General features: G+C 70.4%; 51 protein-coding genes and 1 pseudogene (2 of these 52 cut by a window edge). 19 read left to right on the top strand and 33 right to left on the bottom strand.

What is annotated here, in order from left to right:
* On the bottom strand, nt 1–46 hold the 5' portion of the coding sequence (locus ABOD76_RS16785) for a carbohydrate kinase family protein (protein ID WP_350243108.1). Its footprint begins 884 nt before the window's first position; the window shows 46 of its 930 coding nt (coding positions 1–46); its start codon is at nt 44–46; its stop codon lies beyond the left edge, outside the window.
* Between the two features lie 32 nt (nt 47–78).
* On the bottom strand, nt 79–726 hold the full coding sequence (locus tag ABOD76_RS16780; protein WP_350243107.1) for an HAD family hydrolase: 648 nt from the start codon (nt 724–726) through the stop codon (nt 79–81).
* A 115-nt stretch (nt 727–841) separates the two neighbouring features.
* Here ABOD76_RS16780 and ABOD76_RS16775 point away from each other — a divergent pair, with 115 nt between their 5' ends.
* Complete coding sequence (locus ABOD76_RS16775; protein WP_350243106.1) at nt 842–1,723, top strand: hypothetical protein; 882 nt, start codon at nt 842–844, stop codon at nt 1,721–1,723.
* Here ABOD76_RS16775 and ABOD76_RS16770 read toward each other — a convergent pair.
* Nucleotides 1,720–2,898 carry a phosphodiester glycosidase family protein gene (locus tag ABOD76_RS16770; RefSeq protein ID WP_350243105.1) on the bottom strand — a complete coding sequence of 393 codons (1,179 nt, stop codon included), beginning with the start codon at nt 2,896–2,898 and terminating at the stop codon, nt 1,720–1,722. The genes ABOD76_RS16775 and ABOD76_RS16770 overlap by 4 nt on opposite strands.
* A 218-nt stretch (nt 2,899–3,116) precedes the next feature.
* The gene (locus ABOD76_RS16765) at nt 3,117–3,989 is read right to left on the bottom strand and encodes an alpha/beta hydrolase (RefSeq protein WP_350243104.1); all 873 of its coding nucleotides are present in this window, start codon (nt 3,987–3,989) and stop codon (nt 3,117–3,119) included.
* Nucleotides 3,990–4,091: 102 nt separating this feature from the next.
* On the opposite strand from ABOD76_RS16765, the gene sdaAB reads away from it, so the two are divergent.
* Together sdaAB and sdaAA are read left to right on the top strand one after the other, a co-directional pair.
* Complete coding sequence (gene sdaAB, locus ABOD76_RS16760; protein ID WP_350243103.1) at nt 4,092–4,769, top strand: L-serine ammonia-lyase, iron-sulfur-dependent subunit beta; 678 nt, start codon at nt 4,092–4,094, stop codon at nt 4,767–4,769.
* A complete protein-coding gene (sdaAA, locus tag ABOD76_RS16755) occupies nt 4,766–5,620 on the top strand; it encodes an L-serine ammonia-lyase, iron-sulfur-dependent, subunit alpha (protein WP_350243102.1) in 855 nt (284 codons plus the stop codon). Before sdaAB ends, sdaAA begins: the two co-directional genes overlap by 4 nt.
* On the opposite strand, the gene ABOD76_RS16750 is transcribed toward sdaAA, so the two are convergent.
* The 3 genes from ABOD76_RS16750 to ABOD76_RS16740 form a co-directional block, all read right to left on the bottom strand.
* Complete coding sequence (locus tag ABOD76_RS16750; RefSeq protein ID WP_350243101.1) at nt 5,617–6,315, bottom strand: HAD family hydrolase; 699 nt, start codon at nt 6,313–6,315, stop codon at nt 5,617–5,619. The two genes, sdaAA and ABOD76_RS16750, sit on opposite strands and share 4 nt — an antisense overlap.
* A gap of 61 nt (nt 6,316–6,376) precedes the next feature.
* Nucleotides 6,377–7,021, bottom strand: coding sequence for a PAQR family membrane homeostasis protein TrhA (trhA, locus tag ABOD76_RS16745; protein WP_350243100.1), 645 nt, complete (start codon nt 7,019–7,021; stop codon nt 6,377–6,379).
* Nucleotides 7,022–7,057: 36 nt separating this feature from the next.
* Nucleotides 7,058–7,366 carry a hypothetical protein gene (locus ABOD76_RS16740; protein ID WP_350243099.1) on the bottom strand — a complete coding sequence of 103 codons (309 nt, stop codon included), beginning with the start codon at nt 7,364–7,366 and terminating at the stop codon, nt 7,058–7,060.
* A gap of 108 nt (nt 7,367–7,474) precedes the next feature.
* On the opposite strand from ABOD76_RS16740, the gene ABOD76_RS16735 reads away from it, so the two are divergent.
* From ABOD76_RS16735 to ABOD76_RS16720, 4 genes are all read left to right on the top strand, one after another.
* Nucleotides 7,475–8,236 (top strand): exodeoxyribonuclease III, encoded by a 762-nt coding sequence (locus tag ABOD76_RS16735; protein WP_350243098.1) that lies wholly within the window; start codon nt 7,475–7,477, stop codon nt 8,234–8,236.
* A 206-nt stretch (nt 8,237–8,442) separates the two neighbouring features.
* The gene (gene rnr, locus ABOD76_RS16730; protein WP_350243097.1) at nt 8,443–12,201 is read left to right on the top strand and encodes a ribonuclease R; all 3,759 of its coding nucleotides are present in this window, start codon (nt 8,443–8,445) and stop codon (nt 12,199–12,201) included.
* A gap of 334 nt (nt 12,202–12,535) precedes the next feature.
* Entirely contained in the window at nt 12,536–16,267 is a 3,732-nt protein-coding gene (metH, locus tag ABOD76_RS16725) for a methionine synthase (protein WP_350243096.1), read from the top strand.
* Complete coding sequence (locus ABOD76_RS16720; protein WP_350243095.1) at nt 16,260–17,057, top strand: methylenetetrahydrofolate reductase; 798 nt, start codon at nt 16,260–16,262, stop codon at nt 17,055–17,057. The genes metH and ABOD76_RS16720 overlap by 8 nt, the downstream gene beginning before the upstream one ends.
* A gap of 289 nt (nt 17,058–17,346) precedes the next feature.
* On the opposite strand, the gene ABOD76_RS16715 is transcribed toward ABOD76_RS16720, so the two are convergent.
* The 9 genes and pseudogenes from ABOD76_RS16715 to ABOD76_RS16675 form a co-directional block, all read right to left on the bottom strand.
* Complete coding sequence (locus ABOD76_RS16715) at nt 17,347–18,027, bottom strand: AIM24 family protein (RefSeq protein WP_350245294.1); 681 nt, start codon at nt 18,025–18,027, stop codon at nt 17,347–17,349.
* A 189-nt stretch (nt 18,028–18,216) separates the two neighbouring features.
* Nucleotides 18,217–18,657, bottom strand: a pseudogene (locus ABOD76_RS16710) (TerD family protein); the annotation flags it as partial.
* Between the two features lie 49 nt (nt 18,658–18,706).
* Nucleotides 18,707–19,351, bottom strand: a complete 645-nt coding sequence (gene pdxH, locus ABOD76_RS16705) for a pyridoxamine 5'-phosphate oxidase (RefSeq protein ID WP_350243094.1) — start codon at nt 19,349–19,351, stop codon at nt 18,707–18,709.
* A gap of 10 nt (nt 19,352–19,361) precedes the next feature.
* Nucleotides 19,362–20,168, bottom strand: coding sequence for a DNA-formamidopyrimidine glycosylase (locus tag ABOD76_RS16700; protein WP_350243093.1), 807 nt, complete (start codon nt 20,166–20,168; stop codon nt 19,362–19,364).
* Between the two features lie 54 nt (nt 20,169–20,222).
* Complete coding sequence (locus ABOD76_RS16695; RefSeq protein ID WP_350243092.1) at nt 20,223–20,891, bottom strand: glycosyltransferase family 2 protein; 669 nt, start codon at nt 20,889–20,891, stop codon at nt 20,223–20,225.
* 58 nt (nt 20,892–20,949) lie between these two features.
* Entirely contained in the window at nt 20,950–22,080 is a 1,131-nt protein-coding gene (locus tag ABOD76_RS16690) for a M50 family metallopeptidase (protein ID WP_350243091.1), read from the bottom strand.
* Entirely contained in the window at nt 22,077–23,243 is a 1,167-nt protein-coding gene (dxr, locus tag ABOD76_RS16685; protein ID WP_350243090.1) for a 1-deoxy-D-xylulose-5-phosphate reductoisomerase, read from the bottom strand. Before dxr ends, ABOD76_RS16690 begins: the two co-directional genes overlap by 4 nt.
* Before the next feature lie 119 nt (nt 23,244–23,362).
* Nucleotides 23,363–24,658, bottom strand: coding sequence for an isocitrate lyase (gene aceA, locus ABOD76_RS16680; RefSeq protein WP_350243089.1), 1,296 nt, complete (start codon nt 24,656–24,658; stop codon nt 23,363–23,365).
* A 119-nt stretch (nt 24,659–24,777) separates the two neighbouring features.
* Entirely contained in the window at nt 24,778–27,726 is a 2,949-nt protein-coding gene (locus ABOD76_RS16675) for a hypothetical protein (RefSeq protein ID WP_350243088.1), read from the bottom strand.
* A 109-nt stretch (nt 27,727–27,835) separates the two neighbouring features.
* Between ABOD76_RS16675 and ABOD76_RS16670 the strand changes: the two genes are divergently transcribed.
* A complete protein-coding gene (locus ABOD76_RS16670; RefSeq protein ID WP_350243087.1) occupies nt 27,836–28,540 on the top strand; it encodes a hypothetical protein in 705 nt (234 codons plus the stop codon).
* Between the two features lie 41 nt (nt 28,541–28,581).
* Here ABOD76_RS16670 and ABOD76_RS16665 read toward each other — a convergent pair whose 3' ends face one another.
* From ABOD76_RS16665 to ABOD76_RS16640, 6 genes are all read right to left on the bottom strand, one after another.
* Nucleotides 28,582–29,466 carry a diacylglycerol/lipid kinase family protein gene (locus tag ABOD76_RS16665; protein WP_350243086.1) on the bottom strand — a complete coding sequence of 295 codons (885 nt, stop codon included), beginning with the start codon at nt 29,464–29,466 and terminating at the stop codon, nt 28,582–28,584.
* Nucleotides 29,467–29,483: 17 nt separating this feature from the next.
* Nucleotides 29,484–30,590 (bottom strand): non-hydrolyzing UDP-N-acetylglucosamine 2-epimerase, encoded by a 1,107-nt coding sequence (gene wecB, locus ABOD76_RS16660; protein WP_350245293.1) that lies wholly within the window; start codon nt 30,588–30,590, stop codon nt 29,484–29,486.
* A gap of 85 nt (nt 30,591–30,675) precedes the next feature.
* Nucleotides 30,676–31,812 (bottom strand): MraY family glycosyltransferase, encoded by a 1,137-nt coding sequence (locus ABOD76_RS16655; RefSeq protein WP_350243085.1) that lies wholly within the window; start codon nt 31,810–31,812, stop codon nt 30,676–30,678.
* 65 nt (nt 31,813–31,877) lie between these two features.
* On the bottom strand, nt 31,878–32,516 hold the full coding sequence (upp, locus tag ABOD76_RS16650) for a uracil phosphoribosyltransferase (RefSeq protein ID WP_350243084.1): 639 nt from the start codon (nt 32,514–32,516) through the stop codon (nt 31,878–31,880).
* A gap of 57 nt (nt 32,517–32,573) precedes the next feature.
* Nucleotides 32,574–33,029 (bottom strand): GNAT family N-acetyltransferase, encoded by a 456-nt coding sequence (locus tag ABOD76_RS16645; protein WP_350243083.1) that lies wholly within the window; start codon nt 33,027–33,029, stop codon nt 32,574–32,576.
* 56 nt (nt 33,030–33,085) lie between these two features.
* Nucleotides 33,086–33,637, bottom strand: a complete 552-nt coding sequence (locus ABOD76_RS16640) for a DUF1684 domain-containing protein (protein ID WP_350243082.1) — start codon at nt 33,635–33,637, stop codon at nt 33,086–33,088.
* A 90-nt stretch (nt 33,638–33,727) separates the two neighbouring features.
* Between ABOD76_RS16640 and ABOD76_RS16635 the strand changes: the two genes are divergently transcribed.
* On the top strand, nt 33,728–34,879 hold the full coding sequence (locus tag ABOD76_RS16635; protein ID WP_350243081.1) for an aminotransferase class V-fold PLP-dependent enzyme: 1,152 nt from the start codon (nt 33,728–33,730) through the stop codon (nt 34,877–34,879).
* Between the two features lie 33 nt (nt 34,880–34,912).
* Nucleotides 34,913–35,746, top strand: coding sequence for a hypothetical protein (locus tag ABOD76_RS16630; RefSeq protein ID WP_350243080.1), 834 nt, complete (start codon nt 34,913–34,915; stop codon nt 35,744–35,746).
* On the opposite strand, the gene ABOD76_RS16625 is transcribed toward ABOD76_RS16630, so the two are convergent.
* From ABOD76_RS16625 to ABOD76_RS16615, 3 genes are all read right to left on the bottom strand, one after another.
* Nucleotides 35,747–37,090 (bottom strand): FAD-dependent oxidoreductase, encoded by a 1,344-nt coding sequence (locus ABOD76_RS16625; RefSeq protein ID WP_350243079.1) that lies wholly within the window; start codon nt 37,088–37,090, stop codon nt 35,747–35,749.
* Between the two features lie 67 nt (nt 37,091–37,157).
* Nucleotides 37,158–37,610, bottom strand: coding sequence for a DinB family protein (locus ABOD76_RS16620; protein WP_350243078.1), 453 nt, complete (start codon nt 37,608–37,610; stop codon nt 37,158–37,160).
* A 35-nt stretch (nt 37,611–37,645) separates the two neighbouring features.
* Complete coding sequence (locus ABOD76_RS16615) at nt 37,646–38,002, bottom strand: VOC family protein (protein WP_350243077.1); 357 nt, start codon at nt 38,000–38,002, stop codon at nt 37,646–37,648.
* Between the two features lie 90 nt (nt 38,003–38,092).
* Here ABOD76_RS16615 and glgP point away from each other — a divergent pair, with 90 nt between their 5' ends.
* The 3 genes from glgP (at nt 38,093) to ABOD76_RS16600 (ending at nt 42,578) form a co-directional block, all read left to right on the top strand.
* On the top strand, nt 38,093–40,621 hold the full coding sequence (glgP, locus tag ABOD76_RS16610) for an alpha-glucan family phosphorylase (protein WP_350243076.1): 2,529 nt from the start codon (nt 38,093–38,095) through the stop codon (nt 40,619–40,621).
* Nucleotides 40,622–40,704: 83 nt separating this feature from the next.
* Nucleotides 40,705–41,619 carry an EamA family transporter gene (locus tag ABOD76_RS16605; protein ID WP_350243075.1) on the top strand — a complete coding sequence of 305 codons (915 nt, stop codon included), beginning with the start codon at nt 40,705–40,707 and terminating at the stop codon, nt 41,617–41,619.
* A gap of 71 nt (nt 41,620–41,690) precedes the next feature.
* Nucleotides 41,691–42,578 (top strand): cation diffusion facilitator family transporter, encoded by an 888-nt coding sequence (locus ABOD76_RS16600; RefSeq protein WP_350243074.1) that lies wholly within the window; start codon nt 41,691–41,693, stop codon nt 42,576–42,578.
* 182 nt (nt 42,579–42,760) lie between these two features.
* On the opposite strand, the gene ABOD76_RS16595 is transcribed toward ABOD76_RS16600, so the two are convergent.
* Genes ABOD76_RS16595 through ABOD76_RS16585 form a run of 3 tightly spaced genes read right to left on the bottom strand, consistent with a single transcriptional unit; the run spans nt 42,761 to nt 45,370 of the window.
* Nucleotides 42,761–43,552: an ABC transporter permease gene (locus ABOD76_RS16595; protein WP_350243073.1), complete on the bottom strand. Its 792-nt coding sequence runs from the start codon at nt 43,550–43,552 to the stop codon at nt 42,761–42,763.
* Nucleotides 43,549–44,373 (bottom strand): ABC transporter permease, encoded by an 825-nt coding sequence (locus ABOD76_RS16590; RefSeq protein ID WP_350243072.1) that lies wholly within the window; start codon nt 44,371–44,373, stop codon nt 43,549–43,551. The genes ABOD76_RS16595 and ABOD76_RS16590 overlap by 4 nt, the downstream gene beginning before the upstream one ends.
* Nucleotides 44,363–45,370, bottom strand: a complete 1,008-nt coding sequence (locus ABOD76_RS16585) for an ABC transporter ATP-binding protein (protein WP_350243071.1) — start codon at nt 45,368–45,370, stop codon at nt 44,363–44,365. Before ABOD76_RS16585 ends, ABOD76_RS16590 begins: the two co-directional genes overlap by 11 nt.
* 529 nt (nt 45,371–45,899) lie before the next feature.
* Between ABOD76_RS16585 and ABOD76_RS16580 the strand changes: the two genes are divergently transcribed.
* From ABOD76_RS16580 to ABOD76_RS16565, 4 genes are all read left to right on the top strand, one after another.
* Nucleotides 45,900–47,054 carry an LLM class flavin-dependent oxidoreductase gene (locus ABOD76_RS16580; protein ID WP_350243070.1) on the top strand — a complete coding sequence of 385 codons (1,155 nt, stop codon included), beginning with the start codon at nt 45,900–45,902 and terminating at the stop codon, nt 47,052–47,054.
* A 102-nt stretch (nt 47,055–47,156) separates the two neighbouring features.
* Nucleotides 47,157–48,140, top strand: coding sequence for an aliphatic sulfonate ABC transporter substrate-binding protein (locus tag ABOD76_RS16575; protein ID WP_350243069.1), 984 nt, complete (start codon nt 47,157–47,159; stop codon nt 48,138–48,140).
* Nucleotides 48,137–48,961: an ABC transporter permease subunit gene (locus ABOD76_RS16570; protein WP_350243068.1), complete on the top strand. Its 825-nt coding sequence runs from the start codon at nt 48,137–48,139 to the stop codon at nt 48,959–48,961. The genes ABOD76_RS16575 and ABOD76_RS16570 overlap by 4 nt, the downstream gene beginning before the upstream one ends.
* Complete coding sequence (locus tag ABOD76_RS16565; RefSeq protein ID WP_350243067.1) at nt 48,958–49,722, top strand: ABC transporter ATP-binding protein; 765 nt, start codon at nt 48,958–48,960, stop codon at nt 49,720–49,722. The genes ABOD76_RS16570 and ABOD76_RS16565 overlap by 4 nt, the downstream gene beginning before the upstream one ends.
* Here ABOD76_RS16565 and ABOD76_RS16560 read toward each other — a convergent pair.
* From ABOD76_RS16560 to ABOD76_RS16545, 4 genes are all read right to left on the bottom strand, one after another.
* A complete protein-coding gene (locus ABOD76_RS16560) occupies nt 49,662–50,090 on the bottom strand; it encodes a GNAT family N-acetyltransferase (protein ID WP_350243066.1) in 429 nt (142 codons plus the stop codon). The genes ABOD76_RS16565 and ABOD76_RS16560 overlap by 61 nt on opposite strands.
* Entirely contained in the window at nt 50,087–50,827 is a 741-nt protein-coding gene (locus ABOD76_RS16555) for an alpha/beta hydrolase family protein (RefSeq protein ID WP_350243065.1), read from the bottom strand. Before ABOD76_RS16555 ends, ABOD76_RS16560 begins: the two co-directional genes overlap by 4 nt.
* 32 nt (nt 50,828–50,859) lie before the next feature.
* Nucleotides 50,860–51,372: a hypothetical protein gene (locus ABOD76_RS16550; protein ID WP_350243064.1), complete on the bottom strand. Its 513-nt coding sequence runs from the start codon at nt 51,370–51,372 to the stop codon at nt 50,860–50,862.
* 78 nt (nt 51,373–51,450) lie between these two features.
* Complete coding sequence (locus ABOD76_RS16545) at nt 51,451–52,653, bottom strand: citrate synthase family protein (RefSeq protein ID WP_350243063.1); 1,203 nt, start codon at nt 52,651–52,653, stop codon at nt 51,451–51,453.
* Nucleotides 52,654–52,720: 67 nt separating this feature from the next.
* Between ABOD76_RS16545 and ABOD76_RS16540 the strand changes: the two genes are divergently transcribed.
* The gene (locus ABOD76_RS16540) at nt 52,721–54,013 is read left to right on the top strand and encodes a pyruvate carboxyltransferase (protein ID WP_350243062.1); all 1,293 of its coding nucleotides are present in this window, start codon (nt 52,721–52,723) and stop codon (nt 54,011–54,013) included.
* Nucleotides 54,014–54,060: 47 nt separating this feature from the next.
* Here ABOD76_RS16540 and aspS read toward each other — a convergent pair whose 3' ends face one another.
* Entirely contained in the window at nt 54,061–55,377 is a 1,317-nt protein-coding gene (aspS, locus tag ABOD76_RS16535) for an aspartate--tRNA(Asn) ligase (protein ID WP_350243061.1), read from the bottom strand.
* Nucleotides 55,378–55,578: 201 nt separating this feature from the next.
* Between aspS and ABOD76_RS16530 the strand changes: the two genes are divergently transcribed.
* Nucleotides 55,579–55,626 carry the 5' portion of a 3'(2'),5'-bisphosphate nucleotidase CysQ family protein gene (locus ABOD76_RS16530; protein WP_350243060.1) on the top strand. 1,017 nt of this gene lie beyond the right edge of the window, so 48 of the gene's 1,065 nt are visible here — the first part of the coding sequence; the start codon lies at nt 55,579–55,581; its stop codon lies off the right edge, out of view.

Raw genomic sequence — 55,626 nt, 5'->3', positions numbered from 1 at the left:
CGCTCACGATGAGGGGCAGGGCGGGCGCTGGGGCAGCATCGGTCATGCCGCCCAGTGTAGCGGCTGCGTTCCGGCGGGTTACAGGCTGTCCAGGGCACCCGCCAGCCCGGCCGGGCCCGGATACACCATCACGCCGTCCGGGGCCTCGCCGTGCTCCAGGCTTCCGCCACAGCTCAGCAGCACGCACGGCACCCCGGCGCGCCTGGCCGCCTCCGCGTCATACTTCGTGTCGCCCACCATCAGGGCCCGGTCCGGGTTCAGGTTGAGCTTCTGCAGCGCCACCATCAGGATGTCCGGGTGCGGCTTGCTGCGCTCCACGTCGCTGGAGGTCACCATGCCGGTCATCAGGTCCTGCAGGCCCGCCTGCTTCAGCAGCGCCTCGGTGAGTTCCTGCTCACCGCTGCTGCCCAGGATGTAGGGCGTGCCGCGCTCCCGCAGCGCTTCCAGCAGGTCGCGTGCGCCGGGCATCGCCTGGAGCTGCGGCACCATCGGCAGGAAGTGGCGCTTCCAGGCCTCCTTCATCTGCTGGCCCTGTTCGCTGTCGTCCGAGACGCCGGCCAGCGTGTCGAGCAGGCCGTCGCCGCCCATGCCGATCAGCGGCCGAACCTCCTCGAAGGTGCGTTCAAATCCCCCGTCCTTCAGCGCCGCGACCCAGGCGCGGGCGTGGGCGTCGTTGCTGTCGATCAGGGTGCCGTCTAGGTCCAGAATCAGCGCGCTCGGAGTCATCTGCACAGGCTAGCCCGGCGCCCGACCGTGCATCTTGAGACAGCATAAAGCCCCGGACCGGGCCGACGTCTCACAATGGAAGGCAGAGGTGAGCCCGATTCAGGACGTTCAGAAAATGCAGGACCGACTGGTGGCCGACCGCAAGGTGCGGGCGCTGGCCGCCGCAGGCAGTTACGGCACCGAGCTGGCGTGGGCCGGCTCGGTCCCGACCTTTGTGACGTTTGAGCGCGGGCTGCTGTCGGCGCAGAGTGAGCTGCGCGCCGGGCTGCTGGCCCTGCGGTTTCCCTACGACCAGCTGGAACGCTGGCGCGACTGGGAGGTGGCCCAGACCGAGGCGCCGCTGGCCCTGATCGCCACCAGCCGGCTGATCTACGATCCGACCGGCCACTACGGGCGGCTGCAGAAGATGCTGTGGAACCTCTCCAGCGAGCGGCTGGCCGTGTACCGGGAGGACCTGCTGGGCCAGGCCGGGCAGCAGCTGGATGACGCGGCGCGCACGCTGGGCCGGGGCAGCGGGGTGCCAGAGCAGGTCAGTGCGCTGGTGCGCGCGCGTGAGGTGGCGCTGGGGCTGCTGTACCCGGCGCTGCTGACGCACCTCCCGGCCTGGCCGGAACTGGAGGTGCGTCTCCCCTACGCCTGGCGAGCCACCGCTGGCCTGCGCTTTCCGCGCAGCGTGTACGGGCTGGAGCGGCTGTATGCCTTCGGCGGTGAGGAGGAGGCCCGGCGGGTGCTGCTGGCCACCCGGGGGCTGGGCCTGGTGGACCAGGAGAAGCGGGCGCGCGCGGCGTTCCAGAGCGGTTACTACGACGGCGCGGTGCGGCTGCTGCGCGACGAGGCGGCCCGGGTGCATCCGGACGATCTGGCGCGCTGGACCTCGCTGTCTGGGGCCCGGCGCGAACGGCTCAGCACCCTGATCGGCCTGACCCGCAGCCCGCTGGGACCGACGGCCCTGGAGATCGCGCGCGAGATGCTGCTGGACGTGCGCGAGGGCCGCTAGCGGGCGTAACGCCGCCCGGTGTAGTTCACGAACACCCCGATGCCGTAGGCCACCTTGCGGTTCTGGCCCATCTGCGGCTGACCGTTCCAGGCCAGGGCGCTGCTGCTGCCCCCGTCCAGCAGCAGCGCGTCGCGGCTGCCCAGGCGCAGCATCAGCTTGCCCATCTCGCTGGCCGTCAGCTGCCGGGAGGTGGTCACGAAGATCAGGTCGCGTTCCCCGATCAGACCCACCGCGCTGCGCTCCGAGCGCCGGAAGATGCCGCCGGCCTCCTGAAACACGTCGGCGAAGCTGAGGTTCAGCCGGCCCGCCCGCACGATGCTCGGCCCGCTGGCCACCACCGTCTCCATGCCGGGCCACGCGGCATTCAGTCGGCGCAGCTGACCGGCGGCCAGCACCGCCGAGGCGGCCCGCACGCTGCGTCCGCTGACCAGGGTGGCGCCGCTGTGCTGGATACTGGCGCGGTTGTCCGGGGTGATGGCCAGCGCGGCGGGAATGCGGCCCCACGACACCATCCGCCCGCCCACCACCAGGTCGCCGGCCGGCGCGAAGGTCTGCGGATGAAAGTAGCTGCCGTTGATCAGGGCGCGGGCCCCGCTGCGGCGCGCCAGCTGCGCCACGGTGGCGCTGCGCCCGGCACCCGGCAGCACCACGCTCACCAGCACGTCGCGGTGGCGCAGGTCCACCCGCACCAGCTTCACCGGGATGCCCAACACTGTGGTCCGGACCAGCGTCGCAGCGGGCCGCCTCGCTGTAGGCGGAATCGGAACCGCGACGTGGCTGGGCACCAGCAGCCGCATGCCCGGCCACGCCACCGGCCGACGCTGCCCGTTCAGCCGGGCCAGCACCGCCGGAGTGGTGTGGTAGGTGCGGGCCAGGGTACCGATCGTCTGCCCGCTCAGGACCGTAACGTAGCGGTAGACCAGGCGGATCTCGCGGGTGCGGCGCGCGGGCGGGGTGGCCGCCGCCTTGTGCGCGGCCAGAGGGGCGGCCACCGTCAGGCGCTGACCGACCCGGATGGTGTCGCTGTGCAGATGATTGAGCGTCTTCAGCCGGGTCACGCTCAGGTGATGACGGGTGGCCAGACGGAACAGGGTGTCGCCCGGACGGACCGTGACGGTGGAGGCCGCCTGAACGGTGCTGAGCCCAGCGCACGCGATGACCGCAAGGAGGCGCACAGAGAAGGAGAAGGGCACCTGTTCATCGCAGCATAGTGCTGCAGGCAGCGGGTGAATGGCAGCTGACCACAGGTGAGAGTAAAAATGATAAAAATGTCACTCTTTGAGGTTAATTTATATTAGCCTCATCAGAAAGTGACGTGCCAAACAGGATCTATAATCCAGCCAGGATAAGGAAACGGTCAGGTTAGCCTCGTCATTTCATGAGGACACTGGCTTCATGAAGTCTTTACAGGCGTCTGATGTTGCTTCAGGAAGTTCAGCATCAGGCTGCGGGTTGGCCCTAGAAAAGTCAGCGGCCGGGCCAGCGCGCCGATGATGGTGTAATGGTTGAGCCTGGGAATCACGGTAAGCGTGACCGGAACGCCCGCCGCCTTCAGCGCCGCCTCCATCCGCGTGGCGTTGGCGGGCTCCACCGTCTGGTCGTTTCCGGCCACCAGCAGCAGGTGCGGGGGCGCGTCCGGCCGCACGTGGCCGCTGGGCATCGTGTTGGCCGGGTCGCTGCCGGCCGGGAAGGCATTGCGACTGGGCAGCGTGCGGTAGTCGTAGCTGTAGGGTCCGGCCACGCCCACCACGCCCCGGACCGCTGACACCGGCACCCCGGCCTCCGCCAGCCAGCGGGCGTTGTCCACCACCTCCACGGCATTGAAGGCCCCCGCCGAGTGGCCGCTGACGAACAGGTCATCCGGGTCGCCGCCGTAGTCGCGGGCATGGTCGCGCAGCCAGCGCAGCGCCTGGGCCGCGTCCTGGATGTAGTCCGGGTAGGGGTGCTCCGGGGCGAGCCGGTAGCTCATGACCGCCACCAGATACCCGCCCCTGGCCAGACTGTCGCCCACGAACTTGTATTCGTTCTTGTCGCCGCTGGTCCAGGAGCCGCCGTGGATGAACAGCACCACCGGCAGACCGCTGGCCTTTTGCGGCGCGTACAGGTCCAGCACGTTGCGCGCGTCCGGGCCGTAGTGCAGGTCGCGGGTGACGGTCAGGCCGCTGGTGGACACCACCGCGTTCAATGTGCCGACTGGCGAGCACGCCACCAGAGAGCCCAGGCCCACCAGGGCGAGCAGTGGAAGAAGCAGGGTCCGTTTCCTCATCCCGACAGGCTAGTGCGGCCAGCACGGAGGCTGTGTGCACGATCTTGCGGTACCGCGCACTGGCCCACCTCACCGTCACCGGAAGCTGTCTATACTTATGGCATGAGTCTGCTCGATATGATCGGCCCGGTGATGATCGGGCCGAGCAGCAGCCACACGGCCGGGGCCTGCCGCATCGGCCTGCTGGCACGCGCGCTGCTGGGCACCGCCCCCCTGAAGGCGGTCATCGGTCTGCACGCCAGCTTTGCCAAGACCGGACGCGGCCACGGCACCCAGCTGGCGCTGGTGGCCGGACTGCTGAACTTTCCGCCGGACGACCCCCGGCTGCCGGATGCCCTGACGCTGGCCCCCACGCTTGGGCTGGACGTGGAATTCAATGAAATCGATCTGGGCGACGTGCACCCCAACACCGCCCGGCTGGAACTGGAGGGTGCCGGCGGCGAGCGCGTCAGCATGACCGCCAGCAGCACCGGGGGCGGCGTGGTGGAGGTGATCCGGGTGGACGGCTTCCGGGTGTCGTTCGCCGGCAACTCACCCACCCTGCTGCTGCGCTACCCGGACGCCCTGGGCGTGATCGCGCGGGTGGCCTCGCTGATCGCGGCGGACGGCGTGAACATCGCGGCGCTCGGCTGCACCCGCCAGAAGCGCGGCGGCGACGCCCTGCTGGTCATTGAACTGGACAGCCCGCTGAGCGAGGAGGCGCTGGCCTTCCTGAGCCGCTGGCAGGAGGTGCAGTGGCTGAGGCTGCTGCCGAGCGTGATGGACGGAGGTGCCGCATGAGTCCTACCCTGCAGCAATTGATGGACGCGCCGGCCCCCGCCAGTCAGTGGGTGCTGGAACAAGACTGTCAGGACAGCGGCCTGAGCGAGGCCGTGGTCCGGCAGTCGATGCTGGAGCGCATCGGGGAGATGCGGCGCAGCATTGAACGCGGGCTGGCCTCAGCCGCGCCCAGCACCACCGGCATGGTCGGCTGGAACGCCAAGGGTCTGTGGGACGCGCCCGACCGCCTGAACGCCCCGCTGATGCGCCGGGTGCAGGCCTACGCGATGGCCGTCAACGAGGAGAACGCCCGGATGGGCCGCATCGTGGCGGCCCCCACCGCCGGAAGCGCGGGCACCATTCCCGGCGCGCTCATCGGGGTGGCCGACCACCTGCAGATCCCGGACGAGCAGCTGGTGATGCCGATGGTGCTGGCGGCCGGGGTGGGGCAGGCCATCTCTCGGCAGATGTTCATTTCCGGCGCGGCGGGCGGCTGTCAGGCCGAGATCGGGAGCAGCGCCGCCATGGCCGCCGCCGCCGTGACCGAGCTGCTGGGCGGCACTCCACGCGCCTGCGTGCACGCGGCCAGCCTCGCGCTGATGAACACCATCGGGCTGGTCTGCGACCCGGTGGGCGGCTACGTGGAGGTGCCGTGCGTGAGCCGCAACGCCTTCTTCGCGGTACACGCCGTCAGTGCGGCGCAACTGGCACTGGCGCAGCTGGAGAGCTTCATTCCGCCGGACGAGGTGGTGACGGCCATGGCCCAGGTGGGCCGGATGATGCCGCTGCAGCTGCGCGAGACGGCCGAGGGTGGGCTGGCCCAGACCCCCACCGGCCTGCGCGTGACCGCCGAGATGGAAAGCCGCCGCTAGAGGCCCAGCGCCCCGCGCAGCTCGGCGTGGCTGTAGAGCAGCCGGCTCGCCCCGGCCGCCTGCAGCTGCGCGCCGGTGCCGCCATGGGTGTGGCCGCCGGCCAGCAGGCCCCAGACGGTCGCTCCGGCGGCCACACCCGCCTGCACGCCCGTCAGGCTGTCCTCAATCACGAGGCAGCGGGCCGCCGCCACCCCCAGCTGCCGCGCCGCCGCCTGATACAGGTCCGGCGCCGGCTTGCCGTGGCCGCCGACCAGCGCGGGGTCCAGCCGGTGCGGCAGCAGCGCCTCCAGCCCGGCCGCCCGCACCTTCAGCTCCAGCCGGTCGCGGCGCGAGTTGCTGGCCACCGCGTAGGGCACGCCCGCGCGCGCCAGCGCCTGCAGCGTCTCCGGAGCTCCCTCGATCGGCAGCACGCCCTCGAAGGCGGCCGCCAGCGCCGCATCCGAGCGAGCATCGAAATCGGCGGGCCGCTCCCAGCCGAAGTCGCGTTTCAGGCCCTCGTACAGCACTTTGAAGCTGCTGCCCACCGAGCGCTCCAGAAATTCCTGGGAGGTGAAGGTCAGGCCGTGCTGGGCCAGCAGGTCCAGCCAGACCCGGTTGGCCAGCATCTCGGAATCCACCAGCACGCCGTCCAGGTCGAACAGCACGGCATCGAAACGAACGGTGGAGGGCGCGGCCCGGTCAGGAGAGGCAGTCATCCGCTCGATCATGGCAGAAAACCGGGCGAGGCCCGCAGACCCTGCCCGGCTCCCCTATCCCTCAGCGCAGCGCGAACATCATGGCCACGTGCGCGCCGGTGCCGCCCAGCACGAACAGGTGCCAGATCTCGTGGAAGCCGAACACGCCGGGGCGCGGGTTCCAGCGCTTGGTGCCGTACACCACGGCCCCAATGGTGTAGAGCGCGCCGCCCACACCCAGCCACACCAGCGCGGCCGCCGGCAGGTTGCGGGCCAGTTGCGGCACGAACGCCAGCGCGATCCAGCCCATGCCCACGTACAACAACGTGCTGATCCAGCGCGGCAGCCGCATGGTCAGCAGCTTCAGGATGATGCCGCTCAGCGCGATGCCCCAGATCACCCACAGCACCACCTCGCGCCACAGGCCGTCCAGGCCGTACCACGCCAGCGGGGTGTAACTGCCGGCGATCAGCAGGAAGATGGCGCTGTGGTCCAGCTTGCGCAGCCACAGCATGGCCCGCTCGCCCACCCGCAGGCTGTGATAGGTGGCCGACGACGCATACAGCGCCGCCATGCTCAGGCCAAACACCACAAAGGGCCACGCGCCCAGGCCGTGCCGCTGGGCGTACCACAGCAGCCCGGCCAGCACCGGCACCGCCAGCACCACGCCAGCCCAGTGGGTCAGGCTGTTGACGGGTTCACGCAACTGGGCATACAGACGCTTCATGCCTCCAGTGTAGTGCCCGGGGATGAGCAGCCGGCTTCAGCGGTCGAACTTCTCGAAGCCGGCGGCACTGCGCCGCTGCGCGCCGCGGGCGTAATCCAGCTGCATCTCGACCTGCTCGTGCTGGCCTTCACTGAAGGTCAGTTCCGGAATCCAGTAGTTCAGCCGGTGCTCGCCCAGCTGCACCCACAGCTTGCTGCTGTCGTCGGCATCGCGCCAGAACACCACCTGCTCGAATCCGTTGTGCTCGGCCCATTCCCGCACGTCCGCCAGCACCTGGCCGGCTCGGGGATGGGTCATCTCGAAGCGGCTGCCGTCGGCTTCGTTGCGAAAAAGGACGTCTGACATACTTACAGAGTAGCGCCAGCACGCACGCGCACCGGTCTCATTTAGAAATTCTAAGGGTGGCCGCGAGACGCCCCCAGCGGGAAAATCCCGGGGCGGCGGGGCCACGGTATGCTGGGCGGCGTGCGCGTGTATACCTTCAATGTCAATGGCCTGAGAAGTGCCCTGCGCAAGGGGCTGCTGCCCTGGCTGGAGCAGCATCGGCCGGACGTGCTGCTGCTTCAGGAGGTGCGGGCCGACCCGATGCCGGAGGTGTTTGGGGCGCTCGGCTACCACTCGGCGTGGCACCCGGCCCGAAAACCCGGCTACAGCGGCGTGGCGGTGCTGGCCCGTCATCCGTTGGAGGGGGTGCAGACCGGCTTCGGTGATGAAGCGCTGGATGACGAGGGCCGCCTGATCGTGGCCACGGTGCAGGGCGTGCAGTGCGCCAGTCTGTACCTGCCCAGCGGGTCCAGCGGAGAGGCGCGCCAGCAGTTCAAGGACCGCAGCCTGGGCGTCCTGAACACCTGGACCGTGGCGGCCCTGCAGCGTGGCCCGCTGGTGCTGGGCGGCGACTTCAACGTGGCGCACCAGCGCATCGATCTGCACAACTGGCGCGGCAACCAGAACAGCAGCGGGTTTCTGCCGCATGAGCGCGCCTGGATGACCGACTTCCTGGGGCTGGGGCTGCGCGACAGTCACCGCGATCACCTGGGAGAAACGGCCGCCTACACCTGGTGGAGCAACCGGGGCAACGCCTACGCCAACGACGTGGGCTGGCGCATCGACTACCTGCTGACCAGTGGCGTGCGGCTGACCAACCTGTGGGTGGACCGGGCCGCCCGACTCTCCGATCACGCGCCGCTGGGCGGACAGCTGACCCCGCTGGCCTGAGGGGCGTGCCGGTCAACTGTGCGACCCAGGTTCCTGAGAAGCCGGCCCGGCGTGGTACACTGAAGAAGCTTCCGGGCAGCAAGGAGCGCCGCGATCACGCGCGCAGGCCCGAGACAAGCAACCTCTCGTCAGAGTGGACGGGGCTGGCAAGCCGCCCCCATGCGCCTCTGAGCGCAGCGCTCTGCGAGTGGACCCATAGGTGCTGAATGCCAAGAAGCAGCAAGGAGCGCGGGGCAGTGCAGCCTGACGCGACCCCCGACAAGAGGGCGAAGAAGACAGCCACCACCGCGCAACAGACCGATGAAGTCAAGACGCCGGCCCGTCGTGGCCGCAAGCCTGCCGCTGTGCTGGCCCCTGAAGCCAGCGTGAGCGTCACCGAAGAAGCGCCGGTCAAGCCGGCGACGAAGCGTGGTCGAAAGGCCGCGCCCATTCAGACCGCTCCGGACGTGGCCCCGGTGGCCACGGACGAGCCGGTCTCCCCCATCAAGCCCGCACGCCGTGGCCGAAAGGCTGCAGCGACTCCCGCACCGGACACCGCCACGGTCGCCGAGACCGAAGCGGCACCGGCCGTCATCGAAGTGACCCCGGCCACGCCGGAAGCGGACGTGCCGGCGCCGGCCCCGAAGCGTGGCCGCAAGGCCGCACCCCGTGCCGCTGAAGTCCAGGCCGAGGCCAGCACGCCGGAAGTGCACGCTGAACCTGAGGCCGAGGTCACGGAGGGGGAAGCCGTGGCGGCGGAAGCGGCCCCCGCTGAACCGACCATCACTCCGGTGCCCAAGCGGCGTGGCCGCAAGCCGCGTCAGGCCGCAGACGTGGTGCAGGACGCCCCGCCCGAGGCGCTGGAAACCGGCGCCCAGACCACCGATCAACCGGGTGACGAGCCACGGTTGCCCGAGCCGGTCCAGGCCGGTGAGCCGGACGTGGCCGAAGAGCCTGAAGCGGAACAGCAGGCTCCGGCCGCTGCGCCGCAGCCGCGCCGTGGTCGTGGCCGCCGGACCCGCAGCGCTGAGCCGCTGCAGCCGGAGCCGGTCACGCTGGAGAGTGCGCCGAGCGAGCCGGATCAGGTGAGCGAGCCGGTGGAACCGGCTCCGGCCCCCACCCGGACCCGCCGCACCGGACGCAAGGCCCGCGCCACCGAGGCCGCCGCTCCGGTGGAACTGACGCCCGAAGAGCCGGCCGAGGCCGAAGGAACCCAGGAGACCTCCACCGATTCGGATCCGGCCCGCGAGCTGGTGGTAGACCAGCTGCGTCGTCTGGGCCGACCGGTGCATGTCCGCGACTTCGAGCGCAGCTTCACCCGCCAGGGCCGCGACCGGCTCGGAGAGCACCGCAACGACCTTGAGGCGCTGCTGAGCGAGCTGGTGAGCGAGGGGCTCGTGATCCGCACCCGCAAGCGGACCTACGGTCTGCCGGAAGCGATGAACCTGGTGCGCGGACGCTACCAGGCGTCAAGCGGCGGCTTCGGGTTCGTGATTCCCGACAGCGGCGAGGACGACTACTACATTCCGGAAGGCAGCACCCTGGAAGCCTGGAACGGCGACACGGTGCTGATCCGCCCGGAGGGCAAGGGCCGGCGCGGCGACAGTCCGCGTGGCACGGTGGTGCGGGTGGTCAAGCGCGCCAACCTGCGGCTGGTGGGCAGCCTGGAGCACGCCCACGGCTACGCCTTCCTGAAGCCGGACGACACCCGCGCCCGTCACCGCATCATGCTGGTGCCGGAAGGGCTGGAGGGGCTGCCGGACGGCGCGCGCCTCGTGACCGAACTGTACTGGCCGGAAGCGACCGGCGAGGACGAGGTCTACGGTCAGCTGGTGCGGGTGCTGGGCGAGCAGGACGATCCCGAGACCGAGACGCAGGCGGTGGTGGTCAAGTACGGCCTGCGCGACGAGTTCCCTCCGGAGGTGCTGCAGGAGGCCGAAGCCATTCCGGTGGAAATTCCGGAAGCCGCGCTCTCGGGCCGACTGGACCTGCGCGAGTACAACATCTTCACGGTGGACGGGCGCGACGCCAAGGACTTCGACGACGCCATCCACATTCAGCCCACGCCGGAAGGCAACTTCGTGCTGGGCGTGCACATCGCGGACGTGTCGCACTACGTCCGGGCCGGCACCCCGCTGGACGAGGAAGCGTATGCCCGCGCCACCAGCGTGTACCTGCCGGGCCGGGTGCTGCCGATGCTCCCGGAGCACCTCAGCAACGGCGTGTGCAGCCTGGTGCCGGATCAGGACCGCCTGACCGTGTCGGCCCTGATCGAGCTGAACATCGAGGGCGACATCCTGAACGTGCATCTGGCGCCCAGCGTCATCCGCAGCAAGGCGCGGCTCACGTACGACGAGGTGCAGGCCTACAGCGAGGCGGTGGCCACCCTGCCGGAGCGCGCCCGCGCCCTGGAAGGCGACCTGCACCTGCTGCTGAAGCTCACCAGCCGGCTGCGTCAGCGCCGCCTGCGTGAGGGTTCGCTGGACTTCAAGCTGCGCGAGGTAAAGGTGGATGTGGGCCCCGACGGCCACATGCAGCTGATCCCGGTGCGCGAGGAGACGGCGCGCGGCATGATCGAGGACCTGATGCTGCTCGCCAACAAGGTGGTGGCCAACCACCTGATCGAGCGCAACATCCCGGCCCTGTTCCGCATTCACGAGGAGCCTACCCTGGCCCGTTTCCAGGAGGTCACGGCGGCCATCGGGCGGCTGGGGCTGGCCTTCCCCGGCGGCGAGCCGACCCCGCAGGCGTACCAGGCGGTGCTCAAGCAGGTGCGCGGCACCGGCCAGGAGTCGGCGGTCAACACGCTGCTGCTGCGCAGCATGCAGCAGGCCCGCTACGCCGGCGAGAACCTGGGGCACTTCGGTCTGGCCTTCGACGAGTACCTGCACTTCACCTCGCCGATCCGGCGTTACCCGGACCTGCTGGTGCACCGGGTGCTGAAGGCCGCGCTGAGCGGAGAGCTGACCGACCGCGACAAGGCCCAGATGCACGCCCGGCTGGGCGAGATGGGCACCCACACCTCGGAACGCGAGCGCACCGCTGCCGAGGCCGAGCGCGACCTCACCAAGTACTACCAGGCGAAGTGGGCGCAGGAACACCTGGGCGAGACCTTCGAGGGCTTCGTGTCGGGCGTGGTGGCGAGTGGCCTGTTCGTGGCGCTGGAGAACGGCGTCGAGGGCAAGGTCCACATCTCCAACCTGGAGGACGACTACTTCATCTACATCGAGGATGCGGGCATCCTCAAGGGCCGCAGCGGAGGCCGCGTCTTCCGCATCGGTGAGCGCATCGGCATCCAGATCGCCTCGGTCAACCCGCTGGCCCGGCAGATCGAATTCAAACAGGAGAGCAGCATGGACGGCAACGACCCCAAACCCCGCGCCCGTCGGCGTGAAGACCGCGACGTGGCCCGCCGCGAGAAGCTGAGCATCATCGTGAACGGCACCCGCCCCCAGCGTCCCGCCGACGCCCAGCCGACCGAGGAACAGGGCAGCAGCCCGCGTTCGGAAGGTGGCCGCCCGCGCCAGCCGCAGGCGGACGGGGCCCAGGGCCGCCGGGAGCGTCAGCCGGACCGTCCGCGCAGCAACTACGGCGGCAACGGTGGGGGGGGCAAGCGCCGGATCATCACGCTCGAACGTCCGCGCAACGAGCACCTGCGTCCGGTGAACGTGACGGTGCAGCGTATGTACTTCGGCGACTGGACCATGGACAACATGCCGCCGGAGGAAGGCCAGAACGGGGGCGGCCGGAGCGGGAACTTCCGCAGCGGCCGGCCGCAGGGCCAGCCGGTCCGGAACAGCAGCGGTCCCGGCCGCGGCGGCTATCAGGGCCAGGGCCGCAACGGCGCCAGCAGTGCCCAGCCGCGGGTGCAGGCGCAGGCCCAGCCGGCCGCAGTCCAGGCCGAGAGCGCGGAGAGCAGCAGCAAGCGCCGCCGCCGCCGCCGTGGACGCCGGGGCGGCAACGGTGGCCCCGGCACCACGGACTGAAGCACCGGAAACCAGAAGGGAGTGGCCAGTTACGGCCACTCCCTTCTGCTTTGTGCCGCGATTGTCTGGCCTTGCCTGCTCCGCTGCGGCCCGGCCCGCTATACTGAGGACCGTTCGTGCTGAAGCGGCACGGCTCATCCAGAAGCGCCCGAGGGACCTGGCCCTCTGTGCTGCCCCCGGCAGCCGACGGCGCGGCAACCGGCTTTCATTGCAGCACGGTGCTTCCGCCAGCCCCGCAGGACCGTCAACGATGACCGGACCCCTGATCCAGCTCCGGCGGGGACCGATGGTCCGCATTCAGGCACCGGCTCCACCACCGACACCGAGGGCAAGCATGACAGCACAGACCGGCGGCACACCCCGCGACATCGCGGCCGAGGCACAGAGGCGCATCCTGATTCTGGACGGGGCCTGGGGCACCATGATCCAGCCGCTCGGGCTGGGCGAGGACGACTACCGCCAGCCGGATTTCGAGACGGGACGGCAGTACAAGGGCAACCACGACCTGCTGAATGTCACCCGCCCCGACATCATCCAGGACATCCACCGCCAGTACTTCGAGGCGGGCGCGGACATCACCAGCACCAACACCTTCTCCAGCACCGTGATCGCGCAGGCGGACTACGGGCTGGAGCGACTGGTGCCACAGCTGAACCGGGAGGGCGCGCGGCTGGCCCGGCAGGTGGCCGACGAGTTCGAGGCGCGTGACGGTGTGCCACGCTTCGTGGCCGGGTCGGTCGGCCCCACCAACCGCACCGCCACCCTCTCCCCCGACGTGGAGCGGCCGGAGTTCCGGGCTGTGACCTACGACGATCTGAATCTGGCCTATCAGCAGCAGGTGGAGGCGCTGATGGAAGGCGGCGCCGACCTGATCCTGATCGAGACGGTCTTCGACACGCTGAACGCCAAGGCCGCCCTGTACGCGGTGCAGGAGGTGGCGGTGCGGCTCGGCCGGCCCATTCCGATCATGCTGTCCGGCACCATCACGGACGCCTCCGGGCGCACCCTGAGCGGCCAGACACCCGAAGCGTTCGCCATCAGCACCGAGCACGCCCCGCTGCTGAGTCTGGGGCTGAACTGCGCGCTGGGGGCCGAACACCTGCGCCCGTACCTGCGCGAGATCGCGGGGAGCACCGGCCGGATGGTCAGCGTGCACCCGAACGCCGGGCTGCCGAACGCCTTCGGCGAGTACGAGGAAACGCCCGAGCAGACCGCCGCCATCCTGAAGAGCTTTGCGGAGGAGGGGCTGCTGAACATCGTGGGCGGCTGCTGCGGCACCACGCCGGAGCACATCCGCGCCATCCGGGCAGCGGTCGGCAGCTTTCCACCGCGCCGGGCGCCCACCCTGCCGCAACAGCTGCGGCTGAGCGGCCTGGAGCCGTTCAAGGTCACGGAGCAGACCAACTTCATCAACGTGGGCGAGCGCACCAACGTGACCGGCAGCCCGAAGTTCTCCAAGGCGATCCTGAGCGGCGACTACGACGCGGGCCTCAAGATCGCGCGGCAGCAGGTGGAGAACGGCGCCCAAATTATTGACCTGAACTTCGACGAGGGCATGCTGGACGGCGAGGCGGCGATGGTCAAATTCCTGAACCTGCTGGCCGGGGAGCCGGACATCAGCCGCGTGCCGGTGATGCTGGACTCCAGCAAGTGGGAGATTCTGGAAGCGGGCCTGAAGCGGGTGCAGGGCAAGGCCATCGTGAACAGCATCTCGCTCAAGGACGGCGAGGCGACCTTCCTGGAACGCGCCCGGCTGCTGCGGCGCTACGGCGCGGCGGCGGTGGTGATGGCCTTCGACGAGCAGGGACAGGCCGACACGCTGGAGCGCCGCAAGGAGATCACGCAGCGGGCGTACACCCTGCTGACCGAACAGGCGGGCTTTCCGCCCAGCGACATCATCTTCGACCCGAATGTGCTGACGGTGGCCACCGGCCTGCCGGAACACGACCGCTACGCCCTGGACTTCATCGAGGCGACGCGCTGGATCAAGGCGAACCTGCCGGGCGCGCTGGTGTCGGGCGGCATCAGCAACGTCTCGTTCAGCTTCCGCGGCAACAACCACGTGCGCGAGGCGATGCACAGCGTCTTCCTGTACCACGCCATTCGCGCCGGGCTGGACATGGGCATCGTGAACGCCGGGATGCTGGCGGTGTACGAGGACATCGAGCCGGAGCTGAAGGAAGCGGTGGAGGACGTGATCCTGGCCCGCACCCCCAGAGGCACCGACCTGAGCGCCACCGAGCGCCTGATCGAGCTGGCCGAGAGCTACAAGGGCGTGAAGCGCGAGGCGGGCGCGGTGAACGCCTGGCGCGACGCTCCGGTGGCCGAGCGGCTGCGGCACGCGCTGGTGGCGGGCATCACCGACTACGTGGATGCGGACGCCGAGGAGGCCTATCGCGAACTGGGCAGTCCGCTGGCGGTGATCGAGGGGCCGCTGATGGACGGCATGAACGTGGTGGGCGACCTGTTCGGTGCGGGCAAGATGTTCCTGCCGCAGGTGGTCAAGAGCGCCCGCGTCATGAAGCGGGCGGTGGCGGTGCTGACCCCCTACCTGGAGGCGGAGAAGCAGAGCGGCAGCACCAAGGGCCGGGTGGTGCTGGCCACTGTGAAGGGCGATGTTCACGACATCGGCAAGAACATCGTGGGGGTGGTGCTGGCCTGCAACGGGTTCGAGGTGACGGACCTGGGCGTGATGGTGCCGGCCGAGCGGATCCTGGACACCGCCCGCGACCTGGGGGCCGACGTGATCGGACTGAGCGGGCTGATCACCCCCAGCCTGGACGAGATGGTCAACGTGGCCCGCGAGATGACGCGGCGCGGCCTGAGCACCCCGCTGATCATCGGCGGAGCCACCACCAGCCGCGCCCACACCGCCGTCAAGATCGACCCGGCGTATTCGAGCACCGTGGTGCACGTGCTGGACGCGAGCCGGGCCGTGACCGTGGTGCAGGACCTGCTGACCCAGCCGGAGGCGGTGGTGACGCGCATCACCAGCGAGTACCAGCAGCTGCGTGAGCGGCACGGTGACCGGACCGTCCGGCTGATTCCGCTGGAGGAGGCGCGGCACCGAGCGCCGCAGTTGCCGCATGCCCCGGCCCCGGCCCCCCGGCAGCCGGGCCGCACCGTCATCGAGCAGCCGCTGGCGGAGCTGCTGCCGTACATCGACTGGACGCCATTTTTTATCGCCTGGGAGATGCCGGGCGTGTACCCGCGCATCCTGACCGACCCCAAGGCTGGCCCGGAAGCGCGGCGGCTCTACGACGACGCCCAGGCACTGCTGCGGCGCATCGTGGACGAGCGGCTGTTCACGGCGCGCGGCGTGATCCGGCTGGAAGCGGCCCACCGCGAGGGCGACGACATCGTGCTGGACCTGCACGTGCAGCCGCAGACCCGCGAGGTCCTGTCGGACGAGTTGCGCGAGGCGGCCACCGCCTCACCCCCACCGACCCTGCACACCCTGCGCCAGCAGCGCGAGCAGACCACCCCCAATGCCGCCCTGGCCGACTTTGTGGCCGACGCGGGCGATTTCGTGGGCCTGTTCGCGGTGGGCATCCACGGCGCCGAGGAACTGGCCCAGCAGTTCGAGCAGCAGCACGACGATTACAGCAGCATCATGGTCAAGGCGCTGGCCGACCGGCTGGCCGAGGCCTTCGCAGAGAAGCTGCACCAGGACGTGCGCCGCAACCACTGGGGCTACGCGCCGGAGGAGCAGCTGGACCATGAGGGGCTGATCAAGGAGCGCTACCGGGGCATCCGGCCGGCCCCCGGCTACCCGGCCCAGCCGGACCACACCGAGAAACGCACCCTGTTTGAGCTGCTGGGCGCCGAGGACATCGGCATGACGCTGACCGAAAGCTGCGCCATGACCCCGGCCGCCGCCGTGAGCGGCCTGTACCTTGCGCACCCGGAGGCGCGCTACATCGCGCTGGGGCGCATCGGGCCGGATCAGGTGGCCGACTATGCCCGCCGCAAGGGCTGGACCGTGCAGGAGGCCGAGCGCTGGCTGGCGCCCAACCTCGCCTACGACCCGGCCCCCGCGCCGGCGGTGGAGGTCGTGCGTGTCTGAGTCGCTGCTGTCCTCCCCCACCGCCGCGCCGGCCGCGACCACGCCCCGCACCACCCGCGTCTCCATCGAACTGGTGCCGCGCGATCAGGCCACGCTGGACCGGGAACTGGCCGAGATCCGGGAGCATCTGGGGCAGATCTGCACCGTCAACGTTCCGGACCTGCTGCGCTACCCCACCCGCTCCTGGCAGGCGTGCGCCCAGGTCCGGCCGGTCATCGGCCAGACCATCCCGCACATCCGCGCCATCGACATCGATCCGAGAAGGCCCCTCGCCATGGCGGACCATCTGCAGCAGCACGGCATCCGGGAGGTGCTGGTGATCGAGGGCGACCCGCCCGCCGACATGGGCCACCGGACCTACGACGTGACCAGCCTGGAGATCATCCGCAAGTTCCGGCGAGAGCTGCCGGAGGTCAGGGTGTGGGCCGGGCTGGACCCCTACCGCCAGAGCTTTGCCCGCGAGCGCGACTATGCCGAGGCCAAACTGGAGGCGGGCGCCGTGGGCCTGTTCACCCAGCCGTTCTTCGATCTGCGGCTGATGGAGCTGTGGGCCGAACTGCTGCCGGAGTGCGAGGTGTTCTGGGGCGCCACCTCGGTCACCAGTGAGCGCAGCCTGAGCTACTGGCAGAACCGCAACAAGGCCGTGTTTCCACGCGACTTCCAGCCGACCCTGGCGTGGAACCGCGAGTTCGCCCGCACCCTGCTGCAGTTCGCGCAGGCCAGCGGCAGCCACGCCTACTACATGCCGATCAAGGCCAGCATCACCGAGTACCTGAGCGGCATTCTGTAGGTGCAGGCGAATGTTGGGTATGACTTGTATGGCGTATTTCCTAAGTTAGGTCGTTAGGTGCAGGCGGAGCGTTTTGCTCTCTGAAACAAAAACAAGGAGGAGCCTATGAACAACACTGGTAATGGTGGAGGAAGTAAGGGCGGTAGCGGAAGTAATCGACGTCCGGCCAATGGACCCAGCACTACCGGAAATCCCTCCGGAGGCGGCCGGGGCAATAATCCACCGAGGAAGTAAACGATCTTAAAAGGGGCCGCATGACACAAACGTGTGGCCCTTTCTCCTTGTCCCCTCAGCTTCTGGCGCCGGACTGCAGATTTTCCTCGTACGGCTGAACCACGACGAAGCCGTCGCCCTGGAACACCATCTGCAGCGTCTCGCCGCCCCCCCGCCCGAAGATGGTCTTGAGCGAATGGTCCACCTTCAGCTGGGGGCTGATCCGTTCGCTCCAGGCGATGGTGGCGTTGGGGTCGGCGTAGACCGGCTCGTTCGGCGTGACCCGCAACGTCAGCGGGTGCCCGTGGCTGAGCAGCGCCACCATCCCCTGGCCCTGGAGCCGCACGCTGAACAGTCCGCCCGACACCATGCCCGCCACGCTGCGGTGCATCGTCACGTCATGCTGCACCGTGTCCTCGAAGGCCAGCAGGCTGTGGCCGTTGACGTTGAGGCTGTCACCCTGCAGGTTGATGATGGTGATGTCCTTGCCCTGATCGGCCAGGTAGCACACTCCCTGCCCCTCGATCTTCGCCAGCGGTTCCATCTCGCCCGACACCGCCCGTGTGAGGGCCCGCATCAGCCCGCCTTCCAGCATGCCCTCGCGCCGGAAGCTCAGGTTGCCCTTGTACGCCACCATCGCGCCCAGCTTGCTCCACACCCGCCCGCGCACCTTCACTTCCAGCATCTTGCTGCTCTCCAGCTCAAACACCTCGCCGGGGCGGTCTGCCTCGGCCGACTGCTGAAGGAACTGCCCGATGGTATAGAAGCCGTCGGCGGGCGTGGGGGACCCGGACCGGACCGCCGGAGCAGGCGGGGCCTGCCGGGGCGCCGGAGCCGGAGGCGCTGCGGGCGGCACCACAGCTGCCGGCGCGGCCACCTCTCCCCCGAAGTATTCCAACAGCGCCTGCAGCCCCCCGGCAAAGCCCTGGGCCACGCAACTCACGCGCCACTCGCCCTGGTGACGGTACAGCTCGGCCACCATCACCGCCCGCTCCGGGCCGAAATCGGTACCGCGCAGCTGCACCTCCACCTTGGGTGCCGGGTCCCCCAGCGTCCAGTTCAGCCGCCCCAGCCGCGACATCGGGGCGTCATCGCTGGTCAGCACGAACACCAGCCGTTCCACCGAGGCCGGCAGGCGGGACAGGTCCAGCTGAATGGTGCCGCCGCGGCCATCCGGGTGGAGCGTGAGCCGGATGGCCCCTTCCGGCGACTGCAGCTGGTTGAAGAACACGAAGTACCGGTCGTCCTGCAGCCGGCGGTCGGCGTTCAGGCCGAAGACGCTCACGTCGGCGCCCGGCAGGTCGTGCAGCAGCTGGACCTCCAGCGAGGGGCTGGCGGTGAGTTCGGTCAGGCGGCGGCGCTCGCCACGGTGCAGTTCGGTCGCCATATGCAGCACGGTACGAGAAGGCCGCGCCAGAGTTCCCGGCCAGAGGCCCTTAGGGCATCAGGCGGGTGATCTGCCAGTCGTCGCCGGCCCGCAGGTACTCGAAGCGGTCGTGCATGCGGTTGGGCCGGCCCTGCCAGAACTCGTACATCAGGGGCCGCAGCCGGTAGCCGCCCCAGAACTCCGGACGCGGCACCTGCTGGCCTTCGGGAAAGCGCTGATGCAGCGCCGAGAAGGCAGCCTCCAGCGCGGCCCGACTGGCAATGGGCGCACTCTGCGGGTCGCTGGCATGCGCGGCCAGCTGGCTCTCGCGCGGGCGCTGGTGAAAGTAGGTGTCGCTCTCGTCCGGGGTGAGCCGCTCCACCGGCCCGTACACCCGCACCTGCCGCTCCAATTGCGGCCAGTAGAACAGCAGTTCCGCCTGCGGGTTGACCTTCAGGTCGCGGCCCTTGTGGCTCTCGTAGTTGCTGTACACCACCAGCCCGGCCTCATCGGCACCGCGCAGCAGCACGGTGCGGGCGCTGGGGCGGCCCGCCTCGTCGGCGGTGGCGAGCGTCACGGCGTACGGCTCCGGCAGGTCCGAGGCGAGCGCCTCTTCCAGCCAGCGCTGAAACTGCTCGTGCGGCCGGGGCCGCAGGTCCTGGCGGCGCAGTTCGCCCCGGGCGTAGGTCTGTCGCAGGGAAGTCAGGTCGGTCATGAGGTCCACCTTACCCCCGCAGCACCTGACAGTGCGGGCAGAAATGGGTGCCGCGCTGGGCCAGCACCGTCTTCTGGATGGGCGTCCCGCAGCGCGGACACGGCTGCCCGGCCCGGTCGTAGACGTTGTGATGCACCTGGAACAGCCCGCTGATGCCGTCCGGCTGCTGGTAGGTGCCGTCCGAGAGGGTGCTGCCCCCGGCCTCCACCGCCTCGGCCATGGTGGTCCGGATCGCCTGGTACAGCCGCAGCGCCTCGTCCGGCGTGAGGCGCGTCTGGGCCGGGTGAATGCGGGCGCGCCACAGGCTCTCGTCGGCGTAGATGTTGCCCACGCCGGCCACCGGCTGCTGCGACAGCAGCCATGGCTTGACCGCCCCGGCCCGCGCCGCCGCCTGCACGAAGTCCAGCTCCAGAAACGCCTCCGACAGCGGCTCGGGCCCCATGCGGGCCAGGGTGGGCATGCTGGCATACTCGCCGGGCGTCACGACCGCCATCTTGCCGAAGCGCCGCGCGTCCTGAAAGTACAGCTGGCCCTGATCGGTGTGCAGCGTGACGCGGGTGTGCGGCGTGGCGTCAAAGCGGAAGCCGCCGGTCATCCCCAGATGCACGATCAGTTCCAGCGGCGCCTCACCAGCATCGTCCAGGTGAATCAGCAGGTACTTGCCGCGCCGGCCCAGGCCCGACACGGTGCGGCCGTGCGCCAGATGCGTCTGACGGTAGCGGTGCGGGGCGTCGTGCTCCAGCCGGATCAGCTGGCGGCCCTTCAGGTACGGCTCAATCTTGCGGCGGGTGGTCTCGACTTCCGGCAGTTCTGGCACCCGTGCATGCTAGTGCGGCGGGGACCGCGCTTTGGTGCCGGACGACACCAGCACTCAGCTGTGCCGTTCTTCCTTGAGTTTGATGCTCTTGCGCTTGCGGCGCTTGTAGCCGAGCAGGTTGACGTACATCCGGCTGCGGTGGCCCACGCCCTTCCAGAAGCCGTGTTTCTCTTCCTTCATCACCTGCGCGAGGTTCGGCAGCTCCACATAGTCCCAGCGCACGCCGCTCCCCTTCAGGGCGTCGGTGATGGCCGGTTCCGGCCAGCGCTCCTCGCCCAGGTGCGGCACCGCGAGCAGCCAGTCGCGCCGGCAGGCGCGCTGCCCGGACAGGTGCGGCGTCATCTTGTTGCCGAAATCGGTCATCAGGCCGCCCCCGTCGAAGATGCCGATGGCCATGTCCAGCTGACCGTCCAGCACCGGGCGCAGCAGGCTCTCCAGATGTTCCAGCTGCAGACCCACCAGATCGGCGTCCAGCATCACCACGTACTCGGCCTGGGTGGCCTGCAGCGCCGCGAACAGCGCCGGTCCCTTGCCAACGTTCTGGGTCAGTTCCACCACCTGCGCGCCCGCGTCGCGGGCCACCTGAGCGGTGGCGTCGCGGCTGCCGTCGCTGGCCACCACCACCTGCGGCGTCAGCAGCAGTGCCGCCTGGACCACGGCCCCGACGTGCTGTTCCTCGTTGTAAGCGGGGATGACCACCGCGATGGTAGGGGGTGTCTTCATGGTTGCGGTTCCCGGCCCTCAAGTGTAACCGATTTGCTGCTGGGGCGCCGCGCCGCCGTCAGAAGAACCGGCTCAGATCACGCACCACCACGAACAGCGAGAGCAGCATCACCAGTCCGAAGCCCGCCAGCGTGACGGCATTCTCCTGCGGCAGCGAGAGCGGGCGACCACGCACCACGCCCACCAGCACCAGCAGGATACGGCCCCCATCCAGCCCCGGAATCGGGAGCAGGTTAAAGAAGCCCAGAGACAGGTTGATGGTGGCCGCGATCAGCAGCAGGGTCCAGCCGCCCAGCTGCACTGCCTGCGACACCACCTGCACGGTCCCCACCGGCCCCACCACCCCCTGATCCTGCCGCAGATCCAGGCTGAAAAAGCGCTTGAACAGGTTGCCGAACGCCTGCAGCACCTGCGGCACCGCCGTCACGATGGTCTGACCCGCTTGAACAGCCGCCCCCGCGACGCTGAGGCGCGTCGTAATGCTCGCCGGGCCGTACCCGATGCCCAGCAGCGCCTTCTTGCCGTTGACCGTGGGCGTCCAGGCAAAGCGGATGTCCTTCCGGGCACCGTCCCGCTCGATGGTGAAGGTGTGCGGTCCGGCGGCGGTGAGGACTCGCTGCACCCGCGTCCAGCCGCCCACCAGCTCGCCGTTGACCCGCTCCTGGTCCGGCAGCGGCTGCCCGTCAATGGCCACCACCTCGTCGCCGGTCCGGAACCCCAGCGCCTCGGCGCGTGAGCCGGCCACCACCTGCGAGATGGAGGCGCGGCCCGGCACCGGCTGCTGCACGCCGTTGGCCGCAAAGTTGGTGGTCAGGATCAGAAAGGCCAGCAGCAGGTTCATGACCGGCCCGGCCAGCAGGATCGCCACCTTGCCCCAGGCGGGCAGCACGGCGTACCCGTGCCGGGCGGGGATCATCTCCCCCTTCTCGCCGTAGTCGGGCGTCATGCCGTCAATCTCCACGTAGCCGCCGATGGGGAGCAGCGACAACCGCCACTCGGTGCCGCCCCAGCTGCGGCGCAGCAGCACTGGCCCCATGCCCACGCTGAAGCTGTTGACCCGCACCCCCTGCGCCCGGGCGCCCCAGTAGTGCGCCAGCTCGTGCATGAAAGTGGCGGCCAGAATGATCAGCAGGGTCCACAGCAGACCTAGCGGCGTGAGCGCTTGGGCAATGCTCTGCAGCGCACTCACGCGCCCACCCCCGTGCCGAGCAGCTCCGTCGCCCGCGCGGTGGCCCACTGCTGGGTCTCGTGCAGCGCCTCCCAGCTGAGCGGGCCGTCCGGCGTTTCGTCCAGCACCCGCTCGATCAGCCGGGGAATGTCCGTGAAGCGCAGCTGCCCCTTCAGGAAGGCCGGCACCGCCACCTCGTCGGCCGCGTTCAGAGCCGCCGGCAGCAGCCCGCCCGCCTCCCCGGCCCGGTAGGCCAGCCCCAGACACGGAAAGCGTTGCGGCTCCGGTTCATCGAACTGCCAGCGGCCCAGCAGCGGCCAGCCGAGGTGCCCGTCCAGCGCGGGGCCGCGCCGGGCGCCGCGCACGTCACCGGGGCGGGCCATGCCGTCCGGCGCGGCGTCCAGCGCGTAGGCGATGGCCAGCCGCATGTCGGTGGGGCCGAACTGCCCCTTGAGGTTGCCGTCCCGGAAGCGCACCGCCGCATGCATCACGCTCTGAGGATGAATCACCACCGCCACCCGTGACAGCGGGAGGCCGTACAGACTGGCGCACTCCATCACCTCCAGCCCCTTGTTCATCAGGGTGGCCGAGTCGATGGTGATCTTGGCGCCCATGGTCCACGAGGGGTGCCGCAGCGCCTGTTCGGGCGTGACGGCGCTCAGGTCCGCCGGACCCTCGCGGAAGGGGCCGCCCGAGGCCGTCAGGATCAGCTGCTCCACGTCCTGCAGCCGCTCGCCCACCAGGCACTGGTACACGCCGGTGTGCTCCGAGTCGATCGGCACCAGCCGGCCCCCGCCCTGCGCCGCCGCCGCCCAGATCAATGGGGCGGCAGTGACCATCGCCTCCTTGGTGGCCAGGGCCACCTGCCGGCCCGCTTCCAGGGCGGCTCGGGTGGGCCACAGGCCCGGCAGACCACTCATGGCGTTCACCGTCACGTCGGCCGGCTGCACCGCCACCTCGGCGGCGTCCGCAATGACCCGCACGTCCCCCAGCCGGGCGCGGGCCTCCGGCAGCACCGACTCGTCCACGCTCACCAGCGAGGGCCGGAACTCGCGCACCTGCTGCTCCAGCAGGTCCAGGTTGCGCCCGGCCGCGAGCGCCAGCACCCGGTCGCCGCGCTGACGGGCCACGTCGAGGGTCTGCGTGCCGATGGAGCCGGTGGAGCCGAGAACGGTAAGCTGCATGTCTGCATCAGTGTGCCGCAGAACCATGAGCGCTGCAGGGACAAAGCGTACGAAGTGACCGCCGGCAGGGTCAGTGAAGCGCCCCCGCCTTGCATCGGGGGCGCGGGTCTGGGACCGCTTCAGTCGTGGGCGGCAGCGAACTGCTGCGCCTCGGTGCTGCCGTGCAGCGCGGTGGTGCTGCTGTGCCCGCCTCCGGCAGCCGTGGCCACCAGATCGAAGTACCCGGTGCCCACCTCGCGCTGGTGCTTGACGGCCGTGAAACCGCGCGCCTGCGCCGCGAACTCCTTCTCCTGCAGCTCCACGAAGCTGACCATCTGGGTGCGGGCGTACCCGTAGGCCAGCTCGAACATGCTGTGGTTCAGGCTGTGGAAGCCGGCCAGCGTGATGAACTGGAACTTGTAGCCCATCTGGCCCAGCTCACGCTGGAAGCGTTCGATGGTGGCGTCGTCGAGGTTTTTCTTCCAGTTGAAGCTGGGGCTGCAGTTGTAGGCCAGCAGCTTGCCGGGGTAGTGGGCGTGCACCGCCTCCGCGAAGCGGCGGGCGTCGTCGAGGTTCGGCACGCTGGTCTCGCACCACAGCACGTCGGCGTAGGGCGCGTAGGCCAGCGCCCGGCTGATCGCCTGCTCGATGCCGGGGCGCACGTGGTAGAAGCCCTCCGGGGTGCGCTCGCCGGTGCAGAACGGCTGGTCGTTCGGGTCGATGTCGCTGGTGAGCAGCGTGGCGGCGTCCGCGTCGGTGCGGGCGATCAGGAGGGTGGGCACGCCGCTCACATCGGCGGCCAGCCGCGCCGCGTTCAGGGTGCGGATGAACTGGGAGGTGGGCACCAGCACCTTGCCGCCCAGGTGGCCGCACTTCTTCTCGCTGGCCAGCTGATCCTCGAAATGCACCCCCGCCGCGCCCGCCTCGATCATCGCCTTCATCAGCTCGAAGGCGTTCAGCGGCCCGCCAAAGCCCGCCTCGGCGTCCGCCACGATCGGCGCGAACCAGTCAATGCTGTTGTCGCCCTCGCTGCAGGCGATCTGGTCGGCGCGGCGCAGCGTGTTGTTGATGCGTTTGACCACCTCCGGCACCGAGGAGGCCGGGTACAGGCTCTGGTCCGGGTACATCTGGCCCGCGTTGTTGGCGTCGCCCGCCACCTGCCAGCCGGACAGGTAGATGGCCTTCAGGCCGGCCCGGACCTGCTGCATCGCCTGGTTGCCGGTCAGGGCGCCCAACGCATTCACGAACGGCTCGTCGTGCAGCAGCCGCCACAGCTTCTCGGCGCCGCGCCGCGCCAGCGTGTGCTCGATCATCACGCTGCCGCGCAGCCGCACCACCTCCTCGGCGCCGTAGTTGCGCCGGATACCGTGCCAGCGGCTCTCGGTCTTCCAGGTCTTGTCCAGAATTTCAGCGTTGCTGCGGGGGGTGGGGGTCATGGTCTGCTCCTTTGCGCCTGCGGGAACGTGCTCCTCTGGGCCTGTGCCCATGGTGCCCTGCGGCATGAGGGCAAAGTGGTGGTGTAGCGGGCAAGGAGAGCACGCGCATCGCGCTACAGCTACACCAGGGTTGTGGTGTAGTCCGCTGCAGGTACACCATTGTCCTGGTGGTCCTGCTGCCACGCCAGCGCGTCGGGGAGGCGGAGCGTGGGGGCCGTCCAGGTGGGCCACAGCTGCCTCAGGGTTCGGACCACCGCCTCCGGGTCGAGCAGTTCCAGCTGCCGTCCCACGTCACGCCAGACCTGTGAGCGGAACGGGGCCAGCTCGGCGGGGCTGAGCGCCTGCTCCAGCCAGCGCAGGGTGGGCAGGTCCGGCGCGTGCAGCAGGGCGGTGCGGGCCTCCAGCGCCAGCAGCAGCGCCTGCAGGCCCGGGTCCGGCAGCTGGGTGTCCCCCAGGCCAGACGCCACTCGCCGCAGCAGGGCGTGCCCCCGGTTGATGTCGGCCAGCGCCGCGTCCGCGTCGCCCTGCCGCAGCCGGACCTCGGCGCGGGCGGCCCGCGCCTGCGCCTCCGCATACGGGTGGTCGGTCATGGCCAGTGCCTGGGTGCTGAAGGTCAGCGCCCGCAGCGGGTCCGGCTCGGCCAGCGCCCGCGACAGCAGGATGTCGAAGGTCAGCAGTTGCTCGCGGTCCAGGCCGCCGCCGTCCTCGGCCAGCAGCCGGTCCAGCAGCCGGCGCGCCTGCCGCAGGTCCGGGTGGTCGGTGACCGCGCCCGCGAACGGCGGCAGGTACGGCAGACCCAGGCCACGGGTCAGGTAGGCCAGGGCCGCCCGGTAGCGGGTGCGGCGCAGCCGGTATTCCGCCTCGGCCCGGCGCGCTCCGGGCCGTTCCAGCAGCGCCAGCGCCCCGGCCGCGAGCTGCAGCGCCTCATCCGGCCGGAACAGCGCCAGCAGCACCGGAATTGCCTCCGAGGACAGGCGCGCCTGCAGCACCGAGTCCACGTCCTGAGCCAGCGCGCGGGCCTGCAGGGACCGCTGCAGTGCCGGGTGGGGGTGGCCCAGCCGCCGCAGCGCCGTGGCGATGCGCGCCTCCACCCGGGCCCGCTCATCCGGGGTGCCCCCGGCCACGGCCAGTCGGCCGGCAGCATCCTCCAGGGCGTTCAGGGCCGCCTGCGGCTGCCCGAGCCGCAACCGCAGGTCGCCCTCCTGGTAGCGGGCCCGCGCCGAGAGCAGCGGATGGTCGTCCGGCACGCCGACCAGCAGCGCCATCGCCTCCGGCCAGCGGCCCGCGTCCTTGGCGATCAGGCCGCGCCACAGCGCCGCCCTGGCCGGCGTGCCGTAGGGGCCGCCGTGCAGCACCGCCGGGTCGGCCGCCAGCCGGGTGGCCAGGTCCAGGTCACCCTGCCAGCGGGCCAGCGCCGCCTCCACCAGCCGGGCGTCCGCCTGGGCGCCCTGCAGCCAGGGATCGCCCTGCACCGGCCGGTCCAGCGGACCGCGCAGCTCCGGGTGCTGCAGCTGCGCCTGCGCCGCCTGCACGTTCGCGGCGTCCATGCTGCTCTCGGCCAGCTTGACCCGCGCCCAGGCCCGGACACTCGCGCGGGGCGAGTCCAGCAGGGTGAACAATGCATCCCTCGCCTGCGGGTGGCTGTAGTCGCCCAGCATCGCGTGGTGCGTCATCACGCTGCGGGCCAGCCCCTCGCGCGCCTCGCCGCCGGCCCGCTCGCGCGCCACCGGCCACAGCCGGGCCGCCTGGTCCAGCCGCTCCGGATGCTGGTCCAGCCACGTCACCACCTCCGGCCAGCGGTCCAGGGTGGCCAGCGCCCGCAGGTGGTGAATGGCGTGTTCCGGGTGCCCCCTCGTCCCGTCCACCAGCCGGGTCAGGGCCGCCTGCAGCTCTGCGGCCGGGAGGTGTTCCCGGGCCTCCGCCAGCAGTTCCGCCGACACCGGGCGCAGCGTCTGGGGATTCACGTCGTCAATCAGGGCGCTCAGGTGGACCGGCAGCTGCGAGAGCGGCTGGCCCAGCGCCGCCTCCAGCACGCTGGCCGGTGCACTGGGCTCGTCCGGCGGCAGGCTGGCGCACAGGGCCGCCAGCAGCTGCCGCGCCGCCGGGTCGGCCAGCAGCCGGCTGGCGGCGGGTCCACCCTGCCCCGCCGCTCCCCGCGCGGCCGCCAGCAGCGTCAGCCGGTCCAGATGGCGGCCGGTCTGCCGCACCAGCTCGTCGGCCCGGCCGGCGGGAAGGCCCAGCCGGTCCATCAGGTAGCGCCGCGCCTCGCTGGGAGTGGGAAGCGAGAGGCGGATGCGCTCTCCCGGCAGGTCGTCCGGCAGGTCGCTGGCCGACTCCACGGCCAGGAGCACGCTGACGCCGGGGGGGGCTGCCCTCAGCAGCGTCTCGGCTGCCCAGCGGCCCGCCGAGACGCCGGTGCCGTCCGGCAGCCGGGCCGGCACGCCGCTCACCGCCGCACCGGGCGTGACCCGGATCAGCAGCACGGCGGGCAGGTCGGCCCTCAGCTCGTCCAGCACGGCCTGAGCGGCGGCCGCCTGCCGGGCGGCCTGCACCGCGTACGGCAGGGCCGGGTCCAGCGGTGCCAGCGCCAGGCCGTGCTCCAGGCTGGCGCCCAGCTGCAGCCGCCGGACCTGCGGCGGCGGGTCCACCTGCTGCAGTTCGCGCTCCAGGTGCTCGATCAGCAGGGTCTTGCCCACCCCGGCCGGCCCGCTCACGGTCAGCCGCACGTCGCGCCCGGCGCGCACCGAGGCCATGAACTGCTTGTAGGCGCGCCGTTTGCTGCGGCCCAGCAGCTCCAGTTCCGGCGGCAGCGGCGCGGCGACCGGGCGGGCCAGCGGCGGCAGCGTCAGCCCCACCTCCCCCGCCAGGGCGCACAGCACGGCGTGCAGCGCCACACGGTCCTGCGGCGTGCCGATGTCGCGGTAGATCAGGTTGCGGACCGCGCTGGGGTTGGCCCCGCGCGCGTGCATCGCCTGCTCCAGCCAGCGCAGGCTGCCGCGCACGCCCCAGGCCTCCCGCTGCCGGGGCAGCCGCGCGCGCAGCTGCGCCAGCGCCGTCTGCCAGTCCACGGCTGCAGGCTAGCAGGTCGGCCAGAAATCCGTCAGACACCCCCTCCAGGGCTCGGCTATACTCGGTCCAGTTTCCACAACGAACTGCACGACCCAGGAGGACCCACCCATGCGTACATTTGTTCTGACTGCCCTTCTCGCGGCCGCTCCGCTGGCCAGCGCCGCCAGCGTTCAGGAAGCCCAGACCCTGCTGGATACCGGGCACTGGCAGGAAGCCGTCAGCATGGCGGCCGGCCTGAACAGCTCCGCCGGCTACGCCCTGGCGGCCGAGGCCACCACGCTGGGCGCCACCACCGTGGCGGACACGGCCAAGAAGGCGATGTTCCAGCGGGCCCAGGGCTACGCCAACCAGGCGATCAAACTGGACGCCAACAATGCCCGCGCCTACTTCGAGCTGGCGCGCGCGGACGGCCGCCTGGCGCAGTTTTCCGGCATCCTGCAGAGCCTGGGGCTGGCCGGCGACGTGAAGACCGCGCTGAACAAGGCGCTGGCGCTGGACCCGAAGCTGGCCGGCGCGTATGTGGCGCTGGGGCTGTGGAACGGTGAGCTGGTGGGCAAGGGCTTCATCGCCCGGCAGGCCACCGGCGCGGACGCCAACCAGATCGTGCCCAACTTCGAGAAGGCCATCAGCCTGGAACCGACCGTGCTGACGCACCACTACGAGTACGCCAACGCGCTGCTGGCCGCCAACAGCAAGCGCAACCGGGCGGCAGCCATCGCCCAGCTGCAGCTGGCGGTGGCGCTGAAGCCCACCACCTACTGGGAGGAGCAGGACCTGAAGAACGCTCAGGCCAAGCTCGCCAGCCTGCGCTGACGGAGGACAGGCACGGAGCCAGCGCTCGGCGCTGGCTCCGTTTACTGTGGTGACCCGGCGTTGAGCAGCCGCAGCGCTCCGGGCTTTACCCGCAGCCGCACCTCGCTCAGCTCGCCCGCCAGCTCGCCGTCCAGGTGGGCAGGCATCCGGCTGGCCCACCGCAGCGTCACCTCGCGGCCCTGCGCGGCCACCACCCGGCGGTCTCGCAGGTGGCTGGCCCGCAGCACCTTCAGCAGCACGCCCAGCAGTTCGGCCCGGCCCAGGCCCGCACCCAGCACCACGTTCAGCAGACCGTCGGCCGGGTCGCTACCGGGCGAGATACGGAAGCCACCCCCGTAGCGGGTGCCGTTCATGACCGCTGCCAGGCACGAGCGGCCCTGATACAGCGGCTGGCCGTCCAGCGTGACCGTGAGCGGCGCGCTGTTCAGGTCGCGCAGGCCGGCCAGCACCGCCCACAGGTAGCGCTGGAAGCCGCCCAGCCGGGCGGGCGCGCGGCGCATCAGCTCCGCTACCTGCGCGTCGAAGCCCATGCCCATGCCGTTGAACAGCAGCCGCTCCTGACCATTCAGCTCGCAGCTGATCAGATCCACCGCCCGCTCCGGGCCATCCAGACGGCGCAGCGCCCCCGTCACGTCCCCGGCCTTCAGGCCCAGCATCCCGGCAAAATCGTTGCCGCTGCCCAGCGGCACCAGCCCCAGCCCGCGCCCGGACCGCGCCAGCTCCGGCAGCAATCCGCTGGCCGTGCCGTCGCCGCCCACCGCCAGCACCGGCTGGTCCGCCGGGAGCCGCGCCAGCATCGAGCGCGCCAGCTCGGGACTCTCAGTGGGCAACAGCTGCCAGGCACGGCCCTGCCGGTTCAGCTCGGCCTGCACCTGTGGCCACAGCCGCCCGGCCCGCCCACGCCCCGCCTGAGGGTTGAGCACCACCGCGTAGGGCAGCCGGCTCAGATGAGGCTGCTTTCGCCGCCCAGGCTCCAGTCGGCCGGGCGCTCGTTCAGGCCGAAATGCCAGCCGATGGCCGCCGCGATCCGCTCGCCCGCGTGCCCGTCGCCGTAGGGATTGGCGGCCCGGCGCATCGCGTCCAGCTGTTCGGGGCTGGACAGCAGGTCCTTCAGCACCTGCACCAGCTGGGCCGGGTCGTTGCCGGCCAGCCGCAGTACGCCGGCGGCCACGCCCTCCGGCCGCTCGGTCACGTTGCGCAGCACCGCCACCGGCACCCCCAGCGCGGCCCCCTCCTCCTGCAGGCCGCCGCTGTCGGTGGCCAGCAGCCGGGAACTGGCCATCAGCGGGGCCATGCTGGCGTAGTCCAGCGGCTCGGTCAGCTCGAAGTTGGGCAGCTCAGACAGCGCTGGACGCACCGCCTCCTGCACCGCCGGGTTCAGGTGCACCGGATACACGAAGTACAGCTCCGGGTGGGCACGCGCCACCTCAGCCAGCCCCTCGGCCATCTGGCGCATCATCGGCAGGTTCTCGCGGCGGTGCATCGTGACCGTCACCAGCCCCTGTCCCGCCGCCAACCGCGCCTGCCATGCGGGCCGCAGCGGGGTGCGGCCCGCCACCTCGCGCACGGCGTCCACGGCGGTCTGGCCGGTGACCACCACCCCCTCCGGCGCCTTTCCTTCGCGCAGGATGTTCTGTTTGCTCAGCGGTGTGGGCGCGAAGTCCAGGGTGCTCAGCACGGCGGTCAGGCGCCGGTTGGCCTCCTCCGGAAACGGTTCCGAGAGGCTGCCGCTGCGCAGCCCCGCCTCCACGTGCCCCACCGGAATGCCCTGGTAAAAGGCCGACAGCGCCACGCAGAAGCTGGTGCTGGTGTCGCCGTGTACGAGCACCATGTCGGCGCCCATCTCGCGCAGCGTCACGCCCGCCTGAGGCACGATGCGGGCGGTCAGGTCCGCCAGGGTCTGGCGTTCGGTCATCACGTTCAGGTCGCGGTCGGGCGTCAGGCCGAAGACCGAGAGCGCCGAATCCAGCTGCTCACGCTGCTGGCCGGTGGAGAGGATCATCGGCTCCAGTCCAGCCTGCCGCTGCAGGGCGGAATAGACCGGCGCCATCTTGGTGGCCTCCGGACGGGTGCCGAAAGCAAGGACGATGCGTTTCACGGCTCACAGTATGAAGGAAGCGGCGGCCCGGCTCCCTTCAATTGAGTTCGGCGCGCTTCTCCTGCTCGGCGGCGCGGACCCGGCGGTACGCCACGAACCACAGGCACAGCAGCAGCACCAGCACCGTCACCACGATGGCCGCGCCCGGCACCCCCTGCACTACCATGCCGATCACCCCGCAGATCAGCGCCACGGCCCACAGAATCTGGGCGGTGCGGCGGGCCTTGCCAGTGGCGGCCAGCAGCCGGTGGTGCAGGTGGGTCTTGTCCGGGTGGCCCAGCGGGTTGCGGATGCCGCGGGCCAGCCGGCCCAGGACCACCTGGGTGGTGTCGAGGATCGGCAGGGCCATCACCAGCAGCGGCACCAGCAGACTGGCCCCCACCGAGAACTTCAGGGTGCCGAGCAGCGACACGGCGGCCAGGGTGTACCCGAACAGCGTGGCGCCCGCGTCGCCCATGATGATGCGGCTGGGGTTGTAGTTGTGGCGCAGGTACCCGAGCGCCGCGCCGGCCAGTCCTGCCAGCAGGATCACGGCCGCGGCCCGGTCCGGGAACTGGGCGGCCGACACCAGCAGCACCACCGCCGACACGAAGCTGACGCCGCCCACTACTCCGTCCACCCCGTCCAGCAGGTTCATGGCGTTGGTCAGGCCCACCACCCACAGGATGGTCAGCGCGATGCCGAGCGGCTGGTTGACCGCCTCCGGCACCGTGGGCAGGAAGGGAATGCTGTTGAAATCGATGTGCAGGCCGTTCACGATCAGCAGCACCGCCCCGAGCAGCTGCACCGCCAGCCGGAACACCGGCGACAGGCCGAACTGGTCGTCGATGAAACCGGTCAGGACCATGATGGTGGCGCCCAGCAGGATGGCCAGCACCTGAATCTGCACGTCCTGAATGATGATCGGGCGCAGCGCCCAGGCCACCACCACCGACACGATGAAGCCGGCGAAGATGGCGAGGCCGCCCGCGTTCGGCAGCGGCTCCTTGTTGAGCCGGCGCTCGTTGGGCAGGTCCGCCCAGCCCACCCGGATGGCGAAATCGCGCACGCCGGGAATGAAGCGCCAGGTGAAGGCGGCGGCGGTCAGGAACGTGAGCAGCACGCTCAGAAAGCCCCGCCCGAACAGGTCAGCGATGCCCACGGAACGGGCGAAGGTGGCAACGGCGTCAAACATAGCTGAAACGCAGTGTACGCCGCCCGCCGCCGGGGCGGGGACACGCCTTCGTGAGCCGGGTGAGCCTACTTGGTGCCGTAGATGCGGTCGCCAGCGTCGCCCAGCCCCGGCATGATGTACCCGTGGTCGTTGAGCCCGTCGTCCAGCGCCGCCGCCACGATCTCCACGTCCGGGTGGGCGTCATGCACGCGCTTCACCCCCTCCGGCACCGCCAGGATGCTCATCAGCTTGATGCTCTGCGCGCCCGCCGCCTTCAGGTTCTCGATGGCCGCCACCGCTGAGCCGCCGGTAGCGAGCATCGGGTCGGTCAGGAACACCCGGCGCTCGGCGATGTCGGCCGGCAGCTTGCTGTAGTACGCCACCGGCGACAGCGTCTCGGGGTCACGGTACATGCCGATGTGCCCCACCTTGGCGGCCGGCACGAGCCGCACGATGCTGTCGGTCATGACCAGCCCAGCCCGCAGGATGGCCACCAGCGCCAGCTTCTTGCCGCTGAGCATCGGGAAGGCGGCGGTGGCGAGCGGGGTGGTGAGCGTGACCGGCTCGGTCTCCAGGTCGCGCATCGCCTCGTAGGCCAGCAGCAGGCTCACCTCCGCCGCCAGTTCCCGGAACTCCTTGACCCCGGTCTGGACGTCGCGCATCAGGCTGAGTTTGTGCAGCAGCAGCGGGTGATGTGGCACCGTGAGAACAGGGGACGTGGTCATGAGGCGAGTGTAGCGTGCCCCGCCCACCCGGCCCGCGACAGCCGCCCGCTCAACCCTCTACAGCCGGTAGCTCAGCTGCGGCAGGTGCCGCCCCGGAATGGACGCCGACGGGACCAGCCCGGTGCGCTGTGCTCCCAAGGACACAAAGAAACTCTCGGCGTAGGGGTCGCTGACGATCTGAAGTTGTTCCAGCCGCAGCGCCCGGGCACGCTCCAGCAGTTCCCGCCACAGCTGCCGCTCAATGCCCTGGCCCAGACAATCCGGGTCGGCCAGCAGGAAGCGCAGGCGGCCGCTGGCCCCGTCCAGCTCCAGCAGCGAGAAGCCGCCGATCTGGCCCTCGCATTCCATCACGGCGCTCTCGGCGCGGCTCAGCGCGGCGGGCGTGATCTCCAGTTCGGCGCGGCTCCCGGCCAGATACGCCGGGCTGTAGCCCCAGAAGGCGGTGGCGCGGTACGCCAGCGCACTCAGGGCAGCGGCATCGTCCGGACGGGCCGGGCGCAGGGTCGGAGACATCAGGACAGACACCTTCCAGGCTACGGCCCGAATGTCACGGAAATCTGATCCGGATGTCAGCCCCTGTCAGGTTCGAGGCGCTCGCCGGCCAGAACCGCCACCGGCAGCGTGTTCTCCGGGGGCGGGAGCGGACAGCTCCAGCCGTCCGCGTAGGCGCAGTACGGGTGGTAGGCGCGGTTGAAATCCAGCGTGACCCTCTCGCCTGCCGGCCCGCGCTGCAGCGGGACGTCCAGATACCGGCCGGCGCCGTAGGTGAGGCGACCGCTGGTGGCGTCACGGAACGGCACGAACAGCTGGGCCGGGGCCTCGTCGCCGGGGCGGGCGAACAGGGCCAGCTGCACCTGCTGGCCATTCAGGCTAAAGCGGGCCTGCCCGTAGCGCACATACGTCTGCACGTCCCCGCTGGTGGTCTGCACCTCCAGCGTCTCTCCGCTGCCCGGCTCCACCGGCACCTCCACCTTCAGGGCCGGGTCCGGCGGGAAATAGTGCAGGCCGCTGAACTGCCGCAGCCGCTCGCCGGTGATGGGGCCGCGCCCGGAGGCGAAGTGCCGGTCCTTGAGGGCGCGGTCCTGCAGCAGCCGGGCGTCATCCGGTGAGGGAGCAGTCATGGGCCGAGTGTGCCACGCGGACCGGGCGGTGAGTGTCACCTGTCCGCTCATCTGCGGCGTCCTCACCGCCCGAGGCTTCACAATGCCGGCATGACCGACCGCACTGCCCACCTTCCGCTGAACCGCAAGCGCTTGATCGCCCCCGGCCCGGTGGAGGTGGAACCGCGCGTGCTGCTGGAGCTGGCCCAGCCACAGATGCACCACCGCTCGCCGGAGGGCCGCGCCAAGTTCGTGGAGGCGCGCGCCAAGCTGACGCAGCTGCTGGGCGACCCCTACGAGGCGGTCATCGTGACCGGCAGCGGCACGGCGGCCTTCGAGGGCGCGCTGGTCAGCACCGTGCCGGAGGGCGGCCGGGTGGTGAATGCCTCGGCCGGCAAGTTCAGCGAGCGCTGGGGCGAGATGGCCGAGCGGCTCGGCTACGACGTGGTGAAGGTGGAGCGGCCCTGGGGTGAGCTGCTGGATCCGGATGAGGTGGCCGCCGCCTGCGAGGGCGCCGCCGCCCTGACCATCACCCACAGCGAGACCAGCACCGGCGCGCTGCACGACCTGGAGGCCATCGTGCGGGCGGCCAAAGCCGTCAACCCGCAGCTGATCGTGATTGCCGACTGCGTGACGAGCTACGGGGTGGCCGAGCTGCGCCCCGCCGCCTGGAACGTGGACGTGATCGTGTCGGGCAGCCAGAAGGGGGTGGCCACCCCGCCGGGCCTGAGCTTCGTGCTGTTCAGCCCGGAGGTGGAGGCGCGGCTGATCCGGAACACCCGGCGCGGCTTCTACCTGGACCTGGAACGTGAGCTACGCGGGCAGAAGAATGGCGACACGCCGCAGACCCCGGCCATCAATCTGGTGTACGCGCTGTCGGCGGCCCTGGACCGGCTGCTGGCGGTGCCGCTGGAGGTGCTGTGGGCCGAGAAGGGGCGGCAGTGTCAGGCGCTGATCGCGGCCGGTGAGGCCCTCGGCTGTCAGGCGTGGGCCAGCCGCACCACGCCCGCCGTGGCGGTGCTCAGACCGCCGGCCGGCGTGGGCGGCAAGCAGGTGGCGGCTCAGCTGGCCAGCATGGGCCAGCGGGCGCTGCCGGGGCAGGCGCCGCACGAGGACACGGTGTTCCGCATCAGCACGCTGGGCTACGCCGACCGCTACGACGCGCTGGCCATCGCCGGCATTCTGGAGGACGCCCTGGCGGCGCTGGGCGTGCCGTTCCAGCGGGGCGCGGGGGTCGCGGCGGCCTGGGCCGCGCTCGGCTAGCCAGCCATCCCGGCCCGGGAGTACCCTCAGGACATGACGCTCGCCCGCCTCGCGGCCCTGACAGCGCTGCTCCTGGCCCCTCTGTCGCTGGCCCAGCCGGCGGCCCCGGCCCCCCTGACCCACTGGGGCCGCTACACCCTGCAGTTCACACCCCGACCCTCGCCGGACGATGGCACCGGAACGGCGCGGCTCACCCTGCGGGACGGCACCAGAACGGTGCTGACGGTATCGGAGTGGGACGTGCAGGCCGAGCTGCAGCCGCTGCGGCCCGGCGGCCAGCCGGAACTCGTGGTGACCGCCTACTCCGGCGGCGCGCACTGCTGCTTCACCTACCTGATGTACACCCAGGACCAGGGGGCGCTGGAGAATCTCGGGGTGCTGAACGGAACCAACTACGGGGCGCGCTTCGCGGACCTGAACGGCGACGGCACCCGCGAGATCATTGTGGGCCTGGACAATCTGGCGTACTACGACTGGAGTTTTGCGGGCAGCCCCGGCATGCAGGCGGTGCTCGGCTGGGACGGGGTGCGACTGGCGGACCGCACCCGCGCGTACCCCTATGTGCCGGCGCAGGAGGCGGCGCGCAACCTTGAACGGCTGCGCAACAACCTCGCCGACCCCACGCTGGAGGGCCTGGAAGGGCTGGCCGCCAGCGCCTCCGGCTACCTGGACAACATGCTGCTGGCGGGCCGGGGCGTGGAGGCCGAGCGGCTGCTGCAGACCCAGATCTTCCCGAAGAGTCCGGCCCTGCAGCGCTGGTTCGCGGCGCACCGGGGAGACGTGATCGGGGCGATCTACGGGCAGCCGGAGGCGCGGCTGAGCATCCTGACAGGGCCGGTGTGGCCGCCGAAGAAAACCACCCCGTAGCTAGATCAGCGCCGTGAGCCGCCCGGCCGCCACCAGCAGCACGTCCCAGACGGTGCTGAAGGGCGGCGCGTAGGCCAAGTCCAGCTCGGCGAGGTCCTGCACCCGGCCCCGGCCATGCAGCAGCGTGGCCACCACGTCCACCCGCTTCACCGCGTCGCCGTGGCCCAGCAGCTGGGCGCCCAGTAACCGGCCCGTGCCGCGTTCGGCCCGCAGGCGCACCTGGATCGGGCAGGCGTCCCGGTAGTACCCGGCGTGGTCCGAGCTGCTCACATCCACCTGCACCGCGTCCAGCCCCAGGGCCGCCGTGTCCTCGGCACTCAGGCCGGTGCGCGCCACCGACAGGTCAAAGACCTTGAAGATGGCCGTGCCCACGATGCCGGGAAAGCGCGCGTCGCCGCCGGCCATGTTGATGCCGGCCACCCGGCCCATCCGGTTGGCGGCCAGCCCCAGCGGCACATGCACCCGCCGCCGGCTGACCCGGTGGACGCTCTCGGTGTTGTCGCCAGCGGCCCAGACGCCATCCACCGTGGTCCGCTGCCGCGCGTCGGTGTGAATGGCCCCGCTGCGGCCCAGCCGGACGCCCGCCATCTTCGCCAGCGCCACATTGGGCCGCACGCCCACCGCCACCAGCACCAGATCCGCCCGCACCAGTCCGGCGTCGGTCTGCACGCCCGTCACGCGACCGGCCCGGGCGGTCAGGCCCTCCACCGTCACGCCGGTCCGGACGTCCACCCCCTGCCGCTCCACCTCGGCCCGGATCTGCTGGCGCGCCTCCGGGTCGAGCATCCGCCCCGCCAGGTCCGGCAACTGCTCCAGCAGCACCACGCTCAGTCCGCGCGCCCGCAGCGCCTCGGCCATCTCCAGCCCGATGTACCCGCCGCCGATGATGGCGGCCCGCCGCGCCCCGCCCTGTAGGGTCGCCTCGATCGCCTGCCCGTCCGGAATTTCCCGCAGCACGTGCACGCCCGCCGCGTCCATGTTGGCCCAGGGAGGTCGCACCGGGCTGACGCCGGTGGCGAGCAGCAGCTGATCGTAGGGCTCCTGGCCGGTGCGCCCGGATGCCAGATCGCGCACCGTGAGGGTGCGGGCCACCGGGTCCACGCCCATCACCTCGTGGCGCAGCCGCACCCCGATGCCGCGCGCCCGCATCTGGGCCGGGGTGCGGGCCTCCAGCGCGGCAAAGTCGTCCACCTGCCCGCCCAGCACATACGGCAGGCCGCAGGCTCCGTAGCTGATCCACTCGGTGCGCTCGAACACCACCACCTCCGAGGAGGGGTCGTGCCGCTTCGCCCGCGAGGCCGCGCTCATGCCCGCCGCCACGCCGCCCACCACCACAATTCGCATGGCTTCAGGCTAGAGAATGGTCGCCGCGTGGCCGACCATTCACCAAGAAGCGGTCAAGACCGAGCGGCTAGCCGCCCCAGCCGCCGGGCGGGGGCAGGTCCAGGTCCACGTCCGGCGGCACTGGATGGCCCAGCACGCGGGCCAGCGCCACCACCTGCCCCTTGTGGTGAAACTCATGGGTCAGCGGGTGCAGCAGCAGCCACGGCCCCGACACCAGCAGGGCGTCTCCCTGCCGGGTGGTGTGGGTCCACTCGCCCGCCTCCAGCCGGGTGCTCTGCAAGGCCCGTGCGAGCAGGGCGTCCACCCGTTCAAAGCGCGTGCGCAGGGCGTCCAGGGTGGGCTCCACACCCTCTGCGAAAGCCCAGGGTTCCTCCATCAGGACCTCGCTGGTCCAGCCGCCGTAGCAGTCTGCGACATGGGTCAGGGTCTCCAGGATGCTGCCCTGCCCGAAGCCGGGCCGCCGCTCGCGGAGCAGGTCCGGCGGGAGGGTGGACAGGAACGTCAGCAGCGTCTGACGCATGCCTTGCGTCTGACGCACCAGCAATGCCAGGGTCGTCACCTGTGGTCCCCGAACTGGTGATACACCGTCAGGGCGTGGCCGTCCGGGTCGCGGGCGTCGAAGCCCTCGCCCCAGCCCATCCGTTGGCCCTCGCCCACCCACACCCCCAGCCGGGCCAGTCGCTCGCGCGCCTGGGCGATGTCCGGCACCGCGAATCCCAGTTCCACCCCGCCCGGCGTGACCGGCGCGGCACTGGCCCCGGCCGGCTGCAGCAGCAGCGTGACCCCGCCAGCGTTGAGCAGCGCCATGCCGGGCGCGCTGCGGCCCGACTCGCTCAACCCGAACGCCTCCTGGTAGAAGCGGCGCGAGCGTTCCACATCGGCCACCAGCAGCGTGATGTTCTGGAGGGACATGGCTCAGCGTACACGCTTGCACGGTGACCCGCCCGTATGCCCCCACTCCCAGAATGTGCCGAAGGTGAACGGTGGTGTAAGCTGGCAAGGATGAATGTTATCGGGAAAGTCACCGTGCTGCCGCGCCTGCCCCAGGCTGTGGCCCGTCTGGAAGAGCTGGCCTACAACCTGTACTGGTCATGGACCCCCAGGGCTCAGGAGCTGTACTCGGAACTGGATCCGGTAATTTGGGAGCGCTTCCAACGCAACCCGGTGCGGACCCTGCTGGAGGTTCCGGCCGAGCGGATGGCCGAGGTTGCAGCGGACCCCGCCTACCTGGAGCGCTACCGTGCGGTGCTGGCGGATTTTGATGCCTACATGGGCCTGACGGACACCTGGGCCAGCCGCAACGCGGCCTCGCTGCAGCAGGGCGGCGTGGCCTATTTCAGCATGGAGTACGCCTTTCACGAGTGCCTGCCGATCTATTCGGGCGGCCTGGGCGTGCTGGCCGGCGACCACTGCAAGAGCGCCTCGGACCTGGGGCTGCCGTTCACGGCGGTGGGCATGCTGTTCCGCCAGGGCTACTTCACCCAGCTGTTCAACAAGGACGGCTGGCAGCAGGAACGCTACGACGAGCTGGACCTGACCACCCTGCCGATCCGTCCGGCCCGCACCGCGTCGGGCGACGAGGCGCGCGTGAGCGTGCGGGTGGCCGGGCGCGACGTGGCACTGCGGGTGTGGCAGCTGCAGGTGGGGCGCATCCGGGTGCTGCTGCTCGACAGCGACGTGCCGGAGAACAGCGAGGACGACCGCAAGCTGACGGCCCGGCTGTACGGCGGCAACCAGGAGCTGCGCATCCAGCAGTACCTGCTGCTGGGCATCGGCGGGGTGCGGGCGCTGCGCGCGCTGAACGTGCCGGCCAGCGTGTACCACATGAACGAGGGCCACGCGGCCTTCATGGCGCTGGAGCGCATCCGCGAGCGGGTGGCCGCGGGCCTGGACTTCCGGGCCGCCACCGAGGCGGTGGCCAGCGCCACCCTGTTCACCACGCACACACCGGTTCCGGCCGGCAACGACGCCTATGCCTACGACCTGACCGACCGCTACCTGGGCGAGTGGGCCGCCCAGCTGTCCACCACCCGCGACGAGCTGTACGAGCTGGCGCGCCAGGAACAGTTCTGGGACAACCGCTGGGTGCCGAGCTTCAGCATGAGCGTGTTCGCGCTGCGCATGAGCCGCGCGGCCAACGGCGTCTCGGAACTGCACGGCGAGGTGTCGCGCGGGCTGTGGAACTTCCTGTACCCCGGCGCCGAGCAGGATGAGGTGCCGATCGGGCACGTGACCAACGGCGCCCACAACCTGACCTTCCTGGCCCAGCCGTTCCGCGACCTGTACAGCACCGTGCTGCCGCAGGACTGGACCGAGCGGCTGGAGGACAAGGCCATGTGGCAGGCCATCCGGGAGATCCCGGACGCGGAACTGGCCCGCACCCAGCACACCCTCAAGACCGAGATGATCAGCTTCGTGCGCTCGCGGCTCAAGGAGCAGCTGGAACGCAACGGGGCCAGCGCCTCGGACGTGGCCGCCGCCGAGCAGGTGCTGAGCCCGGACGCCCTGACCATCGGGTTTGCCCGCCGCTTCGCCACCTACAAGCGCGCCACCCTGCTGTTCCGCGACAAGGCCCGCCTGTCGCGGATCGTGAATAATCCGGAGCGCCCGGTGCAGTTCGTGTTCGCCGGCAAGGCGCACCCGGCCGACAACCCCGGCAAGGCCTTCATCCAGGAGATCTACCGGGTGTCGCAGGAGCCGGAGTTCCAGGGCAAGATCGTGATCCTGGAGAACTACGACATGAACGTGGCCCGTCACCTCGTGCAGGGCGTGGACGTGTGGATGAACAACCCGCGCCGCCCGCTGGAAGCCTCCGGCACCAGCGGCATGAAGGCCAGCTTCAACGGCGCGCCGAACTTCAGCGTGCTGGACGGCTGGTGGCGCGAAGGCTACGACGGCAAGAACGGCTGGCCGATCGGGGACGAGCGCGAGTACGCCGACCTGAACGTGCAGGACGACGCCGACAGCTTCAGCCTGTACCGCACGCTGGAGGAGCAGATCGTGCCGCTGTACTACCGCCGCGACGCCCAGGGGCAGAACCATGGCTGGCTGGACACGGTGCGGCAGGCGATCATCACGGTGAACCCGGAATTCAGCATGCAGCGGCAGGTCATTGACTACACCCGTAACTACTACCTGACCCTGAACACCCGCCACGACGAGGTGGAGGCGGACGGCGCCCAGCTGGCCCGCAACCTGGGCGGCTGGAAGGCCTGGATCCGCCAGCAGTGGCCGCACACCAGCCTGCAGGCCAGCGCCCAGCTGCCGGCCAGCGTGCAGCCGGGTGAGCAGGTGACGGTGGCGGCCCAGGTGAACCCGGCCGGTATCGCCGACGGTGAGCTGCGGGTGGAGGCGGTCCTGAAGCGCGGCGAAACGCTCAGCCGGGTGCCGCTGGAGAGCCGGGGCCAGGGCCGCTATGAGGCGAGCATTCCGCTGGAGGACAGCGGTCTGTACAGCATCGGCGTGCGGATGATGCCGACCAAGGAGGGCCTGGGCAACGAGTTCGAGCTGGGCCTGATCAAGTGGGCGTAAGCCACGTTGACTGAGCAGTCACCGTCCGGCCCTGAGTTCACGCTCAGGGCCGGATTGCTGTTGCAGCCGCTACAGTGGTGGGCGTGCCCGGCCTGCCCACCACCTCCAGCCGCTCTCCCCGCTCCCTGACCCTGCCGCCGGTGCCGTCGCTGCTGCTGGCCGCCGTCAGCATCCAGGGCGGCGCGGCGCTCGCCAAGACGCTGTTTCCGCTGCTGGGACCGATGGCCGTCACCAGCCTGCGGGTGCTGTTCGCGGCGCTGATCCTGGGCGTGGTGTGGCGGCCCCGGCTGCAGCACCTGCACCGCACCCACTGGCGGGCCCTGTTGCCGTACGGCGTGGCCCTGGGCCTGATGAACCTCAGCTATTACCTGGCGCTGCAGCGCATTCCGCTGGGCCTGACCGTGACGCTGGAGTTCGTGGGGCCGTTGGGGGTGGCGGTCCTGTCGTCGCGCCGGGCCCAGGACTTTGCCTGGGTGGCCCTGGCCGCCGCCGGGCTGCTCTTGATCGTGCCGTGGCCGGGGCACACCTCGGGCCTGGACCTGCTGGGCGTGCTGCTGGCGCTGTTTGCCGGGGTGTGCTGGGCCGGCTACATCCTGGCCGGGCAGCGGGTGGCCCAGCGCTTCCCGGGGCCGCAGGGCGTGGCGGTGGGCATGGGCCTCGCCGCCCTCGTCACCCTGCCGTTCGGGCTGGTCAGCGGGTCCGCCAGCGGCGCGTGGAGCCACCTGAGCCTGGGCGTGCTGGCGACTGCCGTGGGGGTGGCGGTGCTGAGCAGCGCCCTGCCCTACTCGCTGGAGATGGGCGCTCTGCGGGTGCTGCCGGCCCGGGTGTTCGGGGTGCTGATGAGTCTGGAGCCGGCGCTGGCGGCGGTCATCGGGCTGGTGTTCCTGGGAGAGCAGCTGAGGGGCCTGCAGTGGGTGGCGATCGTCTGCGTGATGGCCGCTTCGGCGGGCGTGACCCTGAGCGCCCGGCCCAGCACGCCGCCGCCCGTCGAGGTATAGCTTCTGCGGGCCCGGATGCTAGCCTGTGGGCTGCGCTGGACGTTCGCCCCTCCCAGCCCTGAGGTGAAGCTGTGAACCGTACCGTTCGACTGGCGCTCTGGAGCATCGTCTTCGGCCTGCTGGTCCTGGGACTGAAATTTCTGGCGTACCTGCTCACTGGCAGCGTGGCGCTGTACTCCGACGCGCTGGAGAGCATCATCAACGTGGCGGCGGCGGTGGCCGCCTACATCGCCCTGCAGGTCAGCGCCAAGCCCGCCGACGCCAATCATCCGTACGGGCACACCAAGGCCGAGTACTTCAGCGCGGTGGTGGAGGGGGTGCTGATTCTGCTGGCGGCCCTGTCCATCCTGCGGGAGGCCTACAGCAACTTCCGACACCCGGCCGAACTTCAGGCGCCGGTGCTGGGCCTGCTGATCAACGGTGGGGCGTCGGTCATCAACCTGGTGTGGGCCGCGGTGCTGACCCGGGCGGGCCGCACCCACCGCTCCCCCGCCCTGCTGGCCGACGGCAAGCACCTGTACACCGACGTGTTCACGTCCGGCGGCGTGCTGCTGGGCGTGGCGCTGGTGGCCGTGACCGGCTGGACGGTGCTGGACCCGGTGATCGCGGTGCTGGTGTCGCTGAACATCCTGTGGTCCGGCTGGGGCCTGATGCGCGACAGCGTGAACGGCCTGATGGACGAGGCCGCCCCCAGCGAGGTGGTGGCCCGCATCCGCGAGACCATCAGCACGCACGCGGAAGGGGCCATCGAGGCGCATGACCTGCGGACCCGGCTGGCGGGTAACGTCACCTTCATTGAATTCCATCTGGTGGTGCCGGGCCACATGGAGGTGGAGCAGGCGCACGTGATCTGTGACCGCATCGAGGACCAGCTCCAGCACGACGTGGAGGGCGCGGTGGTGACCATCCACGTGGAGCCGGAGGGCAAGGTCAAACACACCGGCGTCCTGGTGCTGTAGGAAGCACACGCGCGGCCAGCGTAAGGGGACGGGGTGCGGCGATCACGATGAACAGCGCGTGCCACGAGGCCGGCCAGCTGAACGGCTTGAGCGTCGGCTTACCGGCCCCGCGTGACGCTGCGCTTACTGACCCGGCTGACCGCAGGCGATCAGACAGAGCGTATTCAACCTTCCCCCGGCCCTCAGCTGCTGGCCGAGGTGTAGCTGGCGAGCGCGTGCCGCCAGAACAGCCGGCTGCCCAGGAACAGCAGCAGGGCGATCAGCGGGGCCAGCAGGCCCAGAGTGGGCGACAGGCTGCCGGTCACGGCCTGGGCCGGAACGGTGGTCACGAAGGCCACCGGAATCACGAAGGTCAGCGCCAGCTGCACCGGGGCCGGAAAGGCGGCCACCGGAAAGCGGGCCGCCCCGAACACGCCGTTGAACAGTTCGGTGATGTTCTCGGTCTTGACCAGCCAGAACGCCGTGGTGGAGAGCATAAACCACACGCTGTACACCGACATCAGCGCGCAGAAGAACAGCAGCGCGGAGAGCAGCACGCCGCCCAGCCGCACCCCGTCCAGCTGGAGCAGCGCCCAGATCAGGATGGCCACCCCCACCAGCACGTCGCCCAGCCGCAGCAGGTTCAGGTTGCGGGTCGAGACGCTCCACTGCGCGTCGATGGGCTTGAGCAGCGTGAAGTCCATGGTGCCGGTGCGGATCGCCTCCGCGATCTTGTTGAGGTTCGGCTGCAGCACCACGCTGATAAAGCCCTGCGCCAGCATGAAGAAGCCCACCACCAGCAGCGCCTGCGGGTAACTCCAGCCGCCGAGCGTGCCGCCGCCGGAGCGTGAGTAGAACAGGCTCAGGCCCAGCAGCGCCACGGCCGAGTTACCCAGCGAGCTGAGCAGCGCTGCCACGAAGTTGATGCGGTATTCCAGGCCCGCCGACAGGGTCGCGGCCAGAAACACCCGCGTGACCCGCAGGTAGCGCCTCACGCGCCCACCGCCCCGTAGCGCCGCAGCCCGGAGCGCCACATCCACGCGCGCAGCAGCCAGAAGGCGACCGTCCAGCCGGCCAGCACCAGCAGACCCCAGCTGGCCTGGGCCAGCGTGGCCTTGCCGGCCAGCAGCTGAGCCGGCAGCCCCACCATGTACGGGAAGGGGGTCCAGCGGGCGATGTCCTGCACCAGCGGCGGGTAGAAGCTCAGCGGCGCGAAGAATCCGCCCAGGGCGGCATACAGCAGCCAGTTCAGCTCGCTGAGCGCCGTGGACGATTCCATCCAGAACGCGAGCAGGCCGGTGCAGTACTCCCAGAGGAAGCGCATGGTGAAGCCGACCATCGCGAGCACCAGAAAGATCAGGTAGTCCAGCGGGTTGCTGCTGAAATGGGCGCCGGTCAGCCACGCGAACAGCGCCACCAGCAACACCATGAACGGCAGCCGCACGATTCGCTCGGCCAGATGATGGAAGTAGTGCACCCACAGCGGGTCCAGCGGGCGCAGCAGCTGCGGCGACAGCGTGCCCTGGCGGATCTGGAAGTCCAGCTCCCAGGCGACCCAGGCCACCAGCAGCTGCCCGGTCACCCACACGCTCAGGAAGTAGCTGGCAAAATCCTGGCCGTTGTACCCGCCGATCTCACCGCCGGCTGCCCGGGAGGCCTGGGCCATCCAGATCAGCATCATCACCAGCGCCAGGGTGCCGGACAGCATCCAGATGATGATCTCGGCCCGGTAGGCGGTCATGCTGGCAAAGCCGTTAGCGAGCAGCACGCGCGCCTTGACCAGCGAGACCGGTGTTACGAGGCGGCTACGGGCCATGCACCACCTCCGTCCGGCCGTGCCCGAACAGCTGCCCGATCACCTGCTCGATGGGCGGGTCCTCCACCGTCAGGTCGGCCACCTCCAGTTCGCGCAGCAGGGCGGCGGCGCGGGCGCTCACGTGGGCGCGCGGAATCTGCAGGTCGGCGTCCAGCCCGTCCAGCCGCAGCACCCGACCGTACCGCGCCAGCTGGGCTTCGGTGGCGGGCCGCGACAGCTGCAGGCGCACCGTCTTGTCGGGGCTGCCGCGCTCGATCAGCGCGTTCAGGTCGCCGTCGAAGACCAGCCGCCCGGCGTCGATGACCAGGATGCGGCTGGCCAGCGCTGTCACGTCGGCCATGTAGTGGCTGGTGAGCATCACGGTCGCCTGATACCGCTCGTTGTACAGCCGAACGAAGTCGCGCACCGCCACCTGCATGTTCACGTCCAGCCCGATGGTCGGCTCGTCCAGGAACAGCACGCGCGGGCGGTGCAGCAGGGCGGCGGCCAGCTCGCACTTCATGCGCTCGCCCAGGCTGAGCTTGCGGACCTGCTTGCGCAGGATCGGCTCGAGGTCCAGCACTTCGGCGTACTCGCGCATGGTGGCCTGAAACTGCGCTTCCGGAATCTCGTAGATCGCCTGATTGACCAGGAAGCTGTCGTAGGCCGGCAGGTCCCAGACCAGCTGCTGCTTCTGCCCCATCACCAGCGTGATGCCCTTGAGAAACGCGGTCTGGCGGCGGCGCGGCTCAAAGCCGTCCACCAGCACCTGACCGCCGGACGGATGCAGCAGCCCGGAGAGCATCTTCAGGGTGGTGGTCTTGCCCGCACCGTTGGGCCCCAGGAAGCCGACCATCTCGCCGGGCCGCAGGCTGAAGCTGATGTCCTGCACGGCGTTCACGTCACGGAACTTCCGGTGCGTGAAGCTGCGCAGGCTGCCCAGCAGCCCCGGCTCCTTCTCGTGAATCCGGTAGGTCTTGGTGAGCCCGCTCACCCGCACTGCCAGGTCGTCGGTCATGGTTGGTACTCAGCATAAGCGGATTCCTGCGGTCTGATGTACGCCAAGTGACGTAGGCATGAACCTGCCCCGGATGGCGGGAGGCCGGCTGACGTGGGGCCGGACCGCTTGACGGCCACGTCCATGCCATCCCATGTCGCTGGGACCCATCAGCCACACCAATAGTTGACACAAATTGTAATCTTATGTAAGCTCCGGGCAGCTCAGTTCACCGGGCTGTCAGATGAATTTCGTGCACCGAACGCCGTCAGGCGCGGTGTTGCTCGTCTGTCCAGAAGGGGATGCCATGACCGAACCCAACCTGACCTGCCGCTGTCCGGACCGAATGTCTGGCGCGACGTGTTGTTGTTCGTAGCTCCCCGATCCGGCCGCCCCACGCGGAGCCGCTGAACAATTCAACCGAAGGAAGGAGCGCCATGCCCGTGTTGCTGCCTGTCCGGCGATGTCCTCTGCGCCGCTGACCCTGGCCCCGACTTCCGGTCCTCTCGCCTGACCCGGCCCACCGCCGCGTCATGAAAGGTGTGTTGCCATGAGTGAACTCGACCTGATTGCCCAGACCCCGCAGATCTACTGGTTCATCCCGTCCAGCGGTGACGGTGCCCGGCTGGGCCGGCCCTCGCGCCCCGCCAGCTTCAGCTACCTGTCGGGCGTGGCGCAGGCCGCCGACACGCTGGGGTTCGACGGCGTGCTGCTGCCCACCGGCGGCGTCAACGAGGACACGCTGGTGCTCGCCTCGGCGCTCAGCAGCATCACCCGTCAGCTGCGCTTCCTGGTGGCGTTGCGCCCCGGCCTGATCTCGCCGATTCAGGCGGCGCGGCAGACCAGCAGCCTGGACCGCATCTCGAACGGGCGCATCAACCTGAACATCGTGACCGGCTCGGGCCAGCGCGACTTCGAGGGGCTGGCGCTCGACCACAAGGACCGCTACGCCCTGACGAACGAGTGGCTCACCGCCTTCCGGCAGGCGTTCAGTGGTGAGGAAGTGAACCTGGACGGCCAGCACCTGCAGGTCGTCAGTGGCAAGTCGCTGGTGCCGAGCGTCCAGCGGCCCTACCCGCCCATCTACTTCGGCGGCAGCAGCCCCGAGGCACTCGACGTGGCCGGAGAGCACGTGGACGTGTACCTGACCTGGGGCGAGCGCCCCGCCCAGGTGGCCGAGAAACTGGGCGAGGTGCGGGCGGCCGCCGCCCGGCGGGGCCGCAAGGTGCGCTTCGGGCTGCGGGCGCACATCATCGTCCGCGAAACGGAGGAGGAAGCCTGGGCCGACGCCGAGCGCCTGCTGGAGGGCGTGAGCCCCGAGGCCATCGAGGCGGCCCAGAAAGCCTTCGCCGCCTCGGATTCGGTGGGGCAGCGGCGAATGGCCGCCCTGCACGGCGGCTCGCGCGACAGCCTGCGGATCGGCCGCAACCTGTGGGCGGGCGTGGGCCTGCTGCGCGGCGGCGCCGGAACCGCCTTTGTGGGCAACCCGGAGAACGTGGCCGCCGCCCTGCGCGAGTACCAGGCGCTGGGGGTGGACACCTTCGTGCTGAGCGGCTACCCGCACCTGGAGGAGGCGTACCGCACCGCCGAACTGCTGTTCCCGGTGCTGGGCAAGCACAGCCCGCTGCTGCAGCCGCGCCAGGCGCACGAGCAGCAGGCCGCCGCCCTGGAAGGCCAGCGGCTGGGCCGCTTCACCTCGATCTGAAGTGCCTGAGGGGGTGGCCGCGCCGCCCTCTCTCAACCCACACCTCTGGAGCGCTGCCGCGCGTCCAGCCGGTCACCCCTACCCCAGAAACGGAGTCCTGCCATGCCCAGACCCCTCGTGTCCACCCTGCTCACCGCCTCGCTGCTCACCCTGACCAGCGCGTCCGCCGTCAACTTCAACATCGGCTACCAGAAGGGCGGGCTGCCGGCCCTGCTCAAGGCCCGCGGCATCCTGGACGCGGCCAAGGCCCAGGGCATCACCTTCACCTGGAGCCTCTTCACCGCCGGCCCGCCGCTGCTGGAGGCCACCAGTGCCGGGGCCGTGGATTTTGGTGGCGTGGGCGACGCGCCGGGGGTGTTCGCGCTGGCGGGCGGCGCCGACCTGAAGTATGTGGCCGTGACCCAGTCGCACAGCGACAAGGGCGAGGCGATTCTGGTCCCGCCCGGGTCCAGCATCAAGACGGTGGCCGACCTGAAGGGCAAGCGGATCGGGGTGGCGCGCGGCTCCAGCGCCCACTACTTCCTGTACAACGCCCTGAAAGCTGCCGGCCTGAAGCTGAGCGACGTGCAGGTGGTGCCGCTGCTGCCTCCCGACGCCCGCCCCGCCTTCGAGGGCGGCAACATCGACGCGTGGGCCATCTGGGACCCGTACCTGACCGTCGCCCTGCAGGGCACCCAGGCGCGGGTGCTGCGGGACCATACGGGCCTGCCCCTCAGCAACGGCTACTACCTGACCAACAGCCGGGTGCTGAAGGACCCGGAAAAGAAGCGGGCGCTGCAGTATCTGCTCAACGCGCTGTACGACACCGCCGGGTGGGCCAACCACAACGAGGCGGCGGTGGTGGACCAGCTGAGCGCCGACCTGGGCATTCCGAAGTCGGTGCTGAGCGTGACGGTGAAGAAGAGCCTGCCGTTCAACATCCGCAGCTTCACGGCGCTGGACAACCGCCCGCTCCAGCAGCTCGGCAACGCCTTCGCCGACATCGGGGTGCTGCCCAGTGCGCCGAAGCTCGGCACGAACACCTACGCCAGCCTGCCGAAGTTCCAGGGTCTGGACGCCCTGAAGGTATCGGGAGGCAACAAGTGACGGTTTCGAGTGAGGTGGTCCAGACCCGCCGGGCGCGTCCGCTCGTGCCCCGCCTCCGCACCGGCTGGTCGGACGGGCTGGTGCGCTGGCTGATTCCGGTGCTGCTGCTGGCCGTGTGGCAGCTGGCCAGCAGCCTCGGCTGGCTGAACGCCCGGGTGCTGCCCGCGCCCGGGGCGGTGCTCACGGCCTTCTGGACCCTGATCCAGAACGGGCAGCTGGAAGGGCATTTCCTGGCCAGCCTGAAGCGGGCGGCGGTGGGCGTGGCCATCGGGGCGGGGCTGGGGTTCTCGGTGGGCATCGTGAACGGCACGCTGCGGCTGCCGTACCTGCTCACCGACTCCAGCATCCAGATGATCCGCACCGTGCCGAGCCTGGCGCTGATTCCGCTGGTCATCGTGTGGTTCGGCATCGGGGAGGCGGGCAAGATCTTCCTGATCGCGCTGGCCACCTTCTTCCCGGTGTACATCAACACGCTGCACGGCGTGCGCGGTATCGACCCGCGCCTGCTGGAGATGGGCCGCGTGTACGGCGTGAAGCCCGCCGAGCAGTTCCGGCGCATCGTGCTGCCCGGCGCCCTGCCGAGCGTGCTGGTGGGGCTGCGCTACGCCCTGGGCATCAGCTGGCTGGCCCTGGTGGTGAGCGAGTCGTTCGGGGCGAGCCAGGGCATCGGGTTCCTGGCGATGGATGCCCGCGAGTTCTTCCGGACCGACATCATCGTGCTGGCCATCGTGATCTACGCGCTGATCGGCAAGGCGGCCGACAGTCTGGTGCGGGTCCTGGAACACCGCTGGCTGCCGTGGCGCACCGGAGGGCAGGCATGAGCGTTCCGATCGACGTCCGTCACCTGAGCGTCCGGTTCGGCGCCCGCACCGTGCTGGACAACCTGAACTTCAGCGCCGCGCCGGGCGAACTGGTGAGCCTGATCGGGGCCAGCGGCGGCGGCAAGACCACCCTGCTGCGCGTGCTGGCCGGACTGCAGGCGCCGGCGGGCGGCGAGGTTCAGCTGCCGGCGCCGTCGCGGGTGCGGGTGATGTTCCAGGAAGACCGGCTGCTCCCCTGGCTGAATGTGCTGGACAACGTGACGCTGGGGCTGGGCCGGAACGCCCACGACCATGCCCGGGAGGTGCTGGCCGAGGTGGGGCTGGGTGACCGCGAGCGAGATTACCCGGCCCAGCTGTCCGGCGGGCAGCGGCAGCGGGTGGCGCTGGCCCGCGCCCTGGCCCACCGCCCGGACCTGCTGCTGCTTGACGAGCCGTTCGGCGCACTGGACGCCCTGACCCGCGCCGGCATGCACCGCCTGCTGGAGCGACTGTGGCAGGAGCTGAACTTCACGGCGGTGCTGGTGACGCACGACATTGACGAGGCGCTGCTGCTCTCCGACCGGGTGGTGGTGCTGGAGGGGGGCCGGATTGCCCAGGCCGCCCCGGTGCCCGCGGTCCGGCCGCGGGTGCGCCGCGACCCGCTGCTGCTGGACCTGCGCGAGACGCTGGAGCAGCACTTCAGCGCGCATACCACGCCGCTTCAGCCGGGCAGTCGCAGCAGCATCTCGGTGGCGACTCCGGCGAATCCAAGTTCACGGTAGAGCGGACGCGCCAGCACCGTGGTCCCCACACTGAGGGTTGAGAGCCCCAGCGTGGGGGCCGCCTGGATCACCGTGGCCAGCAGGGCGCGGGCCACACCCTGACGCCGCGCCTCCACCTCCACGTACATGTTCACGACGCGGCCCCGGAACGGGCTCGGGTCCTGCCGGGTGGGTCCCCACTCCAGCCTCACCAGCCCCACTCCCCCGATCACCTGCCCGGAGCGCTCGGCCAGCCAGCCGTGATAGCGGCCGTCCGGCAGGGCGTCGCACAGCCAGTCGGCATACCCATTCAGGTGATCACCGGCCTCGCCGGGATAGCGGTGCCGGACCATCCGGGGCACGTCGGCCAGCACCGCCGCCCGGATCACTGGCCGGTCAGGAAGCGGGCCGTCTCGCGGTACAGCATGTCCACCGCGTCCAGGCTGTCGAAGGTGTGGCTGGCGCCGGGAATGCCCACCGCGTCGCAGCCGAGCGCGCGGGCATACCGCACGCCCACCTCTGGCGGCACGGCCTCGTCCTGGTCGCCGTGGAAGACCCGCGCCACGCCGCCCCAGCGTTGTGCGGCCTCCAGCGGCTGCAGCCTCGGCATCTCCAGCAGGAAGTCGCGGCCCAGCGGCCAGCCGCCCTGGTCGGTGATGACCGGCGGCACGAAGCCGCCCTTCAGGTAGCGCAGCCACAGCTCCGGCAGCGCGGGCGCCCACAGCGCCAGTCGGTGCGGCCTCACCTGCGGGCTGGCGAGGGCGGCCACCATGCCGCCCATCGAGAAGCCGTGCAGCATGGCCCGCTCCGGGTCGATGTCCGGCTGGTCCCTGAGGTACTCGAAGGCGGCCACCGCGTCCTCCACCTCCCGGCTCACGGTCATCTCGGAGAAGTCGCCCTCCGACTCGCCGCTGCCCCGGAAGTCAATGCGCAGGCTGGCCACGCCCAGCTGAGCCAGATACCGGGAGAACAGCACGAACAGCCGGTGCGGCTCCACCCGCTGCCCCGTGAAGCCGTGCAGCATCAGGACGCTGGGAAAGCCGTGGGCTGGCCGCTCGGTGTCCGGTACGTGCAGCATGCCGTACACCCGTTGACCACCCACCCGAAAGCTGGCGAAGGTTTCCATGCCCGGCAGTGTAAGCGATGGCCGCCGGCTCTCTACTCCGCCTGCTTCACCGCCCGTTGCAATTCGGCCTTGCTCATGCGGCTGCGGCCCGGGACGTCCAGCCGCTTCGCCTGCTCGTACAGCGCCTGCCGGGTGGGTTCCTGCCCCCCCTTGACCGCCTGCATCGCCCGGCGCACCGCCTCGGGCCACTCGACATGCTGACCTTTGGCCCTGGCCTTGCTCTCCTCCGCCTCGCGTTTCTGCGCGTCGGTGAGCCGGTCCCAGACGGCTTTCGGCAGGTAACGGTGCATGTGGTGGCTGTCTTCAGCCTTCCCCTTGCCGTCTTCGGTCTGCCAGTCCTGCTCGGTCCAGCGGTCGAGGTGGTGGGCGGCCTCGTCCTTCGCGCCGTGGTAGCCCCCGCCGGCCTGCTCGTATTCGCGCGCCAGCAGCTGACTTTTGCGCGCCGACCACTGCCCGGGCCGTCCGCCACGGTCGCCGGCCTCGATCTCGTCCTTGAGCCGTTGCCGCAGCGCCGGCTTCGTGTACTTCCGGTCGTCCTGACTCATGCGGGCATGGTTCCAGAACCGCCCGCATCAGACTGCAGGAAGTCCGGCCGTCTGAAGATCCGGTCAAGCGGCCGGCCGTCAGGGCCCGACGTACCGCGCGCGGGGCCGAATGAACTGGCCGCTTTGCACCGTCTCCAGCGCGTGCGCCAGCCAGCCGACCGTGCGGCCCAGCACGAACAGCGCCAGCGTCTGGTCCTCGCTGAGGTTCAGGGCCAGCCCCAGCGCGGCCAGCCCCAGGTCGAGGTTGGGGCGTTCGTTCAGCTCAGCGTAGGCGGTGGCTTCCAGCGCTCGGGCGGAGCGCTGCACCGCCCCCTCCGGCAGGGCCTCCAGCAGCAGCCGGGCCCGGGGGTCGCCGGCCGGGTACAGCCGGTGCCCGAAGCCGGCCGGATGTCCGGACAGCTGCAGGTGCCGGGTCAGGGCGGGCTGGGCCCCCAGGTCCAGGGTGCCGGTGAGCAGGGCGCGGGCCTGCAGGGTGGCCAGTCCATGTCGCGGCCCCTGAAACGCGCACAGGGCGGCCAGGGTCACGTGCGGCAGGCTGGCCCCACTGCTCGCCACGGTGCGGGCCGTGAATGCCGAGACGTTGAGTTCGTGCTCGGCCACGACCACCAGCGCCCGCCGCAGCAGGTCGGCATGCGGCCCGAGGTCCCAGGCGCGGGCCAGCCGCTGGTGCAGCGGCAGGTCCGGGGCCGGCGGGCGGCCCGCCAGCCGCTCCGTCACGGCGTAGAGCAGGTGAAGCGTGCGGGCCGCCCGCTGCGGGAGCGTCTGGACGCGCTGGTCCAGGGCGGTTGGTTCGCGGGCAGCGGCGCTCGCCAGCGCGTGAGCGAAGGCTTCCAGGAGCGTGCCGCCGTGCAGCAGCGGCAGCGGGGCCAGCCGGGCGCGAAGGGCGGGCTGCGTCCAGGCCTCAGGCTGCCCCGTCCAGAGCAGGCCCGCCATCTGCTCCACGGTGACTGAGGCCACCAGCCGCTCGATAGGCTGGCCCCGGTAGCTCAGCTGGCCGTCCTCGATGCGGCACAGGGCGCTGGACAGCAGGGGCGTGCCCCACCCTTCGGCGGTCATGTCCAGGGCGGCCTGGGCGGTTCCGGCCGGATCGCGCCGCTCCTCGCGCCGGCGTTCCAGGCCTTCGATGTCGCTGCGCCGGTAGCGCCGTTCGCGGCTGCGCCCCTGCCCCGGCTCACTGCGCACCAGCCCTCGGCTCACGTAGGCATACAGGGTAGCGCGGCTCACCCCAAGCCGCTGGGCTGCCTCCTCGGCGGACAGGGTGGCGTCTGGATGATCGGTCATCCCTCACCCTAACATTGACGGATCAATCAAGATTGACCACATTGATTCACAGGTCTAGCGTTAGGGCATGACCCACCCGGAACCTAAATCGCCGGAGCTGTATCCGGACGCCTTTCCGCCCGACCGCTTCCCCCGCTTCGTCTGGACGAAACGCCCGGCCACCCTGCCGGTCACGGCCTGGACCACCGAGACCACCCACCGCGACGGGCAGCAGGGCGGCCTCCCGCTGACGACCGAGCAGGGCCTGCACATCTACGACCTGATGTGCCGCTTCACGGGCGAAAGCGGCAGCATCCGGCAGGCCGAGTTCTTCGTGTACCGCGCCCGCGATCGGGCCATGCTGGAGGGCGCCCTGGAGCGGTACCAGAGTGGCAGCCCCATCGAGCCCACCACCTGGATCCGGGCCACCCGCCAGGACGCCGCCCTGGTCGCACAGCTGGGCGTACGGGAAACCGGCATGCTCGCCTCGGCCAGCGATTACCACACCTTCTACAAATTCCAGCCGGGGGGCCGGGACGCGGCGGCCCGCACCTACCTGGACGCCGTGTCGGCGGTGCTGGACGCGGGCCTGCGTCCCCGCCTGCACCTGGAGGACGCCACCCGCGCCCCGCGTGAGTTCATCCTGCCGCTGATTGAGGAGGTACTGCGCCGCTGCGAGGCGCACAGCCTGCGACCCAAGTTCCGGGTGTGCGACACGCTGGGCCTGGGCCTGCCGCTGGAGGAGGTGGCGTGGCCGCGCAGCGTGCCGGGCATGATCCGCGAGCTGCGGGCGCTGGGGCTGCAGCCGGACGAGCTTGAGTTCCATCCGCACAACGACACGCACCTGGCGGTCTGGAACAGCCTCTCGGCCGTGATGGCGGGCTGCGCGGTCATCAACGGCACCCTGCTGGGCAAGGGGGAACGCAGCGGCAACGTGCCGCTGGAGGCGGTGCTGCTGCACCTGAGCGGCATGGAGGTGCTGACCGGCCAGCCGGACTTCACGGTCCTGAATGAGCTGGCGGCCCTGTACGCCGACCTGGGGGCGGGTGTGCCGGCCAGCTACCCGCTGTACGGTCGCGACGCGCACCGCACCCGGGCCGGCATCCACGCCGACGGGCTCAACAAGTTCTGGCCGATGTACGCCCCCTTCGACGTGCCGAAGCTGCTGGGCCGGCCGCTGGAAGTCTCGCTCACCCGCGACAGCGGGCTGGCCGGGCTGATCTTCCTGATCCGGCAGCACACCGGTGAGGAGCGGCCCAAGACTGACCCGGAGGTGCGGCGGCTGCACGCTGAGCTGCAGGCAGAGTTCGAGGCGGGCCGCCAGACGGCGGTGGAGTGGGAGGAGCTTCAGACCCGCCTGAAGGTGCAGGCTCCGGTGTGAAGTGAGGCGGGCGGCCCACGGTGGGCCGCCCGCCTCGTCTGTGCGCCTTACGGGGTCAGGCGGTGGCGGTCGCGCGGGAAGGCGCGGGCATAGCGCACGTTCTGGATGCCCAGCAGCTTGGCGGTCAGGCGCTCGGCCCCGATAGCAAATCCGCCGTGCGGCGGCATGCCGAACTTGAACACCTCGCTGTAGCCGGCCAGCGACTCGGGATTCAGCCGGTAGTCCCGGATGCTCTGCATCAGCATGTCGTACTCGTTGATGCGCTGCCCGCCGGAGGTGATCTCGATGCCGCGGAACAGCAGGTCATAGCCGCGGGTCACGTCGCCTTCCGGGTAGGCGTAGAAGGGCCGGGCGGCCTTGGGGTACTTGGTCACGAACACCCAGTCGCTGCCCTCGGTCTCGGCGTAGTGCTGGCTGAGCAGCCGCTCCGCCTCCGGGTCCAGGTCCTTGCCGCCCACCGTGTGGCCGAACTTCTCAGTCACCAGCGCGCGGGCTTCCAGCAGCGGAATGCGCGGAATGTGCGCCGGCACGTCGGGAATGGTGGCGCCCAGCAGCGCGAACTCGGCGGAGCAGCGCTCGCGCAGCCGGCCCATGATGCTGGCGAGCAGCCGGTTTTGCAGGTTCATCACGTCCTCTTCCGACTCGATGAAGCCCATCTCCACGTCCAGCGACAGGTATTCGTTGAGGTGACGGCTGGTGGCGTGCTCCTCGGCGCGGTACACCGGGGCCACCTCATACACGCGCTCGAACACGCCCACCATGATCTGCTTGTACAGCTGCGGGCTCTGGGCCAGGTACGCCTGCTCGCCGAAGTAGTCGAGCTTAAAGAGGTTCGCGCCGCCCTCGGCCCCCGCCGACACGATCTTGGGCGTGCTGATCTCGGTGAATCCCTCCGCGTCGAGGTGCTCGTGGAAGGCCCGCACGATCTGCGCCTGCACCCGCAGCGCCGCCCGCTCCTTCAGGCCGCGCACCGACACGTAGCGGTAGTCCAGCATCGTCTCGGGGTTGACGTTCCACTCCATCTTGGGAATCTCGACCGGGGCCGGCTCCCTGGCTGCCGACAGCACCCGGAAGTCCTCAATCTGCACTTCATACCCGCCCGGGGCCTTGGGGTGCGCCTTGACGGTCCCCACGATCTCGATGCTGCTCTCGGTGAGCGGCAGGCTCAGGCCGGACCCCACCGCCTGCGCGATGCCGGACACGTCGCGCAGCACGGCGAACTGCACGCCGCCCAGGTCGCGGCGGGCGTGCAGGAAGCCCTGCAGGCGCACCCGCTGGCCGTCGTGCTGGCCCAGGTCGCGGGTGAGGGTGCGGGGCAGGGTGGCCTGGGCCGGGGGGGCTTGCTGTTCGGACGGCGTGGTCATGGGGGCAGCTCCTTGGTGAGAAACGGGAACGCCCCCGCTCCGGGTGGGGGCGGGGGCGCGGTACACGGCATGGCGTCCCCTATCGGGAATCGTCATCATTGGCATTCAGCGAAGCCGCGTGCATGGGGCCGAGTGTACCGGCTGAGCGGGGCCGGGCGCAACACGGAAGCTAGACACGCCCAGCCGCTACACTGGGCGCCGATGACTTCTCTTCCCTATCAGCACGAGCGCGACGTGGCCGAACAGCTG

Source organism: Deinococcus sonorensis KR-87 (assembly GCF_040256395.1).
GTDB lineage: Bacteria > Deinococcota > Deinococci > Deinococcales > Deinococcaceae > Deinococcus > Deinococcus sonorensis.
This window is presented reverse-complemented; position numbering and strand designations above follow the sequence as displayed.

Excerpts from the sequence above, each read along its gene's own strand:
- ABOD76_RS16735 (WP_350243098.1), top strand. The coding sequence starts at position 7,475 with ATGCTGGGCGGCGTGCGCGTGTATACCTTCAATGTCAATGGCCTGAGA.
- ABOD76_RS16765 (WP_350243104.1), bottom strand. The coding sequence starts at position 3,989 with ATGAGGAAACGGACCCTGCTTCTTCCACTGCTCGCCCTGGTGGGCCTG.
- upp (WP_350243084.1), bottom strand. The coding sequence starts at position 32,516 with ATGACCACGTCCCCTGTTCTCACGGTGCCACATCACCCGCTGCTGCTG.
- ABOD76_RS16670 (WP_350243087.1), top strand. The coding sequence starts at position 27,836 with ATGCGTACATTTGTTCTGACTGCCCTTCTCGCGGCCGCTCCGCTGGCC.
- ABOD76_RS16555 (WP_350243065.1), bottom strand. The coding sequence starts at position 50,827 with ATGGAAACCTTCGCCAGCTTTCGGGTGGGTGGTCAACGGGTGTACGGC.
- metH (WP_350243096.1), top strand. The coding sequence starts at position 12,536 with ATGACAGCACAGACCGGCGGCACACCCCGCGACATCGCGGCCGAGGCA.
- ABOD76_RS16575 (WP_350243069.1), top strand. The coding sequence starts at position 47,157 with ATGCCCAGACCCCTCGTGTCCACCCTGCTCACCGCCTCGCTGCTCACC.
- ABOD76_RS16655 (WP_350243085.1), bottom strand. The coding sequence starts at position 31,812 with ATGTTTGACGCCGTTGCCACCTTCGCCCGTTCCGTGGGCATCGCTGAC.
- ABOD76_RS16625 (WP_350243079.1), bottom strand. The coding sequence starts at position 37,090 with ATGCGAATTGTGGTGGTGGGCGGCGTGGCGGCGGGCATGAGCGCGGCC.
- aspS (WP_350243061.1), bottom strand. The coding sequence starts at position 55,377 with ATGACCACGCCGTCCGAACAGCAAGCCCCCCCGGCCCAGGCCACCCTG.
- ABOD76_RS16750 (WP_350243101.1), bottom strand. The coding sequence starts at position 6,315 with ATGACTGCCTCTCCTGACCGGGCCGCGCCCTCCACCGTTCGTTTCGAT.
- rnr (WP_350243097.1), top strand. The coding sequence starts at position 8,443 with ATGCCAAGAAGCAGCAAGGAGCGCGGGGCAGTGCAGCCTGACGCGACC.
- ABOD76_RS16590 (WP_350243072.1), bottom strand. The coding sequence starts at position 44,373 with ATGGCCCGTAGCCGCCTCGTAACACCGGTCTCGCTGGTCAAGGCGCGC.
- ABOD76_RS16695 (WP_350243092.1), bottom strand. The coding sequence starts at position 20,891 with ATGAAGACACCCCCTACCATCGCGGTGGTCATCCCCGCTTACAACGAG.
- ABOD76_RS16740 (WP_350243099.1), bottom strand. The coding sequence starts at position 7,366 with ATGTCAGACGTCCTTTTTCGCAACGAAGCCGACGGCAGCCGCTTCGAG.
- dxr (WP_350243090.1), bottom strand. The coding sequence starts at position 23,243 with ATGCAGCTTACCGTTCTCGGCTCCACCGGCTCCATCGGCACGCAGACC.
- sdaAB (WP_350243103.1), top strand. The coding sequence starts at position 4,092 with ATGAGTCTGCTCGATATGATCGGCCCGGTGATGATCGGGCCGAGCAGC.
- ABOD76_RS16635 (WP_350243081.1), top strand. The coding sequence starts at position 33,728 with ATGACCGACCGCACTGCCCACCTTCCGCTGAACCGCAAGCGCTTGATC.
- aceA (WP_350243089.1), bottom strand. The coding sequence starts at position 24,658 with ATGACCCCCACCCCCCGCAGCAACGCTGAAATTCTGGACAAGACCTGG.
- sdaAA (WP_350243102.1), top strand. The coding sequence starts at position 4,766 with ATGAGTCCTACCCTGCAGCAATTGATGGACGCGCCGGCCCCCGCCAGT.
- ABOD76_RS16565 (WP_350243067.1), top strand. The coding sequence starts at position 48,958 with ATGAGCGTTCCGATCGACGTCCGTCACCTGAGCGTCCGGTTCGGCGCC.
- ABOD76_RS16630 (WP_350243080.1), top strand. The coding sequence starts at position 34,913 with ATGACGCTCGCCCGCCTCGCGGCCCTGACAGCGCTGCTCCTGGCCCCT.
- ABOD76_RS16585 (WP_350243071.1), bottom strand. The coding sequence starts at position 45,370 with ATGACCGACGACCTGGCAGTGCGGGTGAGCGGGCTCACCAAGACCTAC.
- ABOD76_RS16550 (WP_350243064.1), bottom strand. The coding sequence starts at position 51,372 with ATGAGTCAGGACGACCGGAAGTACACGAAGCCGGCGCTGCGGCAACGG.
- ABOD76_RS16580 (WP_350243070.1), top strand. The coding sequence starts at position 45,900 with ATGAGTGAACTCGACCTGATTGCCCAGACCCCGCAGATCTACTGGTTC.
- ABOD76_RS16780 (WP_350243107.1), bottom strand. The coding sequence starts at position 726 with ATGACTCCGAGCGCGCTGATTCTGGACCTAGACGGCACCCTGATCGAC.
- ABOD76_RS16620 (WP_350243078.1), bottom strand. The coding sequence starts at position 37,610 with ATGCGTCAGACGCTGCTGACGTTCCTGTCCACCCTCCCGCCGGACCTG.
- glgP (WP_350243076.1), top strand. The coding sequence starts at position 38,093 with ATGAATGTTATCGGGAAAGTCACCGTGCTGCCGCGCCTGCCCCAGGCT.
- wecB (WP_350245293.1), bottom strand. The coding sequence starts at position 30,590 with ATGGCGCCGGTCTATTCCGCCCTGCAGCGGCAGGCTGGACTGGAGCCG.
- trhA (WP_350243100.1), bottom strand. The coding sequence starts at position 7,021 with ATGAAGCGTCTGTATGCCCAGTTGCGTGAACCCGTCAACAGCCTGACC.
- ABOD76_RS16545 (WP_350243063.1), bottom strand. The coding sequence starts at position 52,653 with ATGACCGATCATCCAGACGCCACCCTGTCCGCCGAGGAGGCAGCCCAG.
- ABOD76_RS16640 (WP_350243082.1), bottom strand. The coding sequence starts at position 33,637 with ATGACTGCTCCCTCACCGGATGACGCCCGGCTGCTGCAGGACCGCGCC.
- ABOD76_RS16615 (WP_350243077.1), bottom strand. The coding sequence starts at position 38,002 with ATGTCCCTCCAGAACATCACGCTGCTGGTGGCCGATGTGGAACGCTCG.
- pdxH (WP_350243094.1), bottom strand. The coding sequence starts at position 19,351 with ATGACCGACCTGACTTCCCTGCGACAGACCTACGCCCGGGGCGAACTG.
- ABOD76_RS16540 (WP_350243062.1), top strand. The coding sequence starts at position 52,721 with ATGACCCACCCGGAACCTAAATCGCCGGAGCTGTATCCGGACGCCTTT.
- ABOD76_RS16775 (WP_350243106.1), top strand. The coding sequence starts at position 842 with ATGCAGGACCGACTGGTGGCCGACCGCAAGGTGCGGGCGCTGGCCGCC.
- ABOD76_RS16645 (WP_350243083.1), bottom strand. The coding sequence starts at position 33,029 with ATGTCTCCGACCCTGCGCCCGGCCCGTCCGGACGATGCCGCTGCCCTG.